Origin of the sequence: Streptomyces sp. NPDC047085 (genome assembly GCF_040643735.1) — a bacterium.
Lineage (GTDB): Bacteria > Actinomycetota > Actinomycetes > Streptomycetales > Streptomycetaceae > Streptomyces.
Genome location: NZ_JBEYUW010000003.1, coordinates 871,388 through 928,342, shown reverse-complemented (window position 1 = coordinate 928,342; position 56,955 = coordinate 871,388). Strand labels below are relative to the sequence as shown.

Annotated in this window: 51 protein-coding genes, 1 tRNA gene and 1 pseudogene (2 of these 53 only partly in view); 16 read left to right on the top strand and 37 right to left on the bottom strand. The window is 70.6% G+C overall.

Annotation, left to right across the window (positions count from 1 at the left end; genetic code table 11):
• On the bottom strand, positions 1-147 hold the 5' end (the start) of the coding sequence (locus ABZ865_RS15270) for an acetyl-CoA C-acetyltransferase (protein ID WP_361229475.1). Its footprint begins 1,053 nt before the window's first position; only the first 147 of its 1,200 coding nucleotides appear in the window; its start codon is at positions 145-147; its stop codon lies off the left edge, out of view.
• A 149-nt stretch (positions 148-296) separates the two neighbouring features.
• Here ABZ865_RS15270 and mce point away from each other — a divergent pair, with 149 nt between their 5' ends.
• From mce to ABZ865_RS15255, 3 genes are all read left to right on the top strand, one after another.
• Positions 297-737 carry a methylmalonyl-CoA epimerase gene (mce, locus tag ABZ865_RS15265; RefSeq protein WP_361229473.1) on the top strand — a complete coding sequence of 147 codons (441 nt, stop codon included), beginning with the start codon at positions 297-299 and terminating at the stop codon, positions 735-737.
• A 209-nt stretch (positions 738-946) separates the two neighbouring features.
• On the top strand, positions 947-4,795 hold the full coding sequence (scy, locus tag ABZ865_RS15260; RefSeq protein WP_361229470.1) for a polarized growth protein Scy: 3,849 nt from the start codon (positions 947-949) through the stop codon (positions 4,793-4,795).
• Between the two features lie 182 nt (positions 4,796-4,977).
• A complete protein-coding gene (locus tag ABZ865_RS15255) occupies positions 4,978-5,913 on the top strand; it encodes a cellulose-binding protein (protein WP_361229467.1) in 936 nt (311 codons plus the stop codon).
• Between the two features lie 140 nt (positions 5,914-6,053).
• Here ABZ865_RS15255 and ABZ865_RS15250 read toward each other — a convergent pair whose 3' ends face one another.
• The gene (locus ABZ865_RS15250) at positions 6,054-7,517 is read right to left on the bottom strand and encodes a PQQ-binding-like beta-propeller repeat protein (protein WP_361229465.1); all 1,464 of its coding nucleotides are present in this window, start codon (positions 7,515-7,517) and stop codon (positions 6,054-6,056) included.
• A gap of 257 nt (positions 7,518-7,774) precedes the next feature.
• Between ABZ865_RS15250 and ABZ865_RS15245 the strand changes: the two genes are divergently transcribed.
• The 4 genes from ABZ865_RS15245 to ABZ865_RS15230 all read left to right on the top strand — a co-directional run bounded on the left by ABZ865_RS15245 (position 7,775) and on the right by ABZ865_RS15230 (position 11,897).
• Positions 7,775-8,728, top strand: a complete 954-nt coding sequence (locus ABZ865_RS15245; protein WP_361229461.1) for an ATP-binding cassette domain-containing protein — start codon at positions 7,775-7,777, stop codon at positions 8,726-8,728.
• 3 nt (positions 8,729-8,731) lie between these two features.
• Positions 8,732-9,505 carry an ABC transporter permease gene (locus ABZ865_RS15240; protein WP_361229459.1) on the top strand — a complete coding sequence of 258 codons (774 nt, stop codon included), beginning with the start codon at positions 8,732-8,734 and terminating at the stop codon, positions 9,503-9,505.
• A 131-nt stretch (positions 9,506-9,636) separates the two neighbouring features.
• Positions 9,637-11,025, top strand: coding sequence for an ABC transporter ATP-binding protein (locus tag ABZ865_RS15235; protein ID WP_361229456.1), 1,389 nt, complete (start codon positions 9,637-9,639; stop codon positions 11,023-11,025).
• Entirely contained in the window at positions 11,022-11,897 is an 876-nt protein-coding gene (locus ABZ865_RS15230) for an ABC transporter permease subunit (RefSeq protein WP_361229454.1), read from the top strand. The genes ABZ865_RS15235 and ABZ865_RS15230 overlap by 4 nt, the downstream gene beginning before the upstream one ends.
• A gap of 48 nt (positions 11,898-11,945) precedes the next feature.
• Here ABZ865_RS15230 and ABZ865_RS15225 read toward each other — a convergent pair whose 3' ends face one another.
• Positions 11,946-12,278 (bottom strand): ATP/GTP-binding protein, encoded by a 333-nt coding sequence (locus ABZ865_RS15225; RefSeq protein WP_361229452.1) that lies wholly within the window; start codon positions 12,276-12,278, stop codon positions 11,946-11,948.
• 221 nt (positions 12,279-12,499) lie between these two features.
• Here ABZ865_RS15225 and ABZ865_RS15220 point away from each other — a divergent pair, with 221 nt between their 5' ends.
• On the top strand, positions 12,500-13,528 hold the full coding sequence (locus ABZ865_RS15220; RefSeq protein WP_361229449.1) for an LLM class flavin-dependent oxidoreductase: 1,029 nt from the start codon (positions 12,500-12,502) through the stop codon (positions 13,526-13,528).
• Positions 13,529-13,652: 124 nt separating this feature from the next.
• Here ABZ865_RS15220 and ABZ865_RS15215 read toward each other — a convergent pair whose 3' ends face one another.
• Complete coding sequence (locus ABZ865_RS15215) at positions 13,653-14,045, bottom strand: SCO5389 family protein (protein ID WP_030656147.1); 393 nt, start codon at positions 14,043-14,045, stop codon at positions 13,653-13,655.
• Positions 14,046-14,344: 299 nt separating this feature from the next.
• On the opposite strand from ABZ865_RS15215, the gene nucS reads away from it, so the two are divergent.
• On the top strand, positions 14,345-15,016 hold the full coding sequence (gene nucS / locus ABZ865_RS15210) for an endonuclease NucS (RefSeq protein WP_361229446.1): 672 nt from the start codon (positions 14,345-14,347) through the stop codon (positions 15,014-15,016).
• Between the two features lie 284 nt (positions 15,017-15,300).
• Here nucS and ABZ865_RS15205 read toward each other — a convergent pair whose 3' ends face one another.
• The 4 genes and pseudogenes from ABZ865_RS15205 to ABZ865_RS15190 form a co-directional block, all read right to left on the bottom strand.
• Positions 15,301-17,781 (bottom strand): ATP-binding protein, encoded by a 2,481-nt coding sequence (locus ABZ865_RS15205; protein ID WP_361229443.1) that lies wholly within the window; start codon positions 17,779-17,781, stop codon positions 15,301-15,303.
• Between the two features lie 387 nt (positions 17,782-18,168).
• Positions 18,169-18,492, bottom strand: coding sequence for an STAS domain-containing protein (locus ABZ865_RS15200; protein WP_014675024.1), 324 nt, complete (start codon positions 18,490-18,492; stop codon positions 18,169-18,171).
• 157 nt (positions 18,493-18,649) lie between these two features.
• Entirely contained in the window at positions 18,650-19,498 is an 849-nt protein-coding gene (locus ABZ865_RS15195; protein ID WP_100828268.1) for a 3-hydroxyacyl-CoA dehydrogenase family protein, read from the bottom strand.
• A 124-nt stretch (positions 19,499-19,622) separates the two neighbouring features.
• Positions 19,623-20,149, bottom strand: a pseudogene (locus ABZ865_RS15190) (TetR/AcrR family transcriptional regulator); the annotation flags it as partial.
• A 193-nt stretch (positions 20,150-20,342) separates the two neighbouring features.
• Here ABZ865_RS15190 and ABZ865_RS15185 point away from each other — a divergent pair.
• Complete coding sequence (locus ABZ865_RS15185) at positions 20,343-20,915, top strand: cob(I)yrinic acid a,c-diamide adenosyltransferase (protein WP_361229438.1); 573 nt, start codon at positions 20,343-20,345, stop codon at positions 20,913-20,915.
• Here the strand turns inward: ABZ865_RS15185 and ABZ865_RS15180 are convergent.
• A complete protein-coding gene (locus tag ABZ865_RS15180) occupies positions 20,912-21,445 on the bottom strand; it encodes a hypothetical protein (protein ID WP_361229434.1) in 534 nt (177 codons plus the stop codon). The two genes, ABZ865_RS15185 and ABZ865_RS15180, sit on opposite strands and share 4 nt — an antisense overlap.
• 151 nt (positions 21,446-21,596) lie before the next feature.
• Between ABZ865_RS15180 and ABZ865_RS15175 the strand changes: the two genes are divergently transcribed.
• The 3 genes from ABZ865_RS15175 to ABZ865_RS15165 all read left to right on the top strand — a co-directional run bounded on the left by ABZ865_RS15175 (position 21,597) and on the right by ABZ865_RS15165 (position 25,518).
• Positions 21,597-22,904 (top strand): histidine kinase, encoded by a 1,308-nt coding sequence (locus tag ABZ865_RS15175; protein ID WP_361229431.1) that lies wholly within the window; start codon positions 21,597-21,599, stop codon positions 22,902-22,904.
• A gap of 19 nt (positions 22,905-22,923) precedes the next feature.
• Positions 22,924-23,574, top strand: coding sequence for a response regulator transcription factor (locus tag ABZ865_RS15170; protein WP_361229429.1), 651 nt, complete (start codon positions 22,924-22,926; stop codon positions 23,572-23,574).
• 117 nt (positions 23,575-23,691) lie between these two features.
• Positions 23,692-25,518, top strand: a complete 1,827-nt coding sequence (locus ABZ865_RS15165) for a glycoside hydrolase family 18 chitinase (protein ID WP_361229425.1) — start codon at positions 23,692-23,694, stop codon at positions 25,516-25,518.
• A gap of 24 nt (positions 25,519-25,542) precedes the next feature.
• On the opposite strand, the gene ABZ865_RS15160 is transcribed toward ABZ865_RS15165, so the two are convergent.
• From ABZ865_RS15160 to ABZ865_RS15035, 26 genes are all read right to left on the bottom strand, one after another.
• The gene (locus ABZ865_RS15160; RefSeq protein WP_361229422.1) at positions 25,543-25,989 is read right to left on the bottom strand and encodes a DUF2550 domain-containing protein; all 447 of its coding nucleotides are present in this window, start codon (positions 25,987-25,989) and stop codon (positions 25,543-25,545) included.
• Positions 25,990-26,153: 164 nt separating this feature from the next.
• Entirely contained in the window at positions 26,154-26,531 is a 378-nt protein-coding gene (locus ABZ865_RS15155; protein ID WP_361229418.1) for a F0F1 ATP synthase subunit epsilon, read from the bottom strand.
• 128 nt (positions 26,532-26,659) lie between these two features.
• A complete protein-coding gene (gene atpD / locus ABZ865_RS15150) occupies positions 26,660-28,096 on the bottom strand; it encodes a F0F1 ATP synthase subunit beta (RefSeq protein WP_361229415.1) in 1,437 nt (478 codons plus the stop codon).
• Positions 28,096-29,013, bottom strand: coding sequence for a F0F1 ATP synthase subunit gamma (locus tag ABZ865_RS15145; protein WP_361229412.1), 918 nt, complete (start codon positions 29,011-29,013; stop codon positions 28,096-28,098). The genes atpD and ABZ865_RS15145 overlap by 1 nt, the downstream gene beginning before the upstream one ends.
• Before the next feature lie 21 nt (positions 29,014-29,034).
• The gene (gene atpA / locus ABZ865_RS15140) at positions 29,035-30,627 is read right to left on the bottom strand and encodes a F0F1 ATP synthase subunit alpha (RefSeq protein WP_361229409.1); all 1,593 of its coding nucleotides are present in this window, start codon (positions 30,625-30,627) and stop codon (positions 29,035-29,037) included.
• Between the two features lie 128 nt (positions 30,628-30,755).
• Complete coding sequence (locus ABZ865_RS15135) at positions 30,756-31,571, bottom strand: F0F1 ATP synthase subunit delta (protein WP_361229406.1); 816 nt, start codon at positions 31,569-31,571, stop codon at positions 30,756-30,758.
• The gene (locus ABZ865_RS15130) at positions 31,568-32,113 is read right to left on the bottom strand and encodes a F0F1 ATP synthase subunit B (protein ID WP_361229403.1); all 546 of its coding nucleotides are present in this window, start codon (positions 32,111-32,113) and stop codon (positions 31,568-31,570) included. The genes ABZ865_RS15135 and ABZ865_RS15130 overlap by 4 nt, the downstream gene beginning before the upstream one ends.
• Before the next feature lie 41 nt (positions 32,114-32,154).
• On the bottom strand, positions 32,155-32,388 hold the full coding sequence (atpE, locus tag ABZ865_RS15125; protein WP_030857147.1) for an ATP synthase F0 subunit C: 234 nt from the start codon (positions 32,386-32,388) through the stop codon (positions 32,155-32,157).
• Between the two features lie 74 nt (positions 32,389-32,462).
• Complete coding sequence (gene atpB, locus ABZ865_RS15120; protein ID WP_361229398.1) at positions 32,463-33,293, bottom strand: F0F1 ATP synthase subunit A; 831 nt, start codon at positions 33,291-33,293, stop codon at positions 32,463-32,465.
• A 225-nt stretch (positions 33,294-33,518) separates the two neighbouring features.
• Positions 33,519-33,959, bottom strand: a complete 441-nt coding sequence (locus ABZ865_RS15115) for a hypothetical protein (protein ID WP_361229395.1) — start codon at positions 33,957-33,959, stop codon at positions 33,519-33,521.
• A 314-nt stretch (positions 33,960-34,273) separates the two neighbouring features.
• A complete protein-coding gene (locus ABZ865_RS15110) occupies positions 34,274-35,584 on the bottom strand; it encodes an MraY family glycosyltransferase (RefSeq protein WP_361229392.1) in 1,311 nt (436 codons plus the stop codon).
• 150 nt (positions 35,585-35,734) lie between these two features.
• Positions 35,735-36,973, bottom strand: a complete 1,239-nt coding sequence (gene glyA, locus ABZ865_RS15105) for a serine hydroxymethyltransferase (protein ID WP_361229389.1) — start codon at positions 36,971-36,973, stop codon at positions 35,735-35,737.
• A gap of 112 nt (positions 36,974-37,085) precedes the next feature.
• The gene (locus tag ABZ865_RS15100; RefSeq protein ID WP_361229386.1) at positions 37,086-37,763 is read right to left on the bottom strand and encodes a protein-tyrosine-phosphatase; all 678 of its coding nucleotides are present in this window, start codon (positions 37,761-37,763) and stop codon (positions 37,086-37,088) included.
• On the bottom strand, positions 37,760-38,407 hold the full coding sequence (locus ABZ865_RS15095; RefSeq protein ID WP_361229383.1) for an L-threonylcarbamoyladenylate synthase: 648 nt from the start codon (positions 38,405-38,407) through the stop codon (positions 37,760-37,762). Before ABZ865_RS15095 ends, ABZ865_RS15100 begins: the two co-directional genes overlap by 4 nt.
• Before the next feature lie 58 nt (positions 38,408-38,465).
• Entirely contained in the window at positions 38,466-39,305 is an 840-nt protein-coding gene (prmC, locus tag ABZ865_RS15090; protein WP_361229747.1) for a peptide chain release factor N(5)-glutamine methyltransferase, read from the bottom strand.
• Between the two features lie 144 nt (positions 39,306-39,449).
• Positions 39,450-40,517 (bottom strand): peptide chain release factor 1, encoded by a 1,068-nt coding sequence (gene prfA / locus ABZ865_RS15085; RefSeq protein ID WP_361229380.1) that lies wholly within the window; start codon positions 40,515-40,517, stop codon positions 39,450-39,452.
• 105 nt (positions 40,518-40,622) lie between these two features.
• Positions 40,623-40,844, bottom strand: a complete 222-nt coding sequence (gene rpmE / locus ABZ865_RS15080) for a 50S ribosomal protein L31 (protein ID WP_196459309.1) — start codon at positions 40,842-40,844, stop codon at positions 40,623-40,625.
• A gap of 161 nt (positions 40,845-41,005) precedes the next feature.
• Positions 41,006-42,142: an LCP family protein gene (locus ABZ865_RS15075; RefSeq protein WP_361229376.1), complete on the bottom strand. Its 1,137-nt coding sequence runs from the start codon at positions 42,140-42,142 to the stop codon at positions 41,006-41,008.
• 197 nt (positions 42,143-42,339) lie between these two features.
• The gene (locus tag ABZ865_RS15070) at positions 42,340-44,103 is read right to left on the bottom strand and encodes a trypsin-like serine protease (RefSeq protein WP_361229744.1); all 1,764 of its coding nucleotides are present in this window, start codon (positions 44,101-44,103) and stop codon (positions 42,340-42,342) included.
• A 224-nt stretch (positions 44,104-44,327) separates the two neighbouring features.
• Positions 44,328-46,313, bottom strand: coding sequence for a transcription termination factor Rho (rho, locus tag ABZ865_RS15065; RefSeq protein ID WP_361229373.1), 1,986 nt, complete (start codon positions 46,311-46,313; stop codon positions 44,328-44,330).
• A gap of 405 nt (positions 46,314-46,718) precedes the next feature.
• Positions 46,719-47,636, bottom strand: coding sequence for a homoserine kinase (thrB, locus tag ABZ865_RS15060; protein WP_361229370.1), 918 nt, complete (start codon positions 47,634-47,636; stop codon positions 46,719-46,721).
• Positions 47,637-47,957: 321 nt separating this feature from the next.
• Positions 47,958-49,016 (bottom strand): threonine synthase, encoded by a 1,059-nt coding sequence (gene thrC / locus ABZ865_RS15055; RefSeq protein ID WP_361229367.1) that lies wholly within the window; start codon positions 49,014-49,016, stop codon positions 47,958-47,960.
• A gap of 6 nt (positions 49,017-49,022) precedes the next feature.
• Positions 49,023-50,315, bottom strand: coding sequence for a homoserine dehydrogenase (locus ABZ865_RS15050; RefSeq protein WP_361229364.1), 1,293 nt, complete (start codon positions 50,313-50,315; stop codon positions 49,023-49,025).
• A 305-nt stretch (positions 50,316-50,620) separates the two neighbouring features.
• Positions 50,621-52,012 (bottom strand): diaminopimelate decarboxylase, encoded by a 1,392-nt coding sequence (gene lysA, locus ABZ865_RS15045; protein ID WP_361229361.1) that lies wholly within the window; start codon positions 52,010-52,012, stop codon positions 50,621-50,623.
• Between the two features lie 71 nt (positions 52,013-52,083).
• Positions 52,084-53,142: an ArgS-related anticodon-binding protein NrtL gene (nrtL, locus tag ABZ865_RS15040; RefSeq protein ID WP_361229358.1), complete on the bottom strand. Its 1,059-nt coding sequence runs from the start codon at positions 53,140-53,142 to the stop codon at positions 52,084-52,086.
• 128 nt (positions 53,143-53,270) lie between these two features.
• On the bottom strand, positions 53,271-53,807 hold the full coding sequence (locus ABZ865_RS15035) for a response regulator (protein ID WP_361229354.1): 537 nt from the start codon (positions 53,805-53,807) through the stop codon (positions 53,271-53,273).
• Positions 53,808-53,974: 167 nt separating this feature from the next.
• On the opposite strand from ABZ865_RS15035, the gene ABZ865_RS15030 reads away from it, so the two are divergent.
• Positions 53,975-54,046: transfer RNA gene (locus ABZ865_RS15030), tRNA-Arg, on the top strand.
• A 255-nt stretch (positions 54,047-54,301) separates the two neighbouring features.
• Here the strand turns inward: ABZ865_RS15030 and ABZ865_RS15025 are convergent.
• Positions 54,302-55,195: a LysR family transcriptional regulator gene (locus ABZ865_RS15025; RefSeq protein WP_361229351.1), complete on the bottom strand. Its 894-nt coding sequence runs from the start codon at positions 55,193-55,195 to the stop codon at positions 54,302-54,304.
• 315 nt (positions 55,196-55,510) lie between these two features.
• Between ABZ865_RS15025 and ABZ865_RS15020 the strand changes: the two genes are divergently transcribed.
• Positions 55,511-56,017 (top strand): hypothetical protein, encoded by a 507-nt coding sequence (locus ABZ865_RS15020; RefSeq protein WP_351799829.1) that lies wholly within the window; start codon positions 55,511-55,513, stop codon positions 56,015-56,017.
• Positions 56,018-56,262: 245 nt separating this feature from the next.
• Here ABZ865_RS15020 and ABZ865_RS15015 read toward each other — a convergent pair whose 3' ends face one another.
• Positions 56,263-56,466 (bottom strand): cold-shock protein, encoded by a 204-nt coding sequence (locus tag ABZ865_RS15015; RefSeq protein ID WP_333777177.1) that lies wholly within the window; start codon positions 56,464-56,466, stop codon positions 56,263-56,265.
• A gap of 281 nt (positions 56,467-56,747) precedes the next feature.
• Here ABZ865_RS15015 and ABZ865_RS15010 point away from each other — a divergent pair, with 281 nt between their 5' ends.
• Positions 56,748-56,955, top strand: the 5' portion of a protein-coding gene (locus ABZ865_RS15010; protein ID WP_361229346.1) for a hypothetical protein. It continues 5 nt past the right edge of the window; 208 of the gene's 213 nt are visible here — the first part of the coding sequence; its start codon is at positions 56,748-56,750; its stop codon lies beyond the right edge, outside the window.

Sequence of the window (56,955 nt, the reverse complement as noted above, 5' to 3'; positions counted from 1 at the left end):
GCCGCCGATGCCCGCGCGGTCGAGGGCGGCCTTGATCGCGAAGCCGCCGAGGTCCGCGCCCGAGAAGGACTTCAGCGAGCCGAGCAGACGCCCCATGGGCGTACGCGCGCCCGCGACGATCACAGAGGTGTTCGTTCCAGAAGACATGAGCTGCGATCCCCTTACCGGCCTGCACAGCCGAGGAGTGAACGAGGGTTTACTTCGAATGTACTGAGTGGCACTCCGTGCCGTCACCGGGCCGTCGGTGTGATCGCGCGCACGTTGCGTAACCACCACATGAGCGCTGCACTGAATCCATGCTGACGCGAATCGACCACATCGGGATCGCCTGCCACGACCTCGACGCCACCGTCGAGTTCTACAGGTCAACCTACGGCTTCGAGGTGTTCCACACCGAGGTCAACGAGGAGCAGGGCGTGCGGGAGGCCATGCTCAAGATCAACGAGACGTCCGACGGCGGCGCCTCCTACCTCCAGCTCCTGGAGCCGACCCGGGAGGACTCCGCGGTCGGCAAGTGGCTGGCGAAGAACGGCGAGGGCGTGCACCACATCGCCTTCGGTACGGCGGATGTGGACGGGGACGCCGCGGACATCCGCGGGAAGGGCGTACGCGTTCTGTACGACGAGCCCAGGCGCGGCTCCATGGGGTCCCGGATCACCTTCCTGCACCCCAAGGACTGCCACGGTGTCCTGACAGAACTGGTCACTTCGGCCCCTGTTGAGTCACCTGAGCACTGACCCGCGTACATAAGGGCCGGTAGGGTTGGGGGCGGTCGTCCCTGTAGGCGGGGGTCGGCCGCATGCCGGGGTCCGGGTTTCGGGGGTACGAGCGTCGGGGCAGCAGCCCATGCTCCGCCGTTGATCTGACACCATTCCCCGGGGGCCCCGTTCGGCGGATGGACGGAGCTCGTTGCAGAAGCTGACCAGGGGACGGATGGGACCGCGCAGTGCGGGGCTACGAGAGCCAGGAGCGAGAGCCGGCGGCTGACGTCGACCACCTCTCTCGGTTCGAGGCCGAGATGAAGCGGCTGAAGACCGAGCGGGAAAAGGCGATCCAGCACGCCGAGGACCTCGGCTACCAGGTCGAGGTGCTGCGCGCCAAGCTGCACGAGGCGCGCCGCACTCTGATGACCCGGCCCGCCTACGACGGCGGCGACATCGGGTATCAGGCCGAGCAGTTGCTCCGTAATGCCCAGATGCAGGCCGACCAGCTGCGTCAGGACGCCGAGCGGGAGCTGAGCCAGGTCCGCGCGCAGACCCAGCGGATCCTGCAGGAGCACGCCGAGCAGGCCGCCCGGCTCCAGGCCGAGCTGCACCAGGAGGCGGTGACCCGGCGCCAGCAGCTCGACCAGGAGCTGGCCGAGCGCCGGCAGACCGTCGAGTCGCACGTCAACGAGAACGTGGCCTGGGCCGAGCAGCTGCGCGCCCGCACCGAGTCCCAGGCCCGCCGGCTGCTGGACGAGTCCCGCGCGGAGGCCGAGCAGGCCATGGCCGCCGCCCGCGCCGAGGCCGAACGGCTGACCCGGGAGGCCCGGGAGCGGCTGCAGGCCGACGCCGAGGCGGCCCGCGCGGAGGCCGACCAGATCCTGCGCCGCGCCCGCACGGACGCCGAGCGGCTGCTGAACGCCGCCTCCACGCAGGCCCAGGAGGCCACCGACCACGCCGAGCAGCTGCGCTCCACCACCGTCAGCGAGTCGGACGCCGCCCGTCGGCAGGCCGGCGAGCTGAGCCGGGCCGCCGAGCAGCGGATGGCCGAGGCCGAGGAGGCCCTGCGCAAGGCGCGGACCGAGTCCGAGCGGCTGGTCACCGAGGCCAAGGAGGCCGCCGCCAAGGCGCTGGCGAGCGCCGAGGCCGCGGGCGAGGCGCGGACGCGCACGGCGAAGGAGCAGGTCGCCCGGCTGGTCGAGGAGGCCACCAAGGAGGCCGAGAACACCCGGTCCGAGGCCGAGCAGCTGGTCGCCGACGCGCGCGCCGAGGCCGAGAAGATCCTCGCCGAGGCCGGCGAGAAGGCCCGCAGCCTCACCGCCGAGGAGACGGCGAGCCAGCTGTCCAAGGCGGCCAAGACCGCCGAGGACGTCCTCAACAAGGCGTCCGAGGACGCCCAGAAGACCACCAGGGCCGCCGCCGAGGAGGCCGAGCGGATCCGCACCGAGGCCGAGGCCGAGGCGGACCGGCTGCGCGCCGAGGCGCACGACATCGCCGAGCAGCTCAAGGGCGCGGCGAAGGACGACACCAAGGAGTACCGCGCCAAGACGGTCGAGCTGCAGGAGGAGGCCCGCCGGCTGCGCGGCGAGGCCGAGCAGCTGCGCGCCGACGCGGTCGCCGAGGGCGAATCGATCCGCGCGGAGGCCCGCCGGGAGGCGGTGGCGCAGATCGAGGAGGCGGCCAAGTCCGCCGAGGAGCTGCTGGCCAAGGCCAAGGCGGACGCCGACGAGCTGCGCAAGACCGCCACCACGGACAGCGAGAAGGTCCGCACCGAGGCCATCGAGCGGGCGACCACGCTGCGGCGGCAGGCCGAGGAGACCCTGGAGCGCACCCGCGCGGAGGCCGAGCGGCACCGCACGGAGGCCGCCGAGCAGGCCGAGGCGCTCCGGACGGACGCCGAGAACGCCGCGCGCGAGCTGCGCGAGGAGGCCGAGCGGGCGGCCGAGGCTCGGCGCGAGGAGGCCGCCGGTGAGCTGACGCGGCTGCAGACGGAGGCCCAGGAGCGGCTGGCCGCGGCCGAGCAGGCGCTCACGGACGCGCGCGAGGAGGCGGCCCGCATCCGGCGGGAGGCCGCCGAGGAGACCGAGCGGCTGCGCTCGGAGGCGGCGGAGCGGATCCGTAGCCTCCAGCAGCAGGCCGAGGCCGAGGCCGACCGGCTGCGCACGGAGGCCGCGGCGGACGCGTCCGCCTCGCGTGCCGAGGGCGAGGCCGTCGCCGTACGGCTGCGCACGGACGCCGCGTCGGAGGCGGAGCGGCTCAAGGCCGAGGCGCAGGACACCGCCGACCGGGTCCGCGCGGAGGCGCAGGCCGCCGCCGAGCGGCTGGGCACCGAGGCGTCCGAGACGCTGGCCGCCGCCCAGGAAGAGGCCGTCCGGCGCCGCCGTGAGGCCGAGGAGCTGCTCGGCTCCGCCCGCGAGGAGGCCGACCAGGAGCGGCTGCGGGCCCGCGAGCAGAGCGAGGAGCTGCTGGCCTCGGCGCGCAAGCGCGTGGAGGAGGCCCAGACCGAGGCGACCCGGCTGGTCGAGGAGGCCGACCGGCGCGCCACCGAGATGGTGTCCGCCGCCGAGCAGCACGCCCAGCAGGTACGGGACTCCGTCGCCGGGCTGCACGAGCAGGCGCAGGAGGAGATCACCGGGCTGCGCTCGGCCGCCGAGCACGCGGCGGACCGTACGAGGCGGGAGGCCGAGGAGGAGGCGGACCGGGTCCGCGCCGACGCCTACGCCGAGCGGGAGCGGGCGAGCGAGGACGCCTCGCGGCTGCGCCGGGAGGCGAGCGAGGAGTCGGAGGCCGCCAAGGCGCTCGCCGAGCGTACGGTCGCGGAGGCGATCGCGGAGGCCGAGCGGCTGCGTTCGGACGCGTCGGAGTACGCGCAGCGGGTGCGTACGGAGGCGTCGGACGCCCTCGCCGAGGCCGACCAGGCGGCGGCGCGGACCCGGGCGGACGCCCGCGAGGACGCCAACCGCATCCGCTCGGACGCGGCGACCCAGGCGGACACCCTCATCACCGAGGCCCGCAGCGAGGCGGAGCGGCTGCAGACGGAGACGGCCGCCGAGGCCGAGCGGGTGCGCGCGGAGGCCCTGGCCGACGCGGAGCAGCTCCTCGCGGACGCCAGTGGCGAGGCCGAGCGGCTGCGCGCGGAGGCCGCCGAGACGGTCGGCTCGGCCCAGCAGCACGCGGAGCGGGTGCGCGCCGAGTCCGAGCAGCTCAAGGCGGACGCCGAGGCGGCGGCGGAACGGCTCGTCAGCTCCGCCCGCGAGGAGGCCGAGCGGACCCTGGACGAGGCCCGCAAGGACGCCAACAAGCGGCGTTCGGAGGCGGCCGAGCAGGTCGACACGCTCATCACGGAGACCACGGCCGAGGCCGACAAGCTGCTCACCGAGGCCCAGCAGCAGGCGCTGAAGACCACCGCGGACGCGGAGTCGCAGGCCGACACGATGGTGGGCGCGGCGCGCAGCGAGGCCGACCGGATCGTGTCCGAGGCGATGGTCGAAGGCAACACGCGCGTGGAGAAGGCCCGGACCGACGCGGACGAGCTGCTGGTCGGCGCCCGCCGGGACGCGACCGCCATCCGGGAGCGCGCCGAGGAGCTGCGCGACCGGATCACCAGCGAGATCGAGGAGCTGCACGAGCGGGCCCGCCGCGAGGCCGCCGAGACGATGAAGTCCACCGGCGACCGCTGCGACGCGCTCATCAAGGCCGCCGAGGAGCAGCTGGCCAAGGCCCAGGCGAAGGCCAAGGAGATCGTCTCCGAGGCCAGCTCCGAGGCCGGCAAGGTGCGCATCGCCGCCGTCAAGAAGGCGGAGGGACTCCTCAAGGAGGCCGAGCAGAAGAAGGCCTCGCTGATCAAGGAGGCCGAGGAGCTGAAGGCCGAGGCGATCCGCGAGGCCCGGAGCACGGTCGAGGAGGGCAAGCGCGAGCTGGAGATCCTGGTGCGCCGGCGCGAGGACATCAACGCCGAGATCTCCCGGGTCCAGGACGTTCTGGAGGCGCTGGAGTCCTTCGAGGCGCCGTCGGCCGGCAAGGACGGCGGGGTCAAGGCCGGTGCGACGGTGGGCGCCCCCCGTTCGGGTGGCAAATCGTCGGACGGCTAGCGCCTGAGGCTTCTTCCGGTGTCTGCTGGGCTCTTTGTCCAGATCTTTGGCAAGCTGTCCCGCGGTCAGCCACCCGAAAGAGGTGCCATTCTCCAGATCAAAACCGTATCCGCTCGATGACACACCGCTTCGGCCCCTAGGATTCCCCTTATCACCTCACCGGTCTCATTGACAGGAACCCCATGAGCGACACTTCCCCCTACGGCTTCGAGCTTGTGCGGCGTGGGTACGACCGCGCTCAGGTGGACGAACGTATCTCCAAGCTCGTCTCCGACCGTGACAGCGCTCTCACCCGCATCACCGCCCTGGAGAAGCGCATCGAGGAACTCCACCTCGAGACGCAGAACGCCCAGGCCCAGGTCACCGACGCGGAGCCGTCGTACGCCGGTCTCGGCGCGCGGGTCGAGAAGATCCTGCGCCTCGCCGAGGAAGAGGCGAAGGACCTGCGTGAGGAGGCGCGGCGCGCGGCCGAGCAGCACCGCGAGCTGGCCGAGTCGGCCGCCCAGCAGGTCCGCAACGACGCCGAGTCGTTCGCCGCGGAGCGCAAGGCCAAGGCCGAGGACGAGGGCGTCCGGATCGTCGAGAAGGCCAAGGGCGAGGCGTCCCAGCTGCGTGCCGAGGCGCAGAAGGACGCGCAGTCCAAGCGGGAGGAGGCGGACGCCCTCTTCGAGGAGACCCGCGCCAAGGCCGCGCAGGCCGCCGCCGACTTCGAGACGAACCTGGCCAAGCGCCGCGAGCAGTCCGAGCGCGACCTGGCCTCGCGTCAGCAGAAGGCCGAGAAGCGCCTCGCCGAGATCGAGCACCGCGCCGAGCAGCTGCGCCTGGAGGCCGAGAAGCTGCGCACCGACGCCGAGCGCCGCGCCCGCCAGACGGTGGAGACGGCCCAGCGCCAGGCCGAGGACATCGTGGCCGACGCCAACGCCAAGGCCGACCGCATCCGCTCGGAATCCGAGCGCGAGCTGGCGGCTCTCACCAACCGCCGCGACAGCATCAACGCCCAGCTGACGAACGTCCGCGAGATGCTCGCCACGCTGACCGGCGCCGCGGTGGCCGCGGCCGGCTCCCCCACCGAGGACGAGCCGATCTCCCGGGGCGTTCCGGCGCAGCAGTCCCGGTAGTCGGGCCGCATGGTCGGGCCCGGTAGCCGTACTGGCAGCCGGTACAGGTAGGACGCCGTGAGGGGCGGTGGGACTCGGTCCCACCGCCCCTTCGGCATGCGCGGGCTGGTGTGCGCGGGCAGGTGTGCGCGGCAGGGCTCCTAGCGCAGGCCCATGAGGGGCGCCGCGTCCGTCCCGTTGCCGTTGACGACGATCCAGGTGTCGCCCGCGCGCAGGAGCCGAGTGGTCAGCGCGAAGGTGCCCACGCGCACCGAGGTCCCGTCGTCCTCGCCGACACGGCTCCCGTCGGTGGCGTCGAGGGTCCACAGCCGGTGGTTCGCGCCGAGCACGGCCACCCGGCCGCGGCCGTCCGGGGCCAGCGCGGTGATCTCGCCGCCCAGGTCGGTGTGCCACCGGCGTCGTCCGTCGCGCAGGCCGAGGCCCACGACGCGTTCGGGGTCGTCGGCGCCCGGCTTCTGGGCGGCGACGACGAGCGTGTCCCCGCTGACCGCCGCCCGCAGCGCCGGCCCTGCCGTGAAGCCCTCGCCGAGGACCGGGAGGAGGGTGAGGTCCTCGTCGTCGCCGGTGAGCGGGATCCGGACCGGGTCGCCGTCGCCGGGGTAGGACAGAACGGCCGCCACGCCCCGCTCGTCGCGCTCCTTGAGCAGGAGCGTGAACGGGTCGGCGGACACCACCATGACGGTGTCGAGGGGGCTCTCCACGGGCAGCTCCCGGCTGCCGCGCTGCTTGCCCGTGGCGTTGTCCAGGGTCACCACTCGCGCGCTGCCCTTGTCCGCCGACGTCAGACACGTCACCACGACCTGGCTGGTGCCGCCGGCCGCGGAGACGACGTTCGGCGCGCAGGACGCGTCGGGGCTGCGGCCGGTCAGGCCGGCGCTCCAGCGCGGGGTGCCGTCCTTGAGGCCGTACGCCTGGATCCCGGTGTCCGTCAGTGCCAGGGCCACGTCCCCGTCGGCCGCGAGCAGGCTGTCGCTTCCGGAGGTGAACGCGGAGACGCCCTTGATCTTCCGCTCCCACACCGTGCGGCCGGTGCGGGTGTCGACGCCCCACACCGTGTCGCAGGGCTGCTGGTAGCGCGCGAAGGCGACCAGGCCGATGCCGTCGACGACCCGCTCGCTCATCCCGCACACCGACTCGCGCACGGGGGCGCGCAGTGTCCAGCGGCGGTCCCCGTCATGGGAGTCGTAGGCGACGAGCGCGTCGGTGCGCACCCGGACCACGGTCGACGCGTCCTCGCCGACGGTCCACACGCCCTCCGCGCGCACGGACGCGGGCCGGTCCAGCCCGGCCTGCCAGGCGGAGTCGAGCACCGGGCCTCGCATCCACACGTACGCCTGCCAGCCCGGCCACAGCGCGAGCGGCACGCCCGCCAGGGCCAGGACGGCGGGGACCACCTTGCCGGGCCGCCGGTCGGTGAACCTGCCGATGGTGACCAGGAGCGCGATGTAGCCGGCGAAGGTCAGCGCGAACGCCAGGATGAGGGTGGGCGTGGTGCCCTCCGGGCAGGGGCGGTACCTGCTGCCGCCGCAGGAGTTGCCGGGAACGGACGTCCACCCCAGCACATGGAACTCCACCGCGAGCCCGGCCGCGGCCCCGGCCGCCACGATCGCCAGTCCCGCCCCCGCCGCGCGCCACCCCGTGCGCGGTCTCGCGTCCTCAACCACTGTCGCCCCCGCCCGTGTTCTGCTGTCCGGCGCCCCCCGGCGCCGCCCCCGATCTTCAGGGGGCTGGAGCATACCCGCCGGGGCAGGTGCACGTCAGGGGCGGGAGCGTCGCGGGGCACGGCACGGAGCACGGCACGGGTCGCGCCCGGGGCGCCGCTCGAGTGGCAGCCGTCCAACACCCGTCTTAGCGTGGCCGCATGATCCAGCTGGAGGGGCTGACCAAGCGGTACGGGGAGAAGCTCGCCGTCGACCGTCTCACCTTCGCGGTCACGCCGGGCGTCGTGACCGGGTTCCTCGGGCCCAACGGGGCGGGGAAGTCCACCACCATGCGGATGATCCTCGGGCTCGACCATCCCACCGCCGGTGACGTCCGGATCGACGGCAAGCACTACGACCAGCTCAAGGATCCGATGACGTACATCGGCGCCCTGCTCGACGCCAAGGCCGTGCACGGCGGCCGCAGCGCCTACAACCACCTCCTGTGCCTGGCACAGAGCAACGGCATCCCGAAGCGCCGGGTGGGCGAGGTGCTGGACACGGTCGGGCTGACGGCGGTGGCGCGGAAGAAGGCCAAGGGGTTCTCGTACGGCATGGGGCAGCGGCTCGGCATCGCCGCCGCGCTGCTCGGGGACCCCCGGATCCTGATGTTCGACGAGCCGGTCAACGGGCTGGACCCGGAGGGCATCCACTGGATCCGCACGCTGATGAAATCGCTGGCCGCGCAGGGGCGGACCGTGTTCGTGTCGAGCCATCTGATGAGCGAGATGGCGCTGACCGCGGATCATCTGGTGGTCATCGGGCAGGGCCGGCTGCTCGCGGACACCACCATGGCCGACTTCATCCGCGCGAACTCGCGGTCGTACGCCCGTATCCGCTCCCCACAGCGCGAGCGGCTGCTCGACGTGCTGCGCGCGAACGGGATCACCGTCGTGGAGGCGGGCGCCGGCACGCTGGAGGTGGAGGGCGGCAAGGCCGAGCGGATCGGTGAGCTGGCCGCGCGCCACGGGATCGTGCTGCACGAGCTGAGCCACCAGCAGGCCTCGCTGGAGGAGGCGTTCATGCGGCTGACCGCGGAGTCGGTGGAGTACCACGCCCACAGCGAGCCGCCTCCTGTCCCACAGGACTGGGGCGCCGGCTGGAAGAGGGCCTGAGCCATGGCGGCCGTCCAGGTCATCCGGTCCGAGTGGACCAAGATCCGGTCCGTGGCGTCGACGGTGTGGACGCTGTCCCTGGCGCTGGTGGTGACCGTCGCCCTCGGGATGCTGATCTCGGCGCTGTCGAGGAGCCAGTACGGGGACATGCCGGTGCGGGAACGGCTCGACTTCGACCCCACGGTGATCAGCTTCGCCGGCATGACGCTCGGTCAGCTCGCCATGATCGTGTTCGGGGTGCTCGTCGTGTCCAACGAGTACAGCACCGGCATGATCCGCGTCTCGCTGGCCGCCGTACCGCGCCGGGGCACCTTCCTGTTCGGCAAGATCGCCGTGGCCGCCGCGCTGGCCCTGGTGGTCGGCATGGCCACCAGCTTCGCCGCGTTCTTCCTCGGGCAGGCCATGCTCGGCCCCCTGCGCACGGACCTCGGCCAGCCCGGGGTGCTGCGCGCGGTGATCGGCGGCGGGCTGTACATGGCCCTGATCGCGGTGTTCTCCATGGGCGTCGCCGCGATGCTGCGCTCGCCGATGCTCTCCCTCGGCATCCTGATGCCGTTCTTCTTCCTGATCTCCAACATCCTCGGCAACGTCGACGCGACGAAGAAAGCCGGCCGCTTCCTGCCGGACCAGGCGGGCAGCCGGATCATGCAGGTGGTGCCGAGGATCGGCGACGACACCCCGTACGGCCCGTGGGGCGGGCTCGGGATCATGGTGCTGTGGGTGATCGCGGCGGTCGCGGGCGGGTACGTCCTGCTGAAGCGCCGTGACGCACAGTGAGCCCCTCGGTCACGCTCCGCGACGCCCTGGCTTTACTTACTCTTGGGCGGAACCGTCAGCGCCCGGATATCCTCCTAACCCTTACGGGGGCGTGTGCCCCGCTGTCCTGAACCTTTCGATGGGTGCGGAGCATGATCGAGGCTGTCGGCCTGACCAAGCGCTACGGCGACAAGACCGCCGTGTACAACCTTTCCTTCCAGGTACGGCCGGGCGCCGTGACCGGTTTCCTCGGGCCCAACGGCTCGGGCAAGTCGACGACCATGCGGATGATCCTCGGGCTGGACAACCCGACGTCCGGCACGGTGACCATCGGCGGCTACCCGTACCGCAAGCTGCCCAACGCCCCCCGGCAGGTCGGCGCGCTGCTCGACGCCAAGGCGGTGCACGGCGGCCGGACCGCCCGCAACCACCTGCTCAGCCTCGCCCAGCTCTCCGGCATCCCGGCCCGGCGCGTGGACGAGGTGCTCGGGGTCGTCGGCCTCCAGGCAGTGGCCAGAAAGCGCTCCAAGGGCTTCTCCCTCGGCATGGGCCAGCGCCTCGGCATCGCCGCCGCGCTGCTCGGCGACCCCCAGGTGCTGCTCTTCGACGAGCCGGTCAACGGCCTCGACCCCGAGGGCATCCTCTGGGTCCGCAACCTGATGAAGGCGCTGGCCGCCGAGGGCCGTACGGTCTTCGTCTCCTCCCATCTCATGAGCGAGATGGCGCTGACCGCCGACCACCTCATCGTGATCGGGCGCGGACAGCTGCTCGCCGACATGAGCGTGAAGGACTTCATCTCGGCCAACTCCGCCGACTTCGCGCGCGTCCGCACCCCGGACACCGAGCCGCAGCTGCGCGAGAAGCTGACCGCCTCCCTCACCGAGGCGGGCGGCCATGTGATGCCGGAGCAGGACGGCGCGCTGCGCGTGACCGGGCTGCCGCTGCCCCGCATCAGCGACCTCGCGCACGAGGCGGACGTCCGGCTGTGGGAGCTGTCGCCGCACCAGGCCTCGCTGGAGGAGGCGTACATGCGGATGACGCAGGGCGCCGTCGACTACCGCTCCACCGTCGACCAGAAGGCCGGACTGCAGCAGCCGCTGCCGCCCGGCGCCCAGCCGCCCATGCCGGTCCCCGGCCAGGGCCAGCCGGGCTGGTACGCCCCGCCGCCGCCCCAGCAGGGCGGGCAGCCGTTCGCCCCGCAGGGCCAGCCCGCGGCCCCCTATGGCGCTGCACCCGGGGCCCCGTACGGCGCTGCCCCCGCGGGCCCGTACGGCGCGCCCGGCCCGGGCACCCCGAACCCGTACGCCGCGCCTGCCGCTCCCGCCGAGCAGGCCGCCCCGCAGCCTCCGGTGGCCGCCGTTCCCCCTGCCCCGGCCGCTACCCCTGCTCCTGCCCCGGCGCAGCAGCCGGCCGCCGAGCCGGCCCAGCCCGCTGCGGCCGCCGCAGCCGCCGCAGCCGCCGCGCCTGCCGCTGCCCCTGCCGCCGCACCCGCACCCGCTTCCACCCCTGCCGACCTGACCAAGCCCGAGGACGCCCGATGAGCACCCACCAGCCCCCGATGCCGCAGGCCCCCGCAGGCGCGCCCGACTGGCAGGCGGCGCCCGGCGGGTCGTACCCCGGTTACAACTCGCCGATCCCGGTCGTGCGCACCCACCTCGGCCACGCGCTGGCCTCGGAGTGGACGAAGATCAAGTCGGTGCGTTCGACGATGTGGACGCTCGGTGTGTTCATCGTGCTCGTGGTCGGCATCGGCCTGATGGCCGGCCTCGCGGTGCGGGGCTCCGGCGACCTGTCCGGCGAAACCCCGCTGACTCTCGGCTTCTTCGGCGTGCTGATCGGCATGATGTGCATCATCACGCTCGGCGTGCTGACCACGGCGTCCGAGTACGGCACGGGCATGATCCGTACGACGATGACCGCGTGCCCGAGCCGGGGCCGGGTGCTGACCGCCAAGGCGATCGTGTTCTTCGCCGTCGCCTTCGTGGTGACGCTGGCCACCGTGTCGTTCGTGGCGATGGTGCAGGCGGCCATGCTGGAGGGCAACGGAGCGTCCAGCCCGAGCACCGAGGAGTGGCTGAAGGCCACGGTCGGCATCAGCTTCTTCGTCGCGCTGCTCGGCCTGATCTCGCTGCTCGTCGGCTCGATGATCCGGCACTCCGCGGGCGCCATCACCATCATGATCGGCGCGGTGCTCGCCCCGCTGGTGATCGCGCTGTTCATGAACGCCTCGTCGCTGGAGAAGGTCCAGAAGGCGCTGCTCGAGTACTCGATCCCGAGCCAGATGGGCGTCTTCTACGACAACACCCTGAGCCACTCCGGCCCGTCGGGCTGGGACCCGGTGTGGATCATGCTGGGCGTGACCGCCGCCGCCTTCGCCGGCGCCTACGCGCTGCTGCAGAACCGGGACGTGTAACCCGCGGGACGCCGGGCGCTCGCTGGGCGCCGCGCGCTCGCCGGGCGTTCAGAACCTCGGTGCGTTACGGGACCGCTGCACCCGCGTGGTGCGGCGGTCCTTCGCGTTCCAGCACGCCTTGTGCCAGTGCCGGCGGTCGTCGACTCCCGAGTGCTCCGGCCAGGCCACCACGTGCGGGACGCCGGAGGGGATCATCTGGTCGCAGCCGGGGCAGCGGTACGTCTTGCCCTCCGCGCTCGCCCCGGCGACATGGCGCACGCTCCACTCCTCGCCCTGCCAGCTCTCGGTGGACTGCCAGCCGCCGTACCGGCCGGCCCGGTCGGCCTCGGCGCTCCGGTCGGACGAGCCGGCGGCCTTCGGTCGGTTGCGACGCGGGGACACGGGACACCTCTCGGGGCTATACAGGAAGCACGGGCTGCGTCCAGCCTACGCGGCGCCCGAGGGGGTACGCGTAGGGCACCAACCCGTACAAGTCCCCCTCCAGGGCGGCCGATTCTGCAGACAATCCGCAAATCCCTCCGTCAGGCCGTGTCCTGGGCACGTGTCAGACGGTTATGCCGGGTGGGGGAGCTCCGGTCGGAGCCAAGGAAGCAGGAAAAGCGATGCACGTAGGAAGTTTTGTGCTGGCGGCCCAGTTCCCGGGACAGGGCCCCGGGGAGGCGCTGCACCGGGCCGTCCGCTCGGCGGAGGTCGCCGAGGAGGCCGGGCTGGACTCAGTATGGCTGGCCGAGCACCACTTCGTGCCGTACGGCACCTGTCCGTCCGCGGTCACCCTGGCCGCCTTGCTGCTCGGCCGCACCCGCCGCATCCGCGTCGGTACGGCGGTCAGCGTGCTGCCCACCGCACACCCCGTCGCCCTCGGCGAACAGGCCGCGCTGCTGCACCTGACGAGCGGCGGACGGTTCACGCTGGGCGTGGGGCGCGGCGGCCCGTGGGTGGATCTGGAGGTGTTCGGCGCGGGACTCGGGGCGTACGAGCACGGGTTCCCGGAATCACTCGATCTGCTGGTGCGCTGGCTGCGCGAACCGGCGGTGTCGGCCTCGGGCGAGCGGTACCGCTTCCGCGAGGTGCCCGTCGTGCCGCGCCCGTCGGAGGCGCTGACCGAGACCCCGGGACCCGAGGTCGTCGTGGCCTGTACGTCCCCGGCGAGCGTCCGGCTGGCCGCCGAGCGCGGGCTGCCGATGCTGCTGGGGATGCATGTCGGGGACGAGGAGAAGGCCGAGATGGTCGCCCTGTGGCGGCGCTGTGCGCGGGCCGCGGGCCGGCCGGCGGAGGAGATCGCGGGCGCCGCGCACGTCTCGGCCGGCGTCTGCCAGATCGCGGACCGGCGCACGGACGCGGAGGAGACGCTGCTGAAGGCGATGCCGGGGTGGCTCAAGCAGGGCCTGGAGGCCCATGTGACGGTCGACGGCCGGGTGCGCGCGATGCGCGATCCGCTCGCCTACACCGAACTGCTCTGCGGGCTGCACCCGGTGGGCACGCCGCGGCTGGCCGCCGACCGGCTCGCCGCCACCTCGGAGCGCACCGGCATCTCCCGCTTCGCCCTGCTGACCGAGGGCTCGGGCGACCTCGCGGCGACGGAGGAGAATCTGCGCCGGCTGGGCGCCGAGGTGCTGCCCCAACTGCGCTGACAGCTCGTCGGCCGCCGCGCTGCCGGGGGGCTTGCCGCCCCAGTACTGAATGCACCTCCCGCGGGTGGAGCGGCAAGCAAGCGGCTCACTGTGTCGGCCTTCGGAAGCCTTCGGGAGCTGCGGCTCAGCAGTCCCGGAGCTCCGGCGACTGGTTCAGCAACTGGCTGCGCACCGAGGTGAAGCGGGCCAACGTCTCGTCCACCGAGGCGTCCAGCGGGAACACCGCCACCCGGTGGCAGTTCTGGAAGGCCAGCCGCACACCGAAGTGCCGCTGCAGGGCGCCGCGTATGGCGTCACTCGCGAGCGCACGCAGCAGCTGACCGCGCGCCTGCTCGTCCGGCGGGGGCGTCTGGTTGTCGGCGAAGGGGCCGCCGTCGACCTTCAGCTGGGCCACCAGGGAGCTGATCATCTCCCATGCGTAGGGCAGGGAGGTCCGGACGCAGTCGACGAAAGCTGCTTCGTCGACCTCGCCTCGCTCGGCCTGTTCGAGTAGGGCCGGTGAGACGTCGAGCGACATGGGTTCTCCTCTCGCACCCCCGATGAGCAGGGGTTGCCGGACAGGTAAGGGAGTTCGCGATTTCGAACACGCTCAGTACACGGGTCGCGACCTCCCGTTCTCTACGGTAGGCAACGGTCGGTGACCACACCAGCAGATTGCGTATATGGAACGGTCCCTTTGCGCCCACAATCGGCCACGGAGGAACAAGAGTTTCCAGGGATGAATGGGGTGAGCCAGTGGGCTCCTGTGGAGGAGGGGAGGAGAAGAAGGACAGGCGAATCGCGTGCACCAGTGTGTGTCGAGTAGCGTTGCCGACCATGCGTCTCGTCATTGCCCGATGCTCGGTCGACTACGCCGGCCGGCTCACCGCCCACCTGCCCTCGGCGCCCCGCCTGATCCTGGTCAAGGCGGACGGCAGCGTCTCCATCCACGCCGACGACCGGGCCTACAAGCCCCTCAACTGGATGTCGCCGCCCTGCACGCTGAAGGAGGGCACCGGCGAGGACGAGGGCGTCTGGACGGTCGTCAACAAAGCAGGCGAGAAACTGATCATCACGATGGAGGAGATCCTCCACGACTCCTCGCACGAACTCGGCGTCGACCCCGGGCTGATCAAGGACGGCGTGGAGGCGCACCTCCAGGAACTCCTGGCCGACCGCATCGAGACACTGGGCGACGGCTACACTCTGATCCGCCGCGAGTACATGACCGCGATCGGCCCGGTCGACATCCTGTGCCGGGACGCGGAGGGCCGGACGGTGGCCATCGAGATCAAGCGCCGCGGCGAGATCGACGGCGTCGAGCAACTCACCCGCTACCTCGACCTGCTGAACCGCGACCCCCACCTCGCCCCGGTCCGCGGCATCTTCGCCGCCCAGGAAATCAAACCCCAGGCCCGAGTCCTCGCCACCGACCGCGGCATCGACTGCCAGATCCTCGACTACGACGCCCTCCGCGGCATCGAAGACGACAAACTCCGCCTCTTCTGACACCCCCCACCGGCCCCGTCTCCCACACACCAGGCGGGGCCTCCCCCTCTGCCACCTCAGGCCGGAACGGCACCGCCGGACACGGCCGTCGTGGTCGAGCACCGTCGCGGCGGAGAAGCGCATGCGCCCAGCACGAGAACATCGCCCCGCGCGCCCCGCACTCCCCCCACAACCCAGCCACCCTCATCCCGCCGCAACGGCGCTGAGGCCCCACGACGTGACCGGCGGTGCCGAGCCCGCCTCAGGGCGGAACGGCAGCGCCGGGGAGGTGGTGGTCCGCTTCGCTAGATCACCGGCTCGGTGTTTCCGGGTGCGATCTCCGGGTTGCTTGAGGCTGCCGGGGCGCTGGACGCCGGGCCGCTCGCCGACGTGGACACGGACGGGGCAGAGGAGGACGTACTGGGGGACGGGGAAGGGGAGCCCGAGGACGGGGAAGTGGACGGGCTGGTCGGAGGGCTCGATGGGGACGACTTCGACGGAGTGGGTGTGCTCGGGTGGGTCGGCTTCGTCTTGGAGGGGGTGGGGGTCGTGCCTCCGCCGCCCGGGTGCCGCGTGGGGGACGGTGTCGTGGACGGGGCCGTCGGGGTCGGGTCGTCCGTCGTGCCGTAGGTGCCGTCGGGGCCGGGGTTGGTCGGGCTGCTGGTCGGCTTGCCGGTGCCGGCGGGCTTGCCGTCGTCCTGGCCGGGGTCACTGCCGAGCGTGCCGTCACCCAGGCCCTGGGTGGCCGACGGGTTGACCCCGACGTCACTGGCCGGGTTCTTGTCCGCGCTCTCGTGGGACGTCATGCCGAGGGTGATCACCGTGCCCATCACCGCGACGAGCAGCGCACCGGACCCGGCCGCCACCAGGTTGCGCCGGGCCAGCCGGCGGAAGCCCCCCGGGGCCTTGGCCGTCGGCGGCTGGTGGGAGACGACGGTGTCGTCGAAACCGTAGGCCGAGGGCTGGTACGGGGCCGGTGTCGTCGTGGCCGACGGCGACTCCCCGCGGCGCGCGTCCGGAACCTCCTCGGCCGCCAGAGCCGCCGTCCCGGGCACGTCACCCGCGAGGTCCGCGACCAGGGCCAGGGCTCGCCGGCCGGCCACGGCACCCCGCTTCTCGGCGAGTGCGCTCCGCAGCCCGTTGGAAGCCTCCAGCTCGGCCCGCGCCCGGTCCAGTTGGCCGCCGCACAGCGCCAGAATGCCCAACTCGTGGTGGAAGTAGGCCTGTTCGGACACCTCACCGGCCAGCTGGGAAGCCTCCGCACCGGCCCGCAGCGCACGCTCCCACGCGCTCCAGTGCAGTCCCGCCGCGAAGGCGGGCGCGGCCGTGCGGGCGAGCTGCACCGCAGGGGCCTCCTCGTCCTCACCGGGAGACGTCGTCGTCGGCACCACCACCGTGAGCGCGGCCAGCACCGCGTCCGCCTCGGCGCACACCCGCTCGGGCGTGACCGAGGGATGCCCGGCCCACCAGGCGTAGTGCTGGGCCGCGGTGAGCGCCCGCCCGGCCGCGTCGCTGTCGTACCCGGCGGCCTCCAACTGGGTCCGCACACCGGCCGCGAGGCGGTAGCGGGAGCCCACCGGGGAGACCAGTCCGCAGCCGGCGAGTTCGCCGAGCGCGGCGTCCGCGTGGGTGTCCCCGATCAGGGCCGGCAGATGCGCCTGGTGCGGCACCTCACCGCCGAGCGCGACGGCGAACCGCAGCGCGGCGCGCGCCGAGGCGCTGAGCCGGGAGGCGAGCAGCGGGGCGGGCGCGGCGGCCTCGCCGAGGGAGGGCAGCGGGATCTCCTCGGCCTCCTCGGGGTCGAAGGCCGCGTCGGCGGGCGGCGCCTCGAACACCCCGTCGGCGGAGGGCCGGACGTCCTCGAAGACGCCGTACTCGTCCACCACCCCGGTGCTGGCGCGCAGCAGGTCACGCTGCCGCAGCAGCGCGCCGGCCTGCACGAACCGCAGGGGCAGCCCCTCGGACTCGAACCACAGGTCGCCGGCCCAGTTGGCCTCCTCCTCGGTGAGGACCCGGCCGACCGCCCGCTCCAGGATCTCCACGCCGGCCGCGCGGTCCAGCCCGGCGAGGAAGACCTCCTCGACGTCGGAGTCGGCGGAGGGCGCCGGAACGTCCGGGGTGGCGCCGATCAGGAACGCGCACTCGGGGGTGGCGTCGAGCAGGTCGTCGAGGGCGCTGCCGCCGAACTCGATGTCGTCCACGACCACGACCGCGCCGATCGCCGCGACGAGTTCGAGCAGTTCGTCCTGGCCGGGACGGTGGTGGGGGGCGTCGTAGACGGCGTGGAAGAGGTCCTGCAGGAGGTCGGCGGCGGTGCGGTGGAAGCCGGAGAGCCAGACGACACCGTCGGGCGCGAGGTCCAGGCAGTCCTCGGCGACGAGGTCGAGCAGGGCGGTACGGCCGGAGCCGCCCGGACCGGTCAGGCGCACGGAGCGGCCGCGGGCCATCAGGCGGACCAGACGTTCGCGTTCGTCCTGACGCTCCAGCAGGGACAGCGCGGGCCGGGACGGGCCGGGAGGCACCGGCGGCCGCGCGGCACGCTCGGTCTCGGCACGCTCGGCGGCGGTGCGCTTGCGGGGCGCGGCGGTGCGCCGGTGCGGCGGGCAGGGCTCTATCTCGCTGCCGTCCACGGGGTTGACGGTCAGCAGGAAGTCACCGGAGACGACCTGCGCCGTACGGGCGTGCGTCGGCGCGCTCTGGCCGAAGTCGGAGGTGAGCGATTCCCGGGGCGGGCGGCGGCTGGGCGCCTGGCCGTGCTCCTCGGGTCCCGGAGTCGTCGGGTCCATAGATTCAAGCCCCCAAGAGCGTCGTGTGCCTGATGTCGACCCCTCCCGGCCTGCTGCACACTGCGCTGTCGCTTCTGGTCCGGGCCCGCTCGAGGGTTGCGAGGCAGCGGGCGACCGAACCCTAAACCTTCGCACAGTATCTACGACAGATCGGGGTGCCGCGCGGTCCGAGAGGTCACAGTCCGGCGAGGATTGCCCTCGACGCGCGGTTCGGCGGCTGCGTCCGGGTCTCCCCCGTCGCCCGGTTCAACCCCGTTCGCCGCATCACGACACGGCCGCGCCACGACACAGCTGCGCAACGACACGGCTGCGCAACGAGACAGCCGCGTGACGACGCAGCCGCTCACCGACGCGCCGCGTCCCGGCAGGACCGTTACGCCTCGGCGCTCACACCCGGGGCAGCGACTCCACGCCGATGCCGCCCTCGATGGCGAGGATGCGGTGCAGCCGGGTGGCGACCAGCAGGCGCTGCATCTGCGGCGGCACCCCGCGCAGCACCAGGCGGCGCCCGCAGCGGCCGGCCCGCCGGTGGGCACCCATGATCACCCCGAGTCCGGTGGCGTCCCAGGAGTCCAGTTCGGACAGGTCGAGCACCAGGTCGCCGACGCCGGTGTCGACGGCCGAGTGCAGGGCCGTACGGGCGTCCGCCGCGCTGCGCACGTCGAGGCGGCCCCCGACGACCAGTTCGGCGTGGTCGCCCCTGATGTGCATATGCGCTCCCCGTTGAGTGCGTGTGGCGTACTCCATGACGGTGCTGTGCAACGTCTGACTGTGTGAGTGGCAGAGCGGTTGCTGCTTGTAAGCGAACCGATACCGAATTCACCCCCGGGAGTGATGCTCCCGGGGCGTGCGTCCGAACCTGTGCGGATCAGTACGTGTAGAAGCCCTGCCCGCTCTTGCGGCCGATGTCACCGGCGTCCACCATCCGGCGCATCAGCTCCGGCGGGGCGAACTTCTCGTCCTGGGACTCGGTGTAGATGTTGCTGGTGGCGTGCAGCAGGATGTCCACGCCGGTGAGGTCCGCGGTGGCCAGCGGGCCCATGGCGTGGCCGAAGCCCAGCTTGCAGGCGAGGTCGATGTCCTCGGCGGTGGCGACGCCGGACTCGTACAGCTTGGTCGCCTCCACCACGAGGGCGGAGATGAGCCGGGTGGTCACGAAGCCGGCGACGTCGCGGTTGACGACGATGCAGGTCTTGCCGACGGACTCGGCGAACTCCCGCGCGGTGGCGAGGGTTTCGTCGCTGGTCTTGTAGCCGCGGACGAGCTCGACGAGCTGCATCATCGGGACCGGGGAGAAGAAGTGCACACCGACGACCCGCTCCGGGTGCTCGGTGGCCGCCGCGATCTTGGTGATCGGGATGGCGGAGGTGTTGGAGGCGAGCACGGTCTCCGGGCGCACGATCTTGTCCAGCGCACGGAAGATCTCGTGCTTGACCTCGAGCTTCTCGAACACGGCCTCGACGACGATGTCGGCGTCGGCGGCGGCGTCCAGGTCGGTGGTCGCGGTGATGCGGGCCAGGGCGGCCTCGGCGGCGTCCGCCTCCAGCTTCCCCTTGCTCACGAACTTGTCGTACGAGGCCTTGATGCCGTCGGTGCCACGCCCCAGCGCCTCGTCGGTGACGTCTCGCAGCACGACCTCCCAGCCCGCCTGCGCGGCGACCTGAGCGATCCCGGACCCCATGAGCCCGGCCCCGATGACGGCAAGCTTCCGTGCCACTCCGACTCCCCTTACACGCTGTTAATGGTTGCCTCTTCGGCGGACCATAGCGCTCCGGAGCCGCTGTGTGACCGGTAAGTAACGCGCGTCACGTCCCAATTGGTGGACATCACACCGACGGGGATCAGCCCGCGCCCCGGACGGCGTAGTTGAGGACCTTTTCGTTCAACAGGTCCTCGATGTCGTCGAGGAGGATAAGTACCTCTCGCGACACTTCGGCCGGTTTGCGGCCGGTGAGCATGGAGCGGCCGATGGTGGTGAAGACCGTCTGGTGGATCCAGCAGATCTGACCGGCGATCAGGCCCGGGAGGGGGTCGTCGGGGGCGGCGGAGGTCTCTTCGCGGAGGGTCGTCTCCAGGTGGTCGTGGATCTCCTGCTGGAGGCTCCACAGACGGGAGCGCAGCGGTGGGGCGTCGTGGATGACGCGCATGAAGCGGTCGTAGCCCTCAGGCCGACCCGGGGCGAGACGGCCTCGACCTCCGCGCGCAGTTCGCGCAGGACGGCGTGGGCGGCGGACTCGCAGGCGTCGCGGCCGCGGACCCACCGGGAGAGGCGGTCGATCATGCCGCTGGAGCGGTCGAAGAAGAGGTCTTCCTTGGCGGGGAAGTAGTTGTAGACGGTGTTGACGGAGACGTCGGCCGCCTCCGCCAAGGTCGGACGGGGATGTGCCCCATCGACCCTGCTGGGACGCGATCAGTACGCCGCGTCCTGGGGAGATCACTGCGGTAGTGCCGTCACTCTGCCGACGGCCCCGTACCGATCATGGTCGACTCGGCCGCGGGGCTCGCCGTGACGGTGGGCACACGAGTGTTCCGGACGGCCGGGGCGTAACTAGGCTGGTCACATGGTCAATCTGACGCGCATCTACACGAGGACCGGCGACAAGGGCACCACCAATCTCGGTGACATGAGCCGGGTCGCCAAGACCGACCTCCGGATCTCCGCGTACGCGGACGCCAACGAGGCCAACGCGGTGATCGGCACCGCGATCGCGCTGGGCGGGCTGGACGAGGAGGTCGTCGCGGTGCTCACCCGCGTCCAGAACGACCTGTTCGACGTGGGCGCGGACCTGTCGACGCCGGTGGTGGAGAACCCGGAGTTCCCGCCGCTGCGGGTCGAGCAGTTCTACGTCGACAAGCTGGAGGCGGACTGCGACCGCTTCAACGAGCAGCTGGAGAAGCTGCGCTCCTTCATCCTGCCCGGGGGCACGCCGGGCGCGGCCCTGCTCCACCAGGCCTGCACGGTCGTACGACGGGCCGAGCGCTCCACCTGGGCGGCCCTGGAGGTGCACGGCGAGACGATGAACCCGCTCACCGCGACCTACCTCAACCGCCTGTCCGACCTGCTGTTCATCCTGGCGCGGATCGCGAACAAGGAGGTCGGGGACGTGCTGTGGGTGCCGGGCGGGGAGCGTTAGGGCTCCCGCTTGGGGAACAGCGTGTAGGTCGCGGCGATCACCACGTTGATCCCGATCACCCACACCATCCTCAGCTGCCACGCCCGCAGCGAGCCGGTCGCGCCGTCGCCGCCGACGTACCAGACCGCGCCCTGCAGCAGAGCGAGGGCGACGACTGCGGCGAGGATCCAGCGGCCCGCGACCTTCCACTCGTGGACGGCGCGGGCCGTACCGTACTTCGGGGGCTTCACGGGCGGCGGGCCGCCGGCGAAGCGGTGGGCGACGCGGGCGTCCGCCCACGTGATCGTGGAGTGGCCGAGGCCGACGGTGAAGCCGATGTAGACGGCGGCGAGGCCGTGCCGCCAGTCGGGTTCCGCGCCGTTCTTGAGGTCGACGGCGGTGACCACGAACAGCACCACCTCCAGCAGCGGCTCGCACAGCAGCAGCGCCAGCCCGGTGCGCGGCATCCGCAGCCCGTACCGGAAGGCCAGCCCGGCCGCCAGCAGCACCCAGAACGCCACTTCGCAGGCGACGATCAGTCCGACGATCACAGCACGCTCCCTTCGGTCTCCCCTCAAGGTTCCCGGCGGCGCGGGGCCCGGGCGTCGTCGGCACAGAGGAACCGGCGGTAAGCGAAAGTCGCAGTCCGCGACCCTTCCCGGGGAGCAGGCGGAGCGGCCGTGGCCCGTGTTGGATGGGGTCATGCCCCTCGCACTCCCCCGCCCCCACCGCGACGACCTGCGCATCGCCGTGGGCGGGCTGCTCAGCGGGGTGCTGCTGTGGGCGCTCGGCATCCACACGCGCGTGCCCTCGGACCCTCTCGTGCTGTGGCACGCGCCCTGGGCTCCGCTGGTGCCGCTCGCGGTGACCGCCGCCTGCGAGCCGCTGCGCCGCATCCGGCCCCGGCTCGGCCTGCTCCTCGGCACCCTCGCGCTGACCCTGGACACGGTCACCCTGGGCAACGTCGTCACCATCGTGCTGTACACGGATCTGATGTACGCGGCCGTCCTGTACGGAGGCCCCGGCACCGCCCGGCGCATCCCCTGGATCACGGGGATGCTGACCGTGGTCGGCGGGGTCGTACCGGCCGCCCTCTGGCGTAATCCCCAGGCGCTGCTGATCGGGGTGGGCGTCGGCGTGGTGGCGTTCGCACCGGCCGCCACCGGCTGGGTGGTGCGCAACCACCGGGACGCGGCCGAGGCCGCCCGGCTCCGGGCCGAACAGACCGCGCTGCTCGCGGAGATGGACCGGGAGCAGGCGGTCACCGCGGAACGGGCACGGATGGCACGGGAGTTGCACGACATGGTGGCCAACCACCTGTCCGCCATCGCCATTCACTCGACGGCCGCGCTCTCGCTGGACGATCCGGAGACCTCCCGGGACGCCCTGGGCGTCATCCGGGAGAACAGCGTGGAGGGACTGGCCGAGATGCGCCGGCTGATCGGGCTCCTGCGGGACAGCTCCGGCGACCTCGAACCGGCCGCGACCCCCACCCTGGACGGCATCCCCGACCTGGTCGAGGGCGCCCGCGCCAACGGCCTGGACGCCACCCTCGACGCGGAGCACGGCCCGGTGCCGGCACCGGTCGAGCTGGCCGCCTACCGGATCGTGCAGGAGTCGCTGACCAACGCCCTGAAGCACGCGGCGGAGGGGCCCGTCCACGTCCGCCTCCGTGAGCGGGACGGCAGCCTGCGCATCCGGGTGACCAGCCCGTACCGGCCCGGCGACACCCCGCGCGCCCCCGGCTCGGGCGCCGGTCTCACCGGGATGCAGGAGCGGGCCGCGCTGCTCGGCGGCACCTTCGAGGCGGGACCCGAGGCAACGACCGGAGCCGAACCCGGCCCCACCGGCCCCGCGCCAGGAACCGTCCACGCACCCCGACCCGCCCCCGCCCCAGAACCCCGCCGCGCGCCCGGACCCGGCACCACACCCGCCTCCGCCCCCGCCCCCGACGCCGCCCTCTGGACCGTACGCGCCAGCCTCCCCCTCACCGATGGAGACCCCGCATGACCTCCGAAGGAGCCACGGCATGATCCGCGTCCTGGTCGCCGAGGACCAGTCCGCCGTGCGCGCCGGGCTGGTCCTCATTCTGGGCAGCGCACCCGACATCGAGGTGGCCGGGGAGGCGGCTGACGGGGAGCGGGCGGTCGAGCTGTCCCGGGAACTGCGCCCGGACGTGGTGCTGATGGACGTCCAGATGCCCCGTCTCGACGGGGTGTCGGCGACCCGGCAGATCGTCGCGGAGCGCCTCGCGGACGTCCTCGTGCTGACCACCTTCGATCTCGACGCGTACGTGTTCGGGGCGTTGCGGGCGGGCGCTGCCGGGTTCCTGCTGAAGAACACCGAGGCGCGGGATCTGCTGACCGCGGTGCGGACCGTGGCGCGCGGGGAGGGGATCGTGGCGCCGGCGGTGACCCGGCGGCTGATCGCGGAGTTCGCCGCGCGGCCGGAGCGGGAGCCGAGGGCCGATCCGGCCGTGCTCGACGGGCTCACCCGGCGCGAGCGCGAGGTGCTGGCGTGCGTCGGGGAGGGGATGTCCAACGCCGAGATCGCGGGGCGGCTGGAGATGGCGGAGGGCACAGTGAAGACGCACGTCAGCCGTCTGCTGGCCAAGCTCGAGCTGCGCAGTCGGGTGCAAGCCGCCGCGCTGGCGCAGGAGTTGGGGATCAAGCCGAACTAGGGATCGAGTGGTCCAGACCTATTGACCCGTGGTCCAGACCTTTCTATTCTCGCGGCACCGTGGGCGTGAAGGCTCAGTCATGCCCCTGACACTCCCAACTGAAGAGGGAGGCGCAGCATGCGCTTCAGACACAGAGCCGCGGCAGGGTTCGCGACCCTGTTGCTCCCCCTGGCCGGCCTGGTCGGTCTCGCGAGCCCCGCCCAGGCCGCGACGAACGCCACCGCCACCTACGCCAAGACCCAGGACTGGGGAACCGGCTTCGAAGGCAAGTGGACCGTCAAGAACACCGGTACCACGGCGATCAGTTCATGGACGATCGAGTGGGACTTCCCCTCCGGTACGTCCGTCACCTCGGCCTGGGACGCGGACGTCACCAGCTCCGGCACCCACTGGACCGCCAAGAACAAGTCCTACAACGGCTCCATCGCCCCGGGCGCCTCCGTCTCCTTCGGCTTCAACGGCGCGGGCTCCGGCTCACCATCCAACTGCAAGCTGAACGGCGACAGTTGTGACGGCACCACGGTCCCGGGCGACGCGGCGCCCTCCGCGCCCGGCACCCCGACCGCCTCGAACATCACCGACACCTCGGTGAAGCTCAGCTGGGGCGCCGCCACGGACGACAAGGGCATCAAGAACTACGACGTCCTGCGTGACGGCGCCAAGGTCGCCACCGTGACGACGACCTCGTACTCGGACACCGGCCTGACCGCCGGCACCGACTACTCGTACACCGTGCAGGCCCGTGACACCGCCGACCAGACCGGCCCGGTCAGCGGCTCGGTCGCCGTCCACACCACCGGCGGCGGCACCACGCCTCCCCCGCCCACGGGCAACAAGGTCAAGCTCGGCTACTTCACCGAGTGGGGCATCTACGGCCGCAACTACAACGTCAAGAACCTGGTGACGTCCGGCTCGGCCGCCAAGATCACCCACATCAACTACGCCTTCGGCAACGTCACGGGCGGCCAGTGCGCCATCGGCGACTCCTACGCCGACTACGACAAGGCGTTCACCGCCGACCAGTCGGTCAGCGGCGTGGCCGACACCTGGGACCAGCCGCTGCGCGGCAACTTCAACCAGCTGCGCGAGCTGAAGGCCAAGTACCCGAACATCAAGGTGCTGTGGTCCTTCGGCGGCTGGACCTGGTCCGGCGGCTTCGGGCAGGCCGCCCAGAACCCGGCCGCGTTCGCGCAGTCCTGCTACAACCTGGTCGAGGACCCGCGCTGGGCCGACGTCTTCGACGGCATCGACATCGACTGGGAGTACCCGAACGCCTGTGGTCTGTCCTGTGACACCAGCGGCGCCGCGGCCTTCAAGAACGTGATGTCCGCGCTGCGTGCCAAGTTCGGCGCCAACAACCTGGTCACGGCCGCGGTCACCGCCGACGGCTCCTCCGGCGGCAAGATCGACGCCACCGACTACGCGGGCGCTGCCCAGTACGTCGACTGGTACAACGTGATGACGTACGACTTCTTCGGCGCCTGGGCGGCGCAGGGCCCGACGGCCCCGCACTCCCCGCTCACCTCGTACAGCGGCATCCCGACCGCCGGCTTCACCACGGCCGACGCGATGGCCAAGTACAAGGCGAAGGGCGTTCCCGCGAGCAAGCTGCTCATCGGCATCGGCTTCTACGGCCGCGGCTGGACCGGCGTCACCCAGGACGCCCCGGGCGGCACGGCCACGGGCCCGGCGGCCGGCACCTACGAGCAGGGCATCGAGGACTACAAGGTCCTCAAGACGTCCTGCCCGGCCACCGGCACCGTCGCGGGCACGGCGTACGCGCACTGCGGCAGCAACTGGTGGTCGTACGACACCCCCGCCACCATCGCCGGGAAGATGAGCTGGGCCAAGTCCCAGGGTCTGGGCGGTGCGTTCTTCTGGGAGTTCAGCGGTGACACCAGCAACGGTGAGCTGGTGAGCGCCATCAACAGCGGGCTGTCGTAAGAAAGTTCGAAGGGTTGTCAGACCCTAGGCGACATTGACGCGCTGACCGGGCGGGGCTGCCTCGAGCCACGCGAGAAAACCGGTCAGCGCGTCTTCGCTCATGGCGAGTTCGAGGCGCGTGCCCCGGTGGGTACAGGCGAGGACCACCGCGTCGGAGAGCAGCGCCAGCTCCTCCTCGCCCTCGGGCAGCCGGCGGCCGGCCACCTCGATCGCGGAGCGTTCCAGAGTGCGGCGCGGGCGGGGGGCGTAGGAGAAGACGCGGTACCACTCGATGCGGTCGCTGTTGTAGCGGGCGACGCCGTAGCTCCAGCCCTTGCCGTTGGTGTCCGGTTTCTCGGGCACGTCCCAGCGCAGCGAACAGTCGAAGGTGCCGCCGGAGCGCTGGATGAGCCTGCGGCGCAGGCCGAACAGGAACAGTCCCACCACCACGAGCGCGACCACGATTCCGCACACAGTCAGAGCGAGGACCATCGACACCGACCTCCTCGTCTCCCTGTTGGTAGTGGCACTGGGCCCGTACGGCTCAGACTAGGTAATGGAACGGAAAAAACACCCACATCTGCCTCAGCCGCGGTCGGCACCGGATTGCTCCGGACCGACCGCGGCTGAGTGACGTCATCACATGGCGCGGTGGATCAACGCGCCGCCGTCGCCGCCCGCAGACGGACGTCGGCGCGGCGTTCCGCCTCCGCGTCGTCCTCCGCCTTCGCGCGCTCCAGCTCTCGCTCGACGCGCTGGACATCGATCTCGTCCGCCAGCTCGGCGATCTCGGCCAGCAGCGACAGCTTGTCGTCCGCGAACGAGATGAAACCGCCGTGCACCGCGGCGACGACCGTTCCACCATCACTCGTACGGATGGTCACCGGGCCCGACTCCAGCACACCGAGCAGCGGCTGGTGACCGGGCATGACGCCGATGTCGCCGGACGTGGTGCGCGCGACGACCAGGGTGGCCTCGCCGGACCAGACCTGGCGGTCGGCGGCGACCAGCTCGACGTGCAGCTCAGCAGCCAAGGGTGGCTCCTCGGGTCACCACCCGGCGGTTCTGCCGGGTGTTGGGGTCAATTCTAGTAGGCGTGAGAGAGGGGGCGGGACGCGCCCGCCCCCTCACACGAACTCACGGAGTTCAGAACTCAGCGAGTTCAGGAGACGCCCAGCTCCTTGGCGTTGGCCTTGAGGTCCTCCAGGCCACCGCACATGAAGAACGCCTGCTCCGGGAAGTGGTCGAACTCACCGTCGCAGATCGCGTTGAACGCGGTGATCGTCTCGTCGAGCGGCACGTCCGAACCGTCCACGCCGGTGAACTGCTTGGCGACGTGGGTGTTCTGGGACAGGAAGCGCTCCACGCGACGGGCACGGTGGACGACGAGCTTGTCCTCCTCGCCGAGCTCGTCGATACCGAGGATCGCGATGATGTCCTGGAGGTCCTTGTACTTCTGCAGGATGTTCTTGACGCGCATGGCGGCGTCGTAGTGGTCCTGCGCGATGTACCGCGGGTCCAGGATGCGGGACGTGGAGTCCAGCGGGTCCACGGCCGGGTAGATGCCCTTCTCGGAGATCGGACGGGACAGAACCGTCGTCGCGTCGAGGTGGGCGAAGGTGGTGGCCGGGGCCGGGTCGGTCAGGTCGTCGGCGGGGACGTAGATCGCCTGCATCGAGGTGATCGAGTGACCGCGGGTCGAGGTGATGCGCTCCTGGAGGAGGCCCATCTCGTCGGCCAGGTTCGGCTGGTAACCCACCGCGGACGGCATGCGGCCGAGCAGCGTGGAGACCTCGGAACCGGCCTGCGTGAAGCGGAAGATGTTGTCGATGAAGAACAGCACGTCCTGCTTCTGGACGTCACGGAAGTACTCGGCCATGGTGAGGCCGGCCAGCGCGACGCGCAGACGGGTGCCCGGGGGCTCGTCCATCTGACCGAAGACCAGCGCGGTCTTGTCGATGACGCCGGAGTCCGACATCTCCTCGATCAGGTCGTTGCCCTCACGGGTGCGCTCGCCGACACCGGCGAACACGGAGACACCGTCGTGGTTGTTGGCGACACGGTAGATCATCTCCTGGATGAGCACCGTCTTGCCGACGCCGGCGCCGCCGAACAGGCCGATCTTGCCGCCCTTGACGTACGGGGTGAGCAGGTCGATGACCTTGACGCCCGTCTCGAACATCTCGGTCTTGGACTCGAGCTCGTCGAAGTTCGGGGCCTTGCGGTGGATCGCCCAGCGCTCGCCGTCGTAGGACTCGTCGACGTTCAGCACCTCACCGAGGGTGTTGAACACCTTGCCCTTGGTGAAGTCGCCGACCGGCACGGTGATCGGGGCGCCGGTGTCGACGACCGGGGCCTGGCGGACCAGACCGTCGGTCGGCTGCATGGAGATCGCGCGGACCAGGCCGTCACCCAGGTGCTGGGCGACCTCCAGGGTCAGCGTCTTCTTCTCGCCGGCGTTGGCCGGGTCGGCCACCTCGACGTGCAGGGCCTGGTAGATGTCCGGCATCGCGTCGACGGGGAACTCCACGTCGACGACCGGGCCGATGACCCGGGCGACGCGGCCCGTAGCCGTCGCGGTCTCAACAGTGGTGGTCATTATCGGTCACTCCCCGCGGTCGCGTCGGCCAGGGCGCTCGCGCCACCGACGATCTCGCTGATTTCCTGGGTGATTTCGGCCTGGCGGGCCGCGTTGGCAAGACGGGTGAGGTTGTTGATCAGCTCGCCCGCGTTGTCGGTGGCCGACTTCATCGCGCGCCGCGTGGCGGCGTGCTTCGAAGCGGCCGACTGGAGCAGCGCGTTGTAGATCCGGCTCTCCACGTAGCGCGGCAGCAGGGCGTCGAGGACGTCCTCCGCCGAGGGCTCGAAGTCGTAGAGGGGGAGGATCTCGCCCTTGGGGGCGGCCTCCACCTCGACCTCGTCGAGGCGCAGGGGCAGCAGCCGGGAGGCGACCGCCGTCTGCGTCATCATCGACACGAACTCGGTGTAGACGATGTGAAGCTCGTCCACGCCGCCGTCGGTGCCGTCCTTCTCGATGACCTCGATCAGGGGCTCGGCGACCTTCTTGGCGTCCGCGTACGACGGCTCGTCCGTGAAGCCCGTCCACGACTCCGCGATCTTGCGCTCACGGAAGTTGTAGTGGGCGACACCGCGGCGGCCGATGATGTACGTACCGACCTGCTTGCCCTCGCGCTCCAGGCGCTCGGTGAGCTCCTCCGCCGCCTTGATGGCGTTGGAGTTGAAGGCGCCGGCCAGACCGCGGTCGCTCGTGAGGAGCAGGACCGCGGCACGGGTCGGGTTCTCCGTCTCCGTGGTGAGCGGGTGCTTGGTGTTCGACCCGGTGGCGACCGCCTTGACCGCGCGCGTCAGCTCGTTCGCGTACGGCGTGGAGGCCACCACCTTGCGCTGCGCCTTGACGACGCGCGAGGCGGCGATCATCTCCATCGCCTTCGTGATCTTCTTGGTCGCGGTGACGGATCGGATGCGACGCTTGTAGACCCGGAGCTGGGCTCCCATGAGTCAGGTCCCTTCCTTACGTCACTTGGCGGCAGCGGCCGGGACGTCCTCGCCGAGCAGCTTGCCGTCAGAGGTCTCGAACTGCTTCTTGAACTCCGCGATGGCGTCGCCGAGAGCCTGCAGGGTGTCGTCCGACATCTTGGCGCCCTCCTTGATGGAGGTCATCAGGCCCTGGTGCTTGCGGTGCAGGAACTCGATGAGCTCCTTCTCGAAGCGGCGGATGTCGCCCACCGGGACGTCGTCCATGCGGCCCGTACCACCGGCCCAGATGGAGACGACCTGGTCCTCGGTGGCCATCGGCTGGTACTGGTTCTGCTTCAGCAGCTCGACCATGCGCTGACCGCGCTCCAGCTGGGCCTTCGAGGCCGCGTCCAGGTCGGAACCGAAGGCGGCGAACGCCTCCAGCTCACGGAACTGGGCGAGGTCGACACGCAGACGGCCGGAGACCTGGCGCATCGCCTTGTGCTGCGCGGAACCACCGACTCGGGAGACGGAGATACCGACGTTCAGCGCGGGGCGCTGACCGGCGTTGAACAGGTCCGACTCCAGGAAGCACTGGCCGTCGGTGATGGAGATGACGTTGGTCGGGATGAACGCCGAGACGTCGTTGGCCTTGGTCTCGACGATCGGCAGACCGGTCATCGAGCCGGCGCCCATGTCGTCGGAGAGCTTGGCGCAGCGCTCCAGCAGGCGGGAGTGCAGGTAGAAGACGTCACCCGGGTAGGCCTCGCGGCCCGGCGGGCGGCGCAGCAGCAGCGACACGGCGCGGTAGGCGTCGGCCTGCTTCGACAGGTCGTCGAAGATGATCAGGACGTGCTTGCCCTGGTACATCCAGTGCTGGCCGATGGCGGAACCGGTGTACGGCGCCAGGTACTTGAAGCCGGCCGGGTCGGACGCCGGGGCGGCGACGATGGTCGTGTACTCCAGGGCGCCGTTCTCCTCCAGCGCGCGGCGCACGCCGGCGATGGTGGAGCCCTTCTGGCCGATGGCGACGTAGATGCAGCGGACCTGCTTCTTCGGGTCGCCGGTGCGCCAGTTGTCGCGCTGGTTGATGATCGTGTCGACGGCCAGGGCGGTCTTGCCGGTCTGACGGTCACCGATGATCAGCTGACGCTGACCGCGGCCGATCGGGGTCATCGCGTCGACGGCCTTGTAGCCCGTCTCCATCGGCTCGTGCACCGACTTGCGCTGCATGACCGTGGGGGCCTGCAGCTCGAGGGCGCGGCGGCCGTCGGTCTCGATCTCGCCGAGGCCGTCGATCGGGTTGCCGAGCGGGTCGACGACACGGCCGAGGTAGCCCTCGCCGACCGCGACGGAGAGCACCTCACCGGTGCGCTGCACCGGCTGACCCTCCTCGATGCCGCTGAACTCACCGAGGACGATGGCACCGATCTCGCGCTCCTCGAGGTTGAGGGCGAGGCCGAGGGTGCCGTCCTCGAACTTCAGCAGTTCGTTGGCCATGGCCGAGGGCAGGCCCTCGACCTTCGCGATGCCGTCGCCGGCAAGGGTGACCGTACCGACCTCCTCGCGCGAGGCCGCGTCCGGCTTGTACGACTGGACGAAGTTCTCCAGCGCGTCCCGGATCTCCTCCGGCCGGATCGTGAGCTCCGCCATCTGGGTTCCCTGCTCTCCTTGTTGGGCCCGAAGTTTCACTTTGGGGGGATGGGGACTCCCCCCTGAACGAGGTGAATCCTCTGCACGGCCCAACCAGGGCCGTAATTACGTACTGCTTGTTGAGTTGCTCAGCTCGCCATGCGGCGGGCGGCGTCGTCCAGCCGGTCCGCGAGGGAGCCGTTGATGACCTCGTCACCGACCTGCACCCGGATCCCGCCGATGACGGAGGGGTCCACGTCCAGGTTGAGGTGCATCCGGCGGCCGTAGAGCCTCGCCAGGGCGTCGCCCAGGCGCTGCTTCTGCGGGTCGCTCAGCGGCACCGCGGAGGTGACGGTCGCCACCAGACGGTCCCGGCGCTCGGCGGCGAGCTTGGACAGGGACTCCAGTCCCGCTTCCAGGCTACGTCCCCGCGGCGCGGTGACCAGACGCGTCACCAGACGCTCGGTGGTGGGCTTGGCCCGCCCGCCGAGGAGCCGGTTCAGCAGCTCGACCTTGGCCGAGGTGCCGGCGGACCGGTCGGTGAGCGCGGCACGCAGCTCGGTGTTCGAGGAGACGATCCGGCCGAACCGGAACAGCTCGTCCTCGACGTCGTCGAGCGTGCCGTTCTTCTCCGCGGCGGTGAGGTCGGCGATGCTCGCCAGCTCCTCCAGCGCGTCGACCAGGTCGCGGGGCTGCGACCAGCGGGAACGGGCCATCCCGGCCACCAGGTCGGCGGCGTGGCCGCTCACCTGGGTACCGATCAGGCGCTGAACCAGCTCGGCCTTCGCCTCCGCGGGCTTCGCCGGGTCGGTGAGGACCCGGCGCAGGCCGGCCTCGCGGTCGAGCAGCGCGGTGACGGCCGCCAGCTCGTCGGCGAGCTTCGCGGCGTCGACGGACGTGGAGTCCGTCAGCGCGTCGAGACGCTCACGTGCGGCTGCCAGGGCCTCGCGGCTCGCTCCGTTCATCGCGTGGCCTCGGCCTTCTCCTCAAGCTCGTCGAGGAAGCGGTCGATCACACGGCTCTGGCGGGCGTGGTCCTCGAGGGACTCGCCGACCAGCTTGCCGGCCAGCTCCGTGGCGAGCGCGCCGACGTCCTGCCGCAGCGCCTGAGCGGCGGCCTTGCGGTCGGCGTCGATCTGGGTGTGACCGGCGGCGACGATCTCCTCGCGCTGCCGCTGACCCTCGGCCCGCATCTCGGCGATGAGCGTGGCGCCCTGCTCCTGAGCCTCCTGGCGCAGGCGCGCGGCCTCGTGCCGGGCCTCGGCGAGCTGGGCCTTGTACTGCTCAAGGACGCTCTGGGCCTCGGTCTGCAGGGCCTCGGCCTTTTCGATACCGCCCTCGATGGCCTCGCGGCGCTCTTCCAGAACCTTGTTGATGTTCGGGAGGAGCTTCTTGGCGAGGAAGCCGAAGACGATGACGAAGGCGATCAGGCCGATGACGAGCTCCGGCCACGGCGGAATGAGGGGGTTCTCCTTCTCCGCCGCAAACTGAACCCATGAGTGGGTCATCTCAGTGCCTTTCGTCGAATGGGCTGTCGCTGTCGTTCGTCTTAGTAGACGAACGGCATGACGAGGCCGATGAGGGCCAGCGCCTCACAGAACGCGAAGCCGAGGATCTGGTTGGCGCGGATCAGGCCGGCCGCCTCGGGCTGACGGGCGAGAGCCTGCGTACCGTTACCGAAGATGATGCCGACGCCGACGCCGGGGCCGATCGCGGCGAGACCGTAACCGACGGAGCTGAGGGAGCCGGTGACGCCTTCGGCAGCAGCGAGGATCTGGGACATGCCAGTTCTTCCTTTTCTGTACGGACCGGTGGGGGTTGGCCACCGGACGAGTGTGGGAGCGAAAGCAGGGGTGCTCAGTGGTGCTCGGCGAGCGCGCCCTGAATGTAGGAGCAGGCCAGCAGGACGAACACGTACGCCTGGACTGCCTGGATGAAGAGCTCGAAGGCGGTCATGACGATCGTCATGATGAACGAGACACCGGAGTAGGCGATGCCGATGCCGTTCAGCATGTACCAGCTGGCGACCGTGAAGAGCACGATCAGCGTGTGACCGGCGAACATGTTCGCGAAGAGTCGCACGGCGTGCGTGAACGGGCGGACCAGCAGGTTCGAGGCGAGCTCGATGGTCATCGACAGCGGGAGCACCGCGCCGAGCGACTTGTCGTAACCGGTGAAGTTCTTGAAGGCGCCGACGAAACCGTGCCGCTTGAAGGTGAGCGGGACCCAGATCAGGTAGACCAGCAGGGCCAGGACGATCGGGTAGGCGATGATCGAGGTCACCGGGAACTGGGCGACCGGGATGATCGACCAGAGGTTCATCATCCAGACGAAGAAGAAGACCGAGACGACGAACGGGACGTACTTCTCGCCTTCCTTCTTGCCGATCGTCTCGTAGACGACACCGCGGCGGATGAAGTCGTAGCCGGCCTCGGCGACCATCTGGAGCTTGCCCGGGACGACCTTGGGCTTGGCGAACGCGGCCCAGAAGAAGCCCACCACGATGATGGAGCCCAGCAGGGCCAGCAGCATCGGCTTGTTGAAGTAGAAGCCGTTGCCGTCTGCGTTGCCCCAGAGAGGCTCGAAGAGGAACGAGTGCAGGCCCGGAGCGACGGTGTCGAAACCGCACCCGGAGAACAGGTGACAGCTCGAGTCGAAAGCGAGCGTCTGCGTCGGATCAGCACTCACCGCGGGCTCCTTCAGCATGGCGCATAGGTACGGCAACCTCGTTGTGTCGGCGCGGCGTGCGGCCGCGGTTCGGCACGGGACTGGTGTTACGGATGTGGGGGCGGCTGTGGGGCATCTCGCCTCGCGATTGAACAGGCGTCAGCTCGGATGCCCGCGCCCGCGATGCCGCAGTTGGCACCGGACGATAGCAGGATCTCTCGCGCGCCTTTATCCCGGCCCTACCCCTCACGACGAGCGCCCTGTCTTCTCGGGCTTGTCGCCCTTCGACGAGGCATCGGGATCGACGTAGAGGATCTTCGCCTTCATGTGCGCACGCGTCTGCGCGGCGATCCACGTCAGGGTGGAGACCACCAGGACGATGGCGAAGGCACGGGGGTTGAACAGCGTCGTGTTCTTGAAGGCCGCGACGAAGACGACCATCAGGAGCAGCTGGGCCGCGTAGAGCATCAGGCCCATCATCTGGAACAGCTGCGGAAATGATTTGGCGGTGCGCTGGAGCACGTAGAGACCGAGCCCCATGAAGAGGATCACGACCAGCGTCGCGACGACGGCACCGATGGCTCCCTCGCCGCCCGCGACCACGCCGCTGACGACGGCGGCGATCGCGCCGACGGCAGCCGTGGGCACGGCGGCCTGGGCCAGGTTCCGGACGTCATTGGACGGCATGGCGGCAGCTCCGCTTTTCACAGGGGGCAAGGGGTGTCGTCATGGACGAGCGTAGTCCCGGGCTGAGTGGTCAGACCTCACACCGATGGGCCGTCGCACTACGGTCCTTCGGTTCTCTCCGGGGTTCTCGTGAACCGTATCACAAACTATTTGATGAGGTCTTTACCTGGTTGGTGTGCTGGCTGTCACACATGAGAGTGAAGGCGCGCGTCTGTGCAAAAACCGAGCCCTCTTGTCTGGTAATGGGGGAGTTTGCTCCCCCACGACTTGGCAATGCTCTCGTCAGATTCTTACCTTGCCGCCGTCCGCCGAAGTCAGCGAATACGCGAACGAGGGCCGATCGCCGTCGCCCCGTTGACGCCCGACGCGGCCGCCGTGACGGGGGTCCGCTCCCCCTCCTCCACGGAGTCCGCAGCGGTGCTCGCGACGGCCTCGGCCGGTGCCTCCGCGGCCCGCCGGCGCCTGCGGTAGCGCGGCGGGACGAACCGCTCCGCCCACCTCGGAGCGCGCGGCGTGAAGCGCGGCAGCAGAAGCAGGACCAGACCGATTGCGCTGAGGAAGACCACGCCGAGGACGATCCACATCGACGCCGAGTTCACCGAGTACGCGAGGGCGCCGAAGGCGATCAGGGCCGACCAGAAGTACATGATCAGCACCGCCCGGCTGTGCGAGTGGCCGATCTCCAGCAGCCGGTGGTGCAGATGGCCGCGGTCGGCGGCGAACGGGGACTGGCCCCGCCAGGTGCGGCGGACGATCGCCAGGATCAGGTCGGCGGCCGGGACCGCGATGATCGTCAGCGGCAGGATCAGCGGGATGTACACGGGCACCGTCTGGTGCACCGCCGCCTTCTCCGAACCCGTGAACAGGGCCAGCGCGTCCGGGTCGACCTGACCGGTGATGGAGATCGCGCCCGCCGCCAGCACCAGGCCGATCAGCATCGAACCCGAGTCGCCCATGAAGATCCGCGCCGGGTGCATGTTGTGCGGCAGGAAGCCCAGGCACATGCCCATCAGGATCGCCGCGAACAGGGTCGCCGGAGCGGCGGCCTCGATGCCGTACGAGTACCAGATCCGGTACGAGTACAGGAAGAACGCCGCCGCCGCGATGCACACCATGCCCGCGGCAAGACCGTCCAGGCCGTCCACGAAGTTCACCGCGTTGATCGTGATGACGACGAGCGCGACCGTGAGGAGCGTGCCCTGCCACTGGGTCAGCGCCACGTTGCCGACGCCCGGGATGGGCAGCCACAGGATCGTCAGACCCTGCATGACCATGACGCCGGCGGCGATCATCTGGCCGCCCAGCTTGATCAGGGCGTCGATCTCGAACTTGTCGTCCAGCACGCCGATCAGCCAGATCAGGGCGGCCCCGGAGAGCAGCGCCCGCGGCTCGTTGGACTTGACGAAGACCTCGTTGAGATTGGTGAGGTGGTCCGCGACCAGCAGGCCCGCGCACAGGCCGAAGAACATCGCGATCCCGCCGAGGCGCGGAGTGGGCTCCCGGTGCACGTCACGTGCCCGGATCTCCGGCATGGCTCCGGCCACGATCGCGAACTTCCGCACCGGCCCTGTCAGCAGGTACGTCACCGCGGCCGTGATGCAGAGCGTCAGCAGGTATTCACGCACGGGCTTCCCCACAGGTCTCGCTGGCCATCTCAGCCCCACACCCTAGCGATGGACGCATACAGATGAGGACTTCCGGGTAGCGACGATGGTTGCACGCGTGGCTGTGCACGAAGGTCACATCAGGGTGTACGGAACTCCGCCTACCCCCGCTCAGCCGGGATACGGCGGAAATCTACCGGTCAGCGCGCGCACCTCCTCACGCACCCCGGCCGGCTCCCGCTCGCCCCGCAGCACGCCCGCCAGCAGCGCGGCGATCTGGACCATCTCCTGCTCCCCCATGCCCTGCGTGGTCACCGCCGCCGTGCCCAGGCGCAGGCCCCGGCCGTCCCCGTGCGGCAGCGCGCAGCAGTCCAGCACCATCCCGGCCGCCGCGAGCCGGCCACGCGCGGTGCGGCCGTCCACGTCGAGCGGGGCCGGGTCGGCGGTGATGAGGTGGGTGTCCGTGCCGCCGGTGACGACGGCGAGCCCCTCGGCGGCCAGGTGACCCGCCAGCACCCTCGCGTTGGCGACCACCTGGTGGGCGTACGCGCCGAACGCCGGCGTCGCCGCCTCGCCGAACGCCACCGCCTTGGCGGCGATGGTGTGCATCTGCGCACCGCCCTGCGTGAAGGGGAAGACCGCCCGGTCGACCCGCTCCGCCAGCTCGTCCCCGCACAGGATCATCCCGCCGCGCGGGCCGCGCAGCACCTTGTGGGTGGTGGCGCACACGACGTCGGCGTACGGCACCGGATTCGGCGCCGCTCCCCCGGCGACCAGGCCGATGGGATGCGCGGCGTCCGCGATGAGGTACGCGCCCACCTCGTCGGCGACCTCGCGGAAGAAGGCGTAGTCGATGTGGCGGGGGTAGGCGATCGAGCCGCACACGATGGCCTTGGGCCGGTGGTTGCGGGCCAGGTGGCGGACCTGGTCGTGGTCGACGAGCCCGGTCTCGGCGTCGACGCCGTAGCCGACGAAGTCGAACCAGCGGCCGGAGAAGTTCGCGGGCGAGCCGTGCGTGAGGTGCCCGCCGTAGGGCAGCCCGAGGGCGAGGACGGTGTCGCCGGGGCGCAGCAGGGCGGCGTAGGCGGCCAGGACGGCCGAGGAGCCCGAGTGGGACTGGACGTTCGCGTGGTCGGCGCCGAAGAGGGCCTTGGCCCGGTCGACGGCCAGGCGCTCGGCGACGTCGACCAGTTCGCAGCCGCCGTGGTGCCGGGCGCCGGGGTAGCCCTCGGCGTACTTGTTGGCGAGCGGCGAGCCGAGGGCGGCGAGCACGGCCCGCGAGGTGAAGTTCTCGGCGGCGATCAGCTGGAGCGTGGTCGACTGCCGTCGCAGTTCGCCGAGCAGGATCTCGGCCAGCTCGGGGTCCTGCTGCCGCAGGACATCGGTCTCGAGGGCAGGGGTGACCGCCATGGTGGGCTCCCGGGCGTCGGCGGGGACGTAGGTCCAATGTAGGCCGGGGATGTCCGGAACGCCCGGTATGGCAGACGTACGGTTCCCGCGTCCCTTCCGGGGCACAGGCGCCCTACATCCGCGCCGCGACCCCCGTCAGCGCCGTCACCACCGGGTCCAGAGCCTCGTGTATCTCGTCGCCGATCGAGCGGAAGAACGGCAGGGGGGCGCCGTACGGGTCGTACACCTCGTCCGCCTCGGCGGTGGGCGCCAGCAGCCACCCGCGTAGAGCGGCGGCCGCGCGGACCAGCGCGCGCGCACGCGCGACCACGCCGTCCTCCAGCGGAGGCAGCGTCGCCGGGTCTATCGCCCGCACCAGACGGGTGAACTCCTTCAGCGTGAAGGTGCGCAGGCCCGCCGAATGGCCCATGGAGATGACCTGGGCGCGGTGGTCGCGGGTGGCCGTCAGGACGAGGTCGGCCATGATGACGTGCTCGTCCAGCAGCTCCCGGCCGGTGAAGCCGGAGGCGTCGGCGCCGAACTCGGCGAGCACGGTCTCCGCGTTCGTCTCCATGGGGGCGCCCTCGTGGCCCCAGGTCCCCGCGCTCTCCACGATCAGCCCGCCGCCGAGTACGCCGAGCCGCTCCGCCACGAAATGGCGGGTCAGGCGCTCGGTGATGGGCGAGCGGCACACGTTGCCGGTGCTGACGTGGAGGATGCGGAAGGTGTCGCGCGGAAACCCGAAGGTCGTGGTCTGCTCCGCCTCACGTTCCCCGTCGCCTATGCCACGCCCCGGTTCAGGGGCCGTCAATTCGCCACCTCGAGGTCGGGTACGACCTTCCGCAGCTCGTCCGGGGAGATCGCGCCCTCGCGCAGCAGCACCGGCACCTCACCGGAGACGTCCACGATGGACGACGGGACGATGCCGGGGGTGGGGCCGCCGTCGAGGTAGACGGAGATGGAGTCGCCGAGCATCTCCTGCGCGGCGTCGCAGTCCTCCGGCGCCGGGTGGCCGGTGAGGTTGGCGGAGGAGACGGCCATGGGGCCGACCTCGGTCAGCAGCTCGATGGCGACCGGGTGCAGCGGCATGCGCACGGCGACGGTGCCCCGGGTGTCGCCGAGGTCCCACTGCAGGGACGGCTGGTGCCTGGCGACGAGCGTGAGGGCACCCGGCCAGAACGCGTCGACCAGTTCCCAGGCCAGCTCGGAGAAGTCCGTGACGAGGCCGTGCAGGGTGTTCGGGGAGCCGATCAGGACGGGGGTGGGCATGTTGCGGCCCCGGCCCTTGGCGGCGAGCAGGTCGGCGACGGCGTCCGAGGAGAACGCGTCGGCGCCGACGCCGTACACGGTGTCGGTCGGCAGCACCACGAGCTCGCCCCGGCGGACGGCGGACGCGGCTTCGCGCAGACCCGTCACACGGTCGGTCGCGTCGTTGGTGTCGTATCGCCGTGCCATGTCTAGCGGACTCCTTTTTTTGTCGCTCGGTTCGCTCCTGCCATAGCAGACCTCGGCATCACGGCAAGGCCTTACGCGCGGTCGCGAAGCGCGGCCGGTTGTTGAGGTCGGGGTGGTCGGCCGCGTCGGCCCAGCCCCGTTCCTCGGTGAAGATCCACGGCACCTGGCCGCCCTGGGTGTCGGCGTGCTCGATGACGACGACCCCGCCGGGGCGCAGCAGCCGGTGCGCGGTGCGTTCCAGGCCCCGGATGAGGTCGAGACCGTCCTCGCCGGAGAACAACGCCAGCTCCGGGTCGTAGTCACGAGCCTCCGGGGCGACGTACTCCCACTCGGTGAGCGGGATGTACGGCGGGTTGGAGATGACCAGGTCGACCTGGCCGTCGAGGTCCGGGAAGGCGTCCAGGGCGTTGCCCTGGCGCAGGTCGACCCTGGACCCCGCCACGTTCTTGCGGGTCCACACCAGGGCGTCCTCGGACAGCTCCACGGCGTGCACCCGCGACCGCGGGACCTCCTGGGCGAGGGCCAGCGCGATGGCGCCCGAACCGGTGCACAGGTCGACGATGCACGGCTCCACGACGTCCATGGCGCGCACGGCGTCTATGGCCCAGCCGACCACGGACTCGGTCTCCGGCCGGGGCACGAAGACACCGGGGCCGACCTGGAGCTCCAGGTACCGGAAGTAGGCCCGCCCGGTGATGTGCTGCAGCGGCTCGCGCTGCTCGCGCCGGGCGATGACCTCCCAGTACCGGGCGTCGAAGTCGGAGTCCTTCACGGCGTGCAGCTGGCCTCGCTTCACGCCGTGCACGAACGCGGCGAGCTCCTCGGCGTCGTTGCGCGGCGAGGGCACGCCGGCGTCGGCCAGCCGCTGGGTGGCCTGAGCCACCTCCGCGAGCAGCACGCTGCGGGGGCTCGGGGGTCGCCCCCCGAAGTCTTGCTGCACGCTCGTCCTCCGGTCCGTCCTCGTGCCTGGTCCTGCGTTCGTCCTGCGTCGTCCTGCGTTCGTCCTGGGTGCGCCGTGCGCGGCCGCGGTCCCTGCGGTGCCTTACGCGGCCGCGAGCTTCGCCGCCGAGTCGGCGTCGACGCAGGCCTGGATCACGGCGGCGAGGTCGCCGTCCAGGACCTGGTCCAGGTTGTACGCCTTGAAGCCGACGCGGTGGTCCGAGATGCGGTTCTCCGGGAAGTTGTACGTGCGGATCTTCTCGGAGCGGTCGACCGTGCGGACCTGGCTGCGGCGGGCGTCGGCGGCCTCCCGCTCGGCCTCCTCCTGCGCCATGGCGAGCAGCCTGGAGCGCAGGATACGCAGCGCCTGCTCCTTGTTCTGGAGCTGGCTCTTCTCGTTCTGGCAGGAGGCGACGACACCGGTCGGCAGGTGCGTGATGCGGACGGCGGAGTCGGTGGTGTTCACGGACTGGCCGCCCGGGCCGGAGGACCGGTACACGTCGATGCGCAGGTCGTTCGGGTTGATCTCGACATCGACCTCCTCGGCCTCCGGGGTCACGAGGACACCGGCGGCGGAGGTGTGGATACGGCCCTGGGACTCGGTGGCGGGCACGCGCTGCACGCGGTGCACACCGCCCTCGTACTTCAGCCGGGCCCACACGCCCTGGCCGGGCTCGATCTGCCCGCGGGCCTTCACGGCGACCTGGACGTCCTTGTAGCCGCCGAGCTCGGACTCGGTGGCGTCGATGACCTCGGTCTTCCAGCCGACGCGCTCGGCGTAGCGCAGGTACATGCGCAGCAGGTCACCCGCGAACAGCGCGGACTCGTCGCCGCCGGCGCCCGCCTTGATCTCCAGGATGACGTCCTTGTCGTCGCTGGGGTCGCGCGGGATCAGCAGGAAGCGAAGCTTCTCGGTCAGCTCCTCGCGCTGCTTGTCCAGCTCCTTGACCTCGGCCGCGAAGTCGGGGTCGTCGGCGGCAAGCTCGCGCGCGGTCTCGATGTCGTCGCCGGTCTGCTTCCAGGAGCGGTACGTGGCGACGATCGGGGTCAGCTCGGCGTAGCGCTTGTTCAGCTTGCGCGCGTTCGCCTGGTCGGCGTGGACCGACGGATCGGCGAGCTGCTTCTCCAGGTCGGCGTGCTCGGCGACGAGTTCCTCGACGGCCTCGAACATCTTGGGCTCCTGTACTGCGATGAAGGGAAGGGCGGGCGACCAAAAACGCCGGTCCCGGGCACACCCCGGCTGGGGCGTGACCGTGGACCGGCGAATGGGGGCTCGCTACTTCTTGGAGCCGGCAGCCTTGCCGAAGCGGGCCTCGAAGCGGGCCACACGGCCACCGGTGTCGAGGATCTTCTGCTTGCCCGTGTAGAACGGGTGGCACTCGGAGCAGACCTCGGCCCGGATGGCGCCGGACTCGATGGTGCTACGGGTGGTGAACGACGCGCCGCAGGTGCAGCTGACCTGCGTCTCGACGTACGCGGGGTGGATGTCGCGCTTCAAGGTGTCTCCTAGGTTTCGGGAGGGCGCCGGGTCGCCGCCGCGGGGTGCGGGAGCGTGAACCGGAGCCGACGTACCAGTCTGCCAGGACTGGGGCCATCCCCCAAAACCGGGGGTGCGGCTGTTCTATTCCTGATGTTCTCCGCCTGCCGGCCCCGTGCCGCTCACGGGGCGCTCACGACGCCCTTGGCCTCACCGGTGGCCGTGCCCGTGGTGGCCGACTTGGGGATCGGCCGGTCGTGCTTCAGGGCGTTCCAGACCAGCTGGGCCTTCGTCTTCTCCAGGAGGACGCGGTTGAGGTTGGCGGGGTCGTACCGGACGGGCATCGTGACCATCTTGATGTGGGAGGAGCCGATGCCCTTGAGGCCGTTCGCGAAGTCCGCGAGGGAGTTGACCGTGCCGAGGTCGGAGTCGGTGGTGACGGCCTTGGTGGCGGTGTCGGCGAGGTCGTAGAGCTTCTTGGGGTTGCTGAGGACGCCGACCTTTTCGACCTGGTCGAGCAGGGCCTTGACGAAGGCCTGCTGGAGCTGGATGCGGCCCAGGTCGGAGCCGTCGCCGACGCCGTGCCGGGTGCGGACGAGGCCGAGGGCCTGCCCGCCGTCCAGGGTGTGGGTGCCGGCCGGGAGGTCCAGGTGGCTCTGCGGGTCGTGGATGGCCTTGGTGGTGGTGACGGGGACGCCGCCGAGGTCGTCGACGAGCTTCTGGAAGCCCCGGAAGTCGACCTCCAGGTAGTGGTCCATGCGGACGCCGGTGAGGGACTCGACCGTCTTCACCGCGCAGGCGGCGCCGCCGGTGGAGTAGGCCGAGTTGAACATCACCTGTGCGGCGGCCGGGTACCTGGTGCCCTTGGTGTCGGTGCAGGCGGGGCGGTCGATGAGGGTGTCGCGCGGGATGGAGACCACGCTCGCCTTCTTGTGGCCCTTGTACACGTGGACGATCATCGCGGTGTCGGAGCGGGCGCTGCCGTCGTCGGTGCCGCCGCCGAGCTTCTTGTTGGACCCCGCGCGGGTGTCCGAGCCGAGGACCAGGATGTTCTCGGAACCGTTGTCGATCTTCGTGGGCCGGTCGCCGCCGAGGGCCTGGTTGATGTCGACGCTCTTGAGGTTGCCGTTGAGCTTGAAGTAGACGTATCCGGCGCCGGTGCCGCCCAGGACGACCACGCCCGCGGCCGTCCAGGCCGTGGCGAGCAGGGCCGTACGGCCTGTGCTGCGGGGCTTGCGGCGGCGGCCCTTGGCCGGGCCCCGGCGGCCGGTGACGGCCGGCTCGGGTATGCCGGGTTCGGGCGTGCTCTCGGCGGACACGGCACTCCTAGGTCTCGTCCGGTCGGTACCCCCTGCGTTCAGGGTCGGATGCGGTCAACACCGCACCATCGTCACTCCACCTGGTAAGACGGGGAAACTCGGGCAAGGGTTGCACAACGCAAAGTGCCCACCGCGTACGGCGGTGGGCACGGTGCGTGACTGCGGCGGCGGGGCGATCCCCCCGCTCACCTGGGTGTTCAGCCGAAAAGGTCGTACGCCTGGAAACCGGTGCCGACCGAGATCCTTGTGGCAAAGATCTCGCTGGTGGCCTTTCCGGTGCCCTTGTACAGGTACAGGGTGCCGCCGGGGGTGCGGGCCAGGAAGTCGGCCTTGCCGTCGCCACTCACATCGCCGACCGCGTCGAAGGCGTTGTACCCGGTCCAGGCGCTGCGCACCTTGATACGGGTGGAGAAGGCGCCGCTGCCGGACTTGCCGGTGCCCTTGTACAGGTAGAGGTCGCCGGTGCTCGACTTGCGGGCGAGCAGGTCGGCCCTGCCGTCGCCGGTGAAGTCGCCGTGGCCGCGCACGCTGTTGTACTGGCTCCAGCCCGGGCCGACCGACACGCGCGTGCCGAAGGTGCCGTTGCCGTTGCCCGGGTAGAGCCACAGGGTGCCGCCGGAGTCGACGGAGAGCACGTCGGGCTTGTAGTCGCCGGTGAGGTCGCCGGGGGTGATGATCCGGGTGCGGGTCTTCCAGCCGGAGAAGATCTTCGTCGAGGCCCAGGAACCGTCGGTGCGGGCGCTGTTGAGGACGAAGTGGTCCCAGTACACGTCACCGGTGGAGCTGACCCGGTAGACGTAGTCCTGGTACCCGTCCCGGTTGAGGTCGGTCGTGAGGACCAGGTTGACGCCGCTCCAGTCGCCGAGGGAGGTCCGGGCGCCGAACGAGGTGCCCTTGGAGTCCTTTTCGTAGCCGGTCTTCGTGGCGGAGTCGCGCACGAAGAGGTCGGCCTTGCCGTCGTAGTAGCTCAGGTTGCCGTCGTCGATCTGCGGATAGGCGGCGCCGACGTACGTGGAGACCTTGCTGAAGACGCTGTAGGCGCCCTTCTCCACGCAGTTCGGGCGTCCCCAGGAGACCACGCCGGCGATCCGGCCGTTCACGACGAGCGGGCCGCCGGAGTCGCCGTTGCAGGCGCTGGTCGTGCCGGCGTCGCTGCCGGTGGCGGGCTTGCCCGCGCACACCATGTGGTTCTTGACGAAGTCGGCGCCGAAGTAGTTCGCGCAGGTGGTGTCCGACTGGATCGGCAGCGAGGCCGTCTTCAGCGTCTGGGAGATGTCCTGGCTGGTGGAACTGGTGCGGCCCCAGCCGTAGACCTTGGCGCTCTGGGCGGCCGTGCCCGTGTACGACGCGGTGTCGCCGGAGGTGACCATGCGGATCGGCGTGGCCTTGACCGGGACGGCCAGGGTGAGCACGGCGATGTCGTTGTCGATCTCCGCCGGGTTGTACGACGGGTTGTACCACTGGCGCAGCACCCCGGTGGCCTGGCCGCCGTGCAGGTCCGTGCTGCCGGTGGAGCCGGTGGTGGGCAACTGGTCGGTGCCGGTGACGATCGCGCCGTTGGCCTTCCAGTTGTAGACGACGGACGTCCTGGTCTTGCTGTCGTAGCCCTTGACGCAGTGTGCGGCGGTGAGGATCTTCGTCGGCGAGACGACCGAGCCTCCGCAGAAGAAGCCGATGTCGTCGCTGGTGTCGCTGGTGCCCTTGTCGTCGAAGTACCAGAGCTGGGCCATCCAGGGCGCCGTGGAGATGGTGGTCTCGTTGCCACCGATGATCTGAGGCGACACGGCGGACGGGCTGCTGCCCTTCGTCGGCGTGCCGGTGGTCGACGTGTCGGTGGTCGACGTGCCGGTGCCGGAGGCGCCCGCGATGCGCTTCTCGAGGGTGGTCTGGGAGGGCTGGCCGACCGCCGGTTCGACGGTGGGCTTGGGCAGTGCGGTGGCGGCGCCGGCGGACGTCGTCATGAGCGCGGCGGTCACGGCGGCGGCGACACCGGCGGCGGCGACGGGCAGCGCGATGCGTATCCGCCGTCTGTGCTTCGGCAAGGGGGTCCCCCGGGGAGAGGTGAGCAGGGAGGGGCACGTGATGCACCCGTTCCTCTCAGCGCCAAAAGGCCTGCCCCCGTCACTGTTGTGACGGGGGCAGGCCTCAACATCCTAGGGGCGTGGAACAGTCACCTCAACGGCGCTCAGTCCCCGTTGCCCGGCGCCGGCGTCGTCTTCTGAATCTGCATCAGGAACTCGACGTTCGACTTCGTCTGCTTCATCTTGTCGAGCAGCAGCTCGATCGCCTGCTGCTGGTCCAGGGCGTGCAGCACCCGGCGCAGCTTCCAGACGATGCCCAGCTCCTCGGCACCGAGCAGGATCTCTTCCTTACGGGTACCGGACGCGTCCACGTCCACCGCCGGGAAGATCCGCTTGTCGGCGAGCTTCCGGTCGAGCTTGAGCTCCATGTTGCCGGTGCCCTTGAACTCCTCGAAGATCACCTCGTCCATGCGGGACCCGGTGTCGACGAGAGCCGTCGCGAGGATGGTGAGCGAGCCACCGTCCTCGATGTTGCGGGCCGCACCGAAGAAGCGCTTCGGCGGGTACAGGGCGGTCGAGTCGACACCACCGGACAGGATGCGGCCGGAGGCGGGCGCGGCCAGGTTGTACGCACGGCCCAGACGCGTGATCGAGTCGAGCAGCACGACGACGTCGTGGCCCAGCTCCACCAGACGCTTGGCGCGCTCGATGGCGAGCTCGGCGACCGTGGTGTGGTCCTCGGCCGGACGGTCGAAGGTCGAGGAGATGACCTCGCCCTTGACCGACCGCTGCATGTCGGTGACCTCTTCCGGACGCTCGTCGACGAGGACGACCATCAGGTGGCACTCGGGGTTGTTGTGGGTGATCGCGTTGGCGATCGCCTGCATGATCATGGTCTTGCCGGTCTTCGGCGGGGCCACGATCAGACCGCGCTGGCCCTTACCGATCGGCGACACGAGGTCGATGATGCGGGTGGTCAGCACGCCCGGGTCGGTCTCCAGGCGGAGCCGGTCCTGCGGGTACAGCGGGGTCAGCTTGTTGAACTCCGGGCGGCCACGGCCGTGTTCGGGCGCCATGCCGTTGACGGAGTCGAGGCGGACCAGCGCGTTGAACTTCTCGCGGCGCTCGCCTTCCTTGGGCTGGCGGACCGCACCGGTGACGTGGTCACCCTTGCGCAGGCCGTTCTTGCGGACCTGGGCGAGGGAGACGTACACGTCGTTCGGGCCCGGCAGGTAGCCGGAGGTCCGGATGAACGCGTAGTTGTCGAGGATGTCCAGGATGCCCGCGACGGGGATCAGGACGTCGTCCTCGGCGAGCTGCGGCTCGGCGATCTCGTCGCGGCCACGGCGGCCACGGCGGTCGCGGTAGCGGCCGCGACGGCCCCGGCGGCCGCCCTCGAAGTCGTCGTCGTCCTGCTGGCGGTCCTGGCGGCCGCCCTGCTGCTGGCCCTGCGGCTGACGCTGCTGGCCGCCCTGCTGGTCGTCGCCCTTGCCGCGGCGGTCGCCGCGGTCACGGTCGCGGTCGCGGTCACGGCCGCGCTCACGGCGGTCGCGGCGGCCACGGCCCTCGCCGTCACCGGCGTCACCCTTGGCCTCGCCCTGCTGCTGCGGCTGCTGCGCGGGCGTCTCGGCCTTGGGCTCGGCCTTCGCCTCGGCGGCGATCGTCTCGGCGCCGCTCGCGGCGGGGCTGCCCGCCTCGGCGGTGGCGCGGCGACGACGGCGCTCGGCCGGGGCGTCTTCGCTGACCGGCTGGCCGGGGATCTCGATCTGCTGCTGGGCCACGGCCTTCTCGGCGGGGGCCTCCGCGGCCTTGTCCGCCTTCTTCTCGGCGGCTTCCTCGCCCGTACGGGCCTTGGAGGTGGCCCGGCGCTTCGGCTTGGTCTCGGTGGCGGCCTCGGCCTTGGGGGCGGCGCCCCCGCCGGCCTGGGCCTCCTTGATGACCTCGATCAGCTGGCTCTTGCGCATCCGCGCGGTGCCCCTGATGCCGAGGCCCGAGGCGACCTGCTGCAGCTCGGCCAGCACCATGCCCTCGAGGCCGGTACCGCGGCGCCGCCGGGAGCCGGCACCGGTGGCAGGCGCGGAGGCGTCCGTGGCGGGCGCGGCAGCGGTCTCCTCGACACGTGCGCCCATCAGATCGGTGGTGTCGCTCACGAAGGGTCCTTCCCTGGAGCGGACGTCGGCCTGTCTGGCTCGGCGACCGGTTGTGCTGTCCGGCTTCGGTTCTGTCTCTGTGAACCAAGCCGGGGCGGTGGTCCGCCCAATGCGGCGGAAAGAAATTTGCTGGTGATGGCGCTTCCGCGAGCCGTGACACCCGGTGTCACGTGGCGTGGTAGCACCGATTCCGGAGTGAGCCCGGCGATCCGCTCAGTGCCCGCGTACGACGTACTGCCCAGGTACGGCGCACGGAACACGAAGTGGCTTGGGAGACTCCCGGAAGAATGTCTGTCCCGGACGGGGACACGAGGCACCTCGCCATGGTGGGGTCGGGTGCAGACTTGAGGTTAACACTACCGGATCCAACAAACATTCCCCCTCTCCTCATCCGGCAACCGTGTGTCAGGACGCAAGCGGCAGCACGCTCGCTCCCTGGAGGTCCAGGCTCAGCCGGTTGGCGGCCCAGTCGGTGCCGGCCAGTGCCTCCACCTTGTCGGCGGTCTCGGCGTCGGCCAGGGCCATGACGGTGGGGCCGGCGCCGGAGATGACGGCCGGGATGCCGTCCCCGCGCAGCCGCTCCACCAGTGCCGCGCTCTCCGGCATGGCCGGGGCGCGGTACTCCTGGTGCAGGCGGTCCTCGGTCGCGGGCAGCAGCAGCTCGGGGCGCCGGGTGAGGGCCTCGACGAGCAGGGCGGCGCGGCCCGCGTTGGCGGCGGCGTCGACGTGCGGCACGGTGCGCGGGAGGAGGCCACGTGCGGTTTCGGTGAGGACCGGCTTACCGGGCACGAAAACCACCGGAACGATGGAATCGTCCGGCTCCATCCTGATCGCCCGGGCGGCGCCGGCCTCCATCCAGGAGAGGGTGAAGCCGCCGAGCAGACAGGCCGCGACGTTGTCCGGGTGGCCCTCGATCTCGGTGGCCAGCTCCAGCAGGGCGGCGTCGTCGAGGCGGGCCTCGCCGCCTATGGTCACCGCGCGCGCGGCGACGATGCCGGCGCAGATGGCGGCGGAGGAGGAGCCGAGGCCCCGGCCGTGCGGGATGCGGTTGGCGCAGACGATCTCCAGGCCGCGGGGCTGGCCGCCCAGCAGATCGAAGGCGGTGCGCAGGGAACGGACGAGGAGGTGACTCTCGTCACGCGGGAGGGTCTCGCTGCCCTCGCCCGCGATGTCGATGTGCAGCCCGGAGTCGGCCACCCGGACGACGACGTCGTCGTAGAGCCCCAGCGCGAGGCCCAGGGCGTCGAAGCCCGGACCGAGGTTGGCGCTGGTGGCGGGAACGCGCACCCGGACGGCGGCGGCGCGGAACGCTGGACCGGCCATCGCTCGTTGACTCTCCTAGCTGCGTGTGGCTGCGTGACTGTCGAAGAATTTCGATGACGTACGGGGAGACCCTCGGGCCGCGCAGAGGGCGCGGCGTCGCCCACATGCGGAGGCATATGCGGCGGACGGGTTCGGTACAGCCTATCGAAGGAAGGTTCGCCGGCGACATAGGGCGCACAGGAGGCGCACGATGCGTGTCGTAAGCCCCCTGTGCACCCTGTCAGGGTTTTTCTCCGTCTCGGGCCCCCGCCTAGGCGCTCGGCCTCAGGTGGGACCGAGGCGCTGGGGCGAGGCCGAAACTGTCGGGCCAGGCCGAGACGCTCAGGCCAGGCCGAGACGCTCGGCCGCGGTGGCCGCGTCGACCGGGACGGTGACCGGCTGCGGGGCGCCGGCGACGGCCCAGTCGGGGTCCTTCAGACCGTTGCCCGTGACGGTGCACACGATCGTCTGGCCCGGGTCGACCTTGCCCTGCTCGGCGGCCTTGAGCAGACCGGCCACGGAGGCGGCGGAGGCGGGCTCCACGAAGACGCCCTCCTGCGCGGCCAACAGCCGGTAGGCGCGCAGGATTTCACGGTCCGTCACCTCGTCGATGGCACCGCCCGACTCGTCCCGCGCGGCGAGCGCGTACTGCCAGGAGGCGGGGTTGCCGATGCGGATGGCGGTGGCGATGGTCGAGGGGTCCTTGACGACCTCGCCGCGCACGATCGGGGCACTGCCGGAGGCCTGGAAGCCCCACATGCGAGGGGTCCGGGTGGAGATGCCGTCGGCGGCGTACTCCTTGTAGCCCTTCCAGTAGGCGGTGATGTTGCCCGCGTTGCCGACCGGGAGGACGTGGATGTCGGGCGCGTCGCCGAGCATGTCGACGATCTCGAAGGCGGCCGTCTTCTGACCCTCGATCCGTACCGGGTTGACCGAATTGACCAGCGCCACCGGGTAGTTCTCGCTCAGATTGCGCGCGAGGGTGAGGCAGTCGTCGAAGTTGCCGTCGACCTGGAGGATCTTCGCGCCGTGCACGAGGGCCTGGCCCATCTTGCCGAGGGCGATCTTGCCCTGCGGCACGAGCACGGCCGAGACCATGCCCGCGCGCACCGCGTACGCGGCGGCGGAGGCGGAGGTGTTGCCGGTGGAGGCGCAGATGACCGCCTTCGCACCCTCCTCCTTGGCCTTGGAGATGGCCATGGTCATGCCGCGGTCCTTGAAGGACCCGGTGGGGTTGGCGCCCTCCACCTTCAGGTGGACCTCACAGCCCGTGCGCTCGGAGAGCACCTGCGCGGGCACGAGGGGCGTGCCGCCCTCGCGGAGCGTCACGACCGGCGTGGTGTCGGAGACCGGCAGCCTGTCCCGGTACTCCTCGATGATTCCGCGCCACTGGTGGGTCATTGCTGGTTACTCTCCTTCAACCCGCATGATGCTGGCGACACCCCGCACGGTGTCGAGCTTGCGCAGTGCCTCGACGGTCCCGGAGAGGGAGGCGTCGGAGGCCCGGTGGGTGACGACGACGAGGGAGGCCTCGCCGTCCTTGCCCTGCTGGCGAACCGTATCGATCGAAACCCCGTGCTCGGCGAAGACGGTGGCGACCTGGGCGAGGACACCCGGTTTGTCCGCGACGTCGAGGCTGATGTGGTAGCGCGTGACGACGTCTCCCATCGGGGAGACGGTCAACGCCGCGTACGCCGACTCACCCGGCCCGGTCGAGCCGCTGAGCCGGTTGCGGCAGACCGCGACGAGGTCACCGAGCACGGCCGAGGCGGTCGGGGCACCGCCGGCGCCCGGCCCGTAGAACATGAGCTGCCCGGCGGCATCGCTCTCCACGAAGACGGCGTTGTACGCGCCGCGCACGGAGGCGAGCGGGTGCGTCAGCGGAATCATGGCGGGGTGCACGCGCGCGGTGACGGACGCCCCGTCCTCGGCCCGCTCGCAGATGGCGAGCAGCTTGATGGTGCAGCCCATCTCCTTCGCCGAGCGGAAGTCGGCGGCGGTGACCTCGGTCATGCCCTCGCGGTAGACGTCGTCGAGGCGCACGCGCGTGTGGAAGGCGATACCGGCGAGGATGGCGGCCTTGGCGGCGGCGTCGAACCCCTCGACGTCGGCGGTGGGGTCGGCCTCCGCGTACCCGAGGGCGGTGGCCTCGTCGAGGGCCTCCTGGTACCCCGCCCCGGTGGAGTCCATCTTGTCGAGGATGAAGTTGGTCGTCCCGTTGACGATCCCCATCACCCGGTTGATCTTGTCACCGGCGAGCGACTCGCGCAGCGGCCGGATCAGCGGGATGGCACCGGCGACGGCGGCCTCGTAGTACAGGTCCTTGCCGTGCTCGTCGGCGGCCGCGTGCAGGGCGGCCCCGTCCTGGGCGAGCAGCGCCTTGTTGGCGGAGACGACGGACGCCCCGTGCTCGAAGGCGGTGGTGATGAGTGACCGGGCGGGCTCGATCCCGCCGATGACCTCCACCACGACGTCGATGTCGCCGCGTTTGACGAGGGCGGTGGCGTCGGTGGTGACGAGTTCCGCGGGAATGCCCTCACGCACCTTGGAGGGCCGTCGTACGGCGACTCCGGCGAGCTCCACCGGGGCCCCGATCCTCGCGGCGAGGTCGTCGGCGTGCGTCGTCATGATGCGCGCCACCTCTGAGCCGACCACTCCACAGCCCAGCAGCGCCACCTTCAGCGGACGCGTACGCATCATCCGACCTCGTTTCCTCATACCGTCTACGGTTGGACCAGTCTCACTCACCGGACGGCGGTTTCTACCCTTCGTCCGGATCGTGAGACGTCTATTTCATGCCGCCGGACGGACTTGACCGAAGAACTTCCGGTCGGACCGTCCGGCCGCCCGGTTCCCGGCCAGGCATCGCCTGACGGGAACCGACGTTTTTCAGCCGACGCGGCCGGCTCGGCCAGGTCAGCCAGGTCGGCCGGCTCGGCCAAGCCAGCCGGCTCAGCCAAGTCGGCGGCTCGGCCAAGTCAGTCGCCTCGGCCCGGTCAGTCGCCTCAGCCGACGTCGAGACGCAGGAGGTCCTCCTCCGTCTCGCGCCGGACGATCACCTTGGCCTTGCCGTCCTTCACCGCGATGACCGGCGGCCGGAGCACGTGGTTGTAGTTGCTGGCCATGGAACGGCAGTAGGCGCCCGTGGCGGGTACGGCGATGAGGTCGCCCGGCGCCAGGTCCGCGGGCAGGAACGCGTCCTTGACCACGATGTCCCCGCTCTCGCAGTGCTTGCCGACGACACGGGCGAGCATGGGCTCGGCGCTGGAGGTCCGCGACACCAGGGCGACGCTGTACTCGGCGTCGTACAGCGCGGTGCGGATGTTGTCGGACATGCCGCCGTCGACGGAGACGTACGTGCGTAGCCCGTCCAGCGGCTTGATGGTGCCGACCTCGTACACGGTGAACGCGGTGGGCCCGACGATGGCGCGCCCCGGCTCGACGGAGATCCGCGGAGTCCGCAGCCGGGCGGCCTCGCACTCACGCGTGACGATCTCGGTGAGCGCCTTCGCGATCTCGTGCGGCTCGCGGGGGTCGTCGTCGCTCGTGTACGCGATCCCGAGACCGCCGCCGAGGTCGATCTCGGGCAGCTCGACCCCGTGCTCGTCCCGGATCTCCTTCAGCAGCCCGACGACCCGGTGCGCGGCGACCTCGAAGCCGGACATGTCGAAGATCTGCGACCCGATGTGGGAGTGGATCCCGATCAGCTCGATGCCGTCCAGCTGCAGCGCCCGCCGTACGGCCTCCGCGGCCTGCCCGCCGGCCAGCGGAATGCCGAACTTCTGGTCCTCGTGGGCGGTCGCGATGAACTCGTGCGTATGGGCCTCGACCCCGACCGTGATCCGGATCTGCACCTTCTGCCGCTTGCCGAGCGCCTGCGCGATGTGCGCGACCCGCACGATCTCCTGGAACGAATCGAGGACGATCCGCCCGACACCGGCCTCTACGGCCCGCTCGATCTCCTGGACGGACTTGTTGTTGCCGTGGAAGGCGATGCGCTCGGCGGGCATGCCGGCGGACAGGGCCGTGGCCAGCTCCCCGCCGGTGCACACGTCGAGGTTCAACCCCTCCTCGTACAGCCAGCGCACGACGGCACGCGACAGGAAGGCCTTCCCGGCGTAGAAGACGTCGGCGTCGGCCCCGAAGGCATTGCGCCAGGCGCGTGCCCGGGCCCGGAAGTCGGCCTCGTCGAGGATGTAGGCGGGCGTGCCGAACTCCTCGGCGAGCCGGGTCGTGGGAATCCCGCCGACGGTGAGCACACCTTCGTCGTCCCGTACGACGGTCTGGGCCCACACCTTGGGATCGAGGGCGTTGAGGTCGGCCGGCGGGGCCGAGTAGTGCCCGTCGGGAAGGACGTCGGCGTGGCGGGGCCCGGCGGGATGCGCGGAACGGCTCATGACGATGACTCTCAGACTCTCTGTCTCTCTCCGGGGCTCACGGATTGGCACATGGATGCGTCCTCCGGCCCTCAGAGGTGTTCGGGTGCGTCGATGCCGAGCAGGGACAGGCCACCGGCCAGCACCGTCCCGGCGGCTTCGGCAAGAGCCAGCCGGGCCCGGTGGGCGGCCGAGGGTTTCTCCTCGCCGCACGGCAGCACGAAGGGCAGCAACGGCAGCACGGCATCGGCGACGGTGACGAGATGCCGGGCAAGCCGATCCGGGGCACGGTGGGTGGCGGCCGCGGTGAGGATGCGGGGGTGGTCGGTGAGGGGGGTGAGGAGGGGGGTGGCGTGGGGGGCGCCGGGGCTGAGGTGTGGAAGGCCGACGTGCTCGCCACCACTCCGGGCAACGTCGCTGAGGTCTTGGTCCAGGCCCAGGGCGCCGGGTTCGGCGGCGAAGCCGAGGCGGGCGGCGTTGCGAGTGAGGGCCCGGGTACGGGCGTGGGCGTACCGCACCCGGAACAGCGGATTGCTCTCCCGCTGCACGAGATGGTCGGCGGTGATCCGGGGCCGGTCGTGCGAGGCGGGGTGGAGCAGGGCCCACTGGGCGGCGTCGGCGCCGAGCGGCGCGGGGTCCTCCGGCGCCGGAACGGGCCGCAGATTGACGGGCTCGCCGTGCTCGATCTCGACGCGCCCGCCCTGAGTGGCCACGATCCGCGCCACGGCGTCGGCGACGACCTCGGCGCGCACCTCGTACGGAACGCGCAGCACGACGACCTGCCCGGCGAGCGCGTCACTGTGCCCGTACCCGGCACCACGCTCACGGATCTCCCGTACGACTGCCGCCGCGAGGTCGCCCCGCTCGTTCTCGCCGAGGCTGATGTTGAGGAACCCCGGGCCGGTCACGACGACGTCCTGGATTCCCTCAGCTTCCACGAGATGCGGCCGCAGAATCTCGGCGACGCGACGCGGCGGCTGCCCGGCCGGCCGCGCGAGCTGCAGGGCGACGTTGGTCGCGAAGTCCCCACACCCCCCGGGCCCCGGCTCGGTCACGAGAACCCGCTCCGGGACGCTCACGCGCAGCTCCCCACCGTCCACGGCACGACGCACCGCGTGCAGCACGGTGCGGGAGAGCTCGACGGGGGTCACGGGACAAGCGTAGGGGAGGAGGGGGGTGGGTATGCGAGGCGGTTTACGCAGAGGCGAGGTGTTGCGCTCGCAGACGGAAACAGGGCCGCAACCAGACACACCCCGCTACCCGACGGCCTAGGCCAGGCCTAGGCCCCGAACGAAACCCCACCCGCAACCCCACCGATCACCCCACCACCATCACCCTTACTGCCACCCTCCCCCTCACCATCGTCACTCACGTCTCCATCTCCCCCACCGTCCCCGCCTTCCCCACCCTCTTCCGGTCCGCCTTCGACGCCGAGATCGCCCCGGCGCTGCATCAGACTCTTGACCAGACGAACGAGTTCGGCGGGCTCGAAGGGCTTGGCGAGGAAGGCGTCGACGCCGACGTCGAGGCCGGTGTCCACCTCGTACTGCGTACAGGCACTGATGATCGCGAGGGGAAGATCACGCGTACGGGGATCGGCACGGAGCCGAGCGGCGGTGCGCAGCCCGTCGAGCCGGGGCATCACGACATCGAGGGTCACCACATCGGGCCGCACCTGATGAACCACATCCAGACACTCGGCACCATCGGCCGCGGTCACGACCTCGAGCCCTTCCAGCTCAAGGTTGACCCTGATCAGCTGCCGGATGACCTTGTTGTCGTCCACAACAAGCACCCGGCCCGACGCGCCTGGCACAACTCGAGAGTAGGTCCGGACCGGCCACCGCGTCCGGGTTTTCCCCACTTCCAACCCCTCCAGGGAACGCCCGACGCGACGGCCCCGCGAAACCCGTTCCTGATCACCCCGCAAGACCTGCTAGGGTTCTACACGTCGCCGCAAGCAAGCAGCTCAGCGCCCGACACGCCCCCGTAGCTCAGGGGATAGAGCAACGGCCTCCGGAGCCGTGTGCGCAGGTTCGAATCCTGCCGGGGGCACCCAGTATGAGGTGCCCAAAGACCCCGTCACCAGCGAGAACGCTGAGGCCGGGGTCTTCGCGTTTGTGCAGCGCTATGCCGCCGGAAGCGGCCCTATGTCGGGGTCCGTGGACGAGCTGTGGACGGGATCTTGGTCCAACGCCGACTAGCCCTCAGCGCTTTCCCCATCCCTATGCGCTCGCAAGACATCCGGATAGTCCACAAGGTCAACCATGCGCGACTACAAAACCCGGTCTGACCACTCCGAGGCGATGCTCATCCTCGCCAGATGAGGAACTCGTGCGTTATCGCGATCAGGGCACGTGCCGCACGACTTGGCGTGCGCTCGGACGGAACGGCCAGGGAAAACGGCCAGTCCAGGTCGGCGTCGTCGATGGTCAGCGTGGCGACGTCCTCCGCTTTGACGAGGGCAGGCCGTGGCAATAGCGCCACGCCCAGGCCGCTGCGGACGTAGGCCACGCCGGTGGGGACGTCGGTGATCTCGAGGGCGACGCGACGGGTCACGGAGGCTGCAGCGAAGGCCTGATCGGCAACGGTCCGGATGCCATAGCTCACGGGGAAGTCGACGAAGCCCAGGCCGGCTAGTTCGGTGATCGGCACGGTGCGACGTTTCGCGAGCGGATGGGCGGCCGGCACGACGAGGTCGAGCACCGAGGTGACGAGGTCGGTCAGCGTGATGCCCGTCGGGTGCGGGCCGGGCAGGGAGACGAAGGCGAGGTCGAGCCGCCGTTCGAGGAGGGCGTCGATCAGGCCCTGGGAGCCGGAGGCGGCGGCGCTGGTCTGCAGGAGCACACCGGGATGGCGCCGGTGGAATTCACTGAGGAGCGCAGGAAAGTCGATGAGCCCCACTGTGGTCATCGTGCCCAACCGCAGGGTGCCGCGCAGTCCTCCGCGGACCTCGGCCACCGCGTCTGCGGCTTCCCGGGCGGCGTCGAGAGCGGCATGGGCGCGCGGGAGCAGGGCAGCACCGGCATCGGTGAGCAGCACGCGTTTGGTGGTGCGTTCCAGCAGCGGCGTGCCGAGTTCTCGCTCGAGGTTCTTGATCGTGGTGGAGACTGCGGACTGGACGACGTGCAGCCGTGCGGCGGCACGGGTGAAGTTCGCTTCCTCGGCGACGGCGACGAAGTGCTCGAGCTGGCGCAGTTCCACCCTCCCAGTATCCCTCAGAGAGCCCCCTACTTATCTCTCAATGAGATAAGTGCAGTCTCTGACTTTCGTTGGACAGCGATCGTTACGGTCAACGATTCTTTTCATCGGAGGAACTACTCGAAGCAGGAATGCTTGCTGGCGGGCATATCGAAACCGGAGGACAAGCTCAAGGTGACCGACACGATCAACAGGCTGGTCGCCGGAGACGCTCGATATCCCCCGACGACATCTTCATCTCCCTGATTCGAACGAGAATTTCTTGCTCGGACGAGGGGAACACGCCGAATCAAATCCAGGAACGAGGAGACGACTGCCATGACCACACCGAACGAGCCCACCGGCAGGCTGAACAACCAGGCGCCGCACCTGGACTACTACCCAGAGTGGCTCGACAATCTCGCCGACGACGTCATCCTCCAGGGCAATTTCGCCAACGGTGAAGTGATCGGCAAGGAAAAGGTAGGGAAGCTGCTGAGCTTCGCTCGAAGCAACTACGCTTTCCAGGACTTCCGCTTCTTCGGCAAGCGCGGCGAACTCTTCCTGGAGGACTACCGTTCCACCATCCGCGGCAGCGAGACCTACCGTCCGGGTGGAATCGAGATTTACAACTTCGTCGTCGTGTACTTCAACGAGGCGGGCGAGACCAGTCAGCTGGTCATGAATCACCGGCCACAGTCAGCCGCACTGCTGTTCTCGTCCTTGCTGGCGGAGCACTTCGGTGACGAGTTCGGCTCGGACCTCTTCTACAAGGGCGATGTCAGCGACCGACTGCTCGACCACGACCTGTCCCGCGGTCAGTGGCCCCCGTCGCAGTCCCACTGACTTGCGACGGCCGAGGCCGCATGCCCGAGTGGATCGACCCGCGGCACGCGGATCTGGTGGCTGCGTGGAAGCGCACGCAGCAGCCGGACTCGCGTGACCCGGAAGAGCCCAGGCCAGCGAGGGGCTTCATCGTCCCGAGCGAGGGCTGACAGGTAGGGCGGCCCCGGCAGGCGCAACCGGCGGACGGGAACGAGTAGCCCCAGCCGGGATGTACCCACCAGCTGGGGCCTCTCTTGCGTGTGGCGTTACAGGGGGCGGATGTTCTCCGCCTGCGGGCCCTTCTGGCCCTGCGTAACGTCGAACTCGACCTTCTGGCCCTCCTGCAGCTCACGGAAGCCCTGGGCGGCGATGTTCGAGTAGTGGGCGAAGACGTCGGGGCCGCCACCCTCCTGCTCGATGAAGCCGAAGCCCTTTTCCGCGTTGAACCACTTCACAGTGCCCTTGGCCATGTGCTTGTCTCCTTCGAGGGGACTCGTATCGGGTCCCGCACCGTGCGGGTCCCGGAGGTGATCGCCCTGGTCCGGAGAGGCGTTGAACAGCAAAAACGCCCGCGATGCGATCACGGGCGAACGGGACTTCGGAACCACGACTGCTGATTACGACGCTACACCGGCTGGTGTAGCTCGGCCACAAGACACCACGACGACAACGCGACCCCTGTGGGGCAACCGCCACCACTGACAGCCGTCCCCCGAATGCGCCTCACCTGCCGTTGGGCGAGGCTGAGGCTATGGCTGAGCGTCGCGTGATCGTGTCCCCGCCCGAAGAGGGTGGCGGCCGTCGCGTCCACGTCGGCAGCGAGACGCTGGGAACCGCATACAGCCTGCATGACCTGAGCGGGTTCCTGGAGCGTGCCGGCCTGGAGGGGTTGGACGTGGTGGACCTGGTGAACTCGCCGCTGATCGAGTGGCACGGTGGCGGCCCGGAGGTATGGGAGC

Coding starts and splice junctions, on each gene's coding strand:
- ABZ865_RS15205 (WP_361229443.1), bottom strand. CDS start 17,781: ATGGACCCGACGACTCCGGGACCCGAGGAGCACGGCCAGGCGCCCAGC.
- ABZ865_RS15240 (WP_361229459.1), top strand. CDS start 8,732: ATGGCGGCCGTCCAGGTCATCCGGTCCGAGTGGACCAAGATCCGGTCC.
- ABZ865_RS15015 (WP_333777177.1), bottom strand. CDS start 56,466: ATGGCCAAGGGCACTGTGAAGTGGTTCAACGCGGAAAAGGGCTTCGGC.
- prfA (WP_361229380.1), bottom strand. CDS start 40,517: ATGTTCGAGGCCGTCGAGGAACTCGTCGCCGAGCACGCCGACCTGGAG.
- ABZ865_RS15170 (WP_361229429.1), top strand. CDS start 22,924: ATGATCCGCGTCCTGGTCGCCGAGGACCAGTCCGCCGTGCGCGCCGGG.
- ABZ865_RS15185 (WP_361229438.1), top strand. CDS start 20,343: ATGGTCAATCTGACGCGCATCTACACGAGGACCGGCGACAAGGGCACC.
- atpA (WP_361229409.1), bottom strand. CDS start 30,627: ATGGCGGAGCTCACGATCCGGCCGGAGGAGATCCGGGACGCGCTGGAG.
- atpD (WP_361229415.1), bottom strand. CDS start 28,096: ATGACCACCACTGTTGAGACCGCGACGGCTACGGGCCGCGTCGCCCGG.
- atpE (WP_030857147.1), bottom strand. CDS start 32,388: ATGTCCCAGATCCTCGCTGCTGCCGAAGGCGTCACCGGCTCCCTCAGC.
- ABZ865_RS15255 (WP_361229467.1), top strand. CDS start 4,978: ATGAGCGACACTTCCCCCTACGGCTTCGAGCTTGTGCGGCGTGGGTAC.
- ABZ865_RS15070 (WP_361229744.1), bottom strand. CDS start 44,103: ATGACGACGTCCGCCGGCGCCGCCACCGCACTGCCCAAGCCCACCGTC.
- ABZ865_RS15230 (WP_361229454.1), top strand. CDS start 11,022: ATGAGCACCCACCAGCCCCCGATGCCGCAGGCCCCCGCAGGCGCGCCC.
- ABZ865_RS15095 (WP_361229383.1), bottom strand. CDS start 38,407: ATGGCACGGCGATACGACACCAACGACGCGACCGACCGTGTGACGGGT.
- ABZ865_RS15145 (WP_361229412.1), bottom strand. CDS start 29,013: ATGGGAGCCCAGCTCCGGGTCTACAAGCGTCGCATCCGATCCGTCACC.
- ABZ865_RS15235 (WP_361229456.1), top strand. CDS start 9,637: ATGATCGAGGCTGTCGGCCTGACCAAGCGCTACGGCGACAAGACCGCC.
- ABZ865_RS15175 (WP_361229431.1), top strand. CDS start 21,597: ATGCCCCTCGCACTCCCCCGCCCCCACCGCGACGACCTGCGCATCGCC.
- ABZ865_RS15245 (WP_361229461.1), top strand. CDS start 7,775: ATGATCCAGCTGGAGGGGCTGACCAAGCGGTACGGGGAGAAGCTCGCC.
- ABZ865_RS15020 (WP_351799829.1), top strand. CDS start 55,511: ATGACCACACCGAACGAGCCCACCGGCAGGCTGAACAACCAGGCGCCG.
- lysA (WP_361229361.1), bottom strand. CDS start 52,012: ATGAGCCGTTCCGCGCATCCCGCCGGGCCCCGCCACGCCGACGTCCTT.
- ABZ865_RS15115 (WP_361229395.1), bottom strand. CDS start 33,959: ATGCCGTCCAATGACGTCCGGAACCTGGCCCAGGCCGCCGTGCCCACG.
- ABZ865_RS15135 (WP_361229406.1), bottom strand. CDS start 31,571: ATGAACGGAGCGAGCCGCGAGGCCCTGGCAGCCGCACGTGAGCGTCTC.
- ABZ865_RS15200 (WP_014675024.1), bottom strand. CDS start 18,492: ATGCACATCAGGGGCGACCACGCCGAACTGGTCGTCGGGGGCCGCCTC.
- thrC (WP_361229367.1), bottom strand. CDS start 49,016: ATGACCCACCAGTGGCGCGGAATCATCGAGGAGTACCGGGACAGGCTG.
- ABZ865_RS15215 (WP_030656147.1), bottom strand. CDS start 14,045: ATGTCGCTCGACGTCTCACCGGCCCTACTCGAACAGGCCGAGCGAGGC.
- ABZ865_RS15165 (WP_361229425.1), top strand. CDS start 23,692: ATGCGCTTCAGACACAGAGCCGCGGCAGGGTTCGCGACCCTGTTGCTC.
- ABZ865_RS15050 (WP_361229364.1), bottom strand. CDS start 50,315: ATGATGCGTACGCGTCCGCTGAAGGTGGCGCTGCTGGGCTGTGGAGTG.
- ABZ865_RS15160 (WP_361229422.1), bottom strand. CDS start 25,989: ATGGTCCTCGCTCTGACTGTGTGCGGAATCGTGGTCGCGCTCGTGGTG.
- thrB (WP_361229370.1), bottom strand. CDS start 47,636: ATGGCCGGTCCAGCGTTCCGCGCCGCCGCCGTCCGGGTGCGCGTTCCC.
- nucS (WP_361229446.1), top strand. CDS start 14,345: ATGCGTCTCGTCATTGCCCGATGCTCGGTCGACTACGCCGGCCGGCTC.
- ABZ865_RS15220 (WP_361229449.1), top strand. CDS start 12,500: ATGCACGTAGGAAGTTTTGTGCTGGCGGCCCAGTTCCCGGGACAGGGC.
- ABZ865_RS15130 (WP_361229403.1), bottom strand. CDS start 32,113: ATGACCCACTCATGGGTTCAGTTTGCGGCGGAGAAGGAGAACCCCCTC.
- mce (WP_361229473.1), top strand. CDS start 297: ATGCTGACGCGAATCGACCACATCGGGATCGCCTGCCACGACCTCGAC.
- glyA (WP_361229389.1), bottom strand. CDS start 36,973: ATGGCGGTCACCCCTGCCCTCGAGACCGATGTCCTGCGGCAGCAGGAC.